We start from the raw sequence: 55,987 nt of genomic DNA on the forward strand, positions 1-55,987 counted from the left end.
GCCCGAGGACCAGTCGCTGATCGCGGGCTACCTGGTCAACAAGTTCCGCGGTGACGTCACCCTGCTGGAGCCCGGCATGGAGATGCTGCGCGGCCTCACCGGACGGGCGACGTACGGGGTGCTCCCCTTCCAGCACGGGCTGGGCATCGACGAGGAGGACGGCCTGCGGGTCTCCCTGCGGGGCGCGGTACGGGAATCCGTGGTCGCCCCGCCCGTGGGCGAGGACGTGCTGCGGGTCGCGGTCTGCGCGGTGCCGCTGATGTCCAACTTCACGGACGTCGACGCGCTCGCGGCGGAGCCGGGCGTGGTCGTGCGATTCGTGGACCGCGCCGAGGAACTGGCCGACGCGGACCTCGTCGTCGTCCCCGGCACCCGCGGCACGGTCAAGGCCCTGGCCTGGCTGCGCGAACGGGGGCTCGCGGACGCGCTGGCCCGGCGGGCCGCCGAGGGCCGGCCGGTCCTGGGCATCTGCGGCGGGTTCCAGCTCCTGGGCGAGCACATCGAGGACGAGGTCGAGTCGAAGGCCGGCTCCGTGCCGGGGCTCGGGCTGCTTCCCGTCCGGGTCCGCTTCGAGCGGGAGAAGACCCTGGCACGGCCGGTGGGCTCGGCGCTGGGCGAGGAGGTCTCCGGCTACGAGATCCATCACGGCGTGGCCGAAGTCCTCGGCGGAACGCCCTTCCTGGACGGGTGCCGGGTCGGGGCGGTGTGGGGCACGCACTGGCACGGCTCGCTGGAGTCGGACGGCTTCCGCCGGGCCTTCCTCCGCGAGGTCGCTGCCGCTGCGGGGCGCCGCTTCGTCCCCTCCCCGGACACCTCCTTCGCCTCCCTGCGGGAGGAGCAGCTCGACCTGCTCGGCGACCTGATCGAGGAACACGCGGACACCGCTGCGCTGCTGAGCCTGATCGAGACCGGCGCCCCGTCGGGCCTCCCCTTCCTCCCGCCGGGCGCGCCATGACGTCCCCGTCCCTGCGGGAGCCGTCCCCGCCCCACCCTTCCACCGTTCCCCGGGCGCTGCCCGGACCCGGTCCTCAAACGCCGGACGGGCTGGATATGCCGCTGCGCGGCATCTTCCAGCCTCGCCGGCGTTTGAGGACCGGGGTCTGGGGCGGAGCCCCAGGGAACGGGCGAAGGGCGGGTAGGGGAACTCCGCCCTGCGCAGCGGCGCACCCGCAGCCCCGCCCCGCCGTCAACGCCGACCCGCGCACAACCATCCGTACCCGCGTCCAAGAAGGGGCCACCGCATGAGCACGCCCTACCCGTTCACCGCCCTGGTCGGCCAGACCGACCTGCGCCTCGCGCTGCTGCTCAACGCCGTGAGCCCCGCGGTCGGCGGTGTTCTCGTGCGCGGTGAGAAGGGGACCGCCAAGTCCACCGCCGTCCGCGCCCTGTCCACCCTGCTGCCGCAGGTCGACGTGGTCCCCGGCTGCCGGTTCAGCTGCGCGCCCACCGCCCCGGACCCCGCCTGCCCCGACGGCCCCCACGAGGCGGGACCGGCCGCCGCGCGGCCCGCCCGGATGGTGGAGCTGCCCGTCGGCGCCTCCGAGGACCGGCTCGTCGGCGCCCTCGACATCGAACGCGCCCTCGCCGAGGGCGTGAAGGCCTTCGAGCCCGGCCTGCTGGCCGACGCGCACCGCGGGATCCTGTACGTCGACGAGGTCAACCTGCTCCACGACCACCTCATCGACCTGCTCCTCGACGCCGCCGCGATGGGCGCCTCCTACGTGGAGCGCGAGGGCGTCTCCGTACGGCACGCCGCCCGCTTCCTCCTCGTCGGCACGATGAACCCCGAGGAGGGCGAGCTCCGCCCGCAGCTGCTCGACCGGTTCGGGCTGACCGTCGAGGTCGCCGCCTCCCGGGAGCCCCTCCAGCGGGTGGAGGTGGTCCGCCGCCGGCTCGCCTACGAGGACGACCCCGCGGGGTTCGCGGGCCGCTGGTCCGGGGACGAGGAGGAGGTGCGCGCCCGGGTGGTGGCCGCGCGGGCGCTGCTCCCGCAGGTGCGCCTCGGCGACACCTCGCTGCTGCAGATCGCCGCGACCTGCGCCGGTTTCGAGGTCGACGGGATGCGCGCCGACATCGTGATGGCCCGTACCGCGACCGCGCTCGCCGCCTGGGCCGGGCGGACCGAGGTGCGCAAGGAGGACGTGCGGCAGGCCGCCCTGCTGGCGCTCCCCCACCGACGACGCCGCAACCCCTTCGACGCGCCGGGCCTCGACGAGGAGAAGCTGGACCGGATCCTGGACGGGTTCCCCGACGACGAGCCGGAGCCCGAGCCGGATCCCGAGCCGGAGCCGGAGGGTCCGGGCGAGGGGCCCGAGGACGGCGGCCCGGACGGCGGCGGCCCCGACGGCAGGGGCGGCGTACCCCCGCAGGGTTCCGGACCTGACGCGCCCGAGGCCGAGCAGGAGCCGGAGCCGCAGGCCCCGGACGGGCCCGAGCAGCGGCCCGAGGAGCGGCCGGAGCCGCAGCCCTCCGCGCAGGAGAACGAGCAGGCGGCCGTCCGGGCCGCCGAGCCGTTCCGCACCAAGATGCTCAGCGTCCCGGGCCTCGGCGAGGGCGCGTCCGGCCGGCGCTCCCGCGCCCGCACCGCGCACGGCCGTACCACCGGCGCCCAGCTCCCCCGGGGACAGCTGACCAAGCTGCACCTGGCGGCCACCGTCCACGCCGCCGCCCCGCACCAGAAGGCGCGCGGGCGCACCGGGCGCGGCCTGGTCGTCCGCAAGGACGATCTGCGGCAGGCGACCCGGGAGGGCCGCGAGGGCAACCTCGTCCTGTTCCTCGTCGACGCCTCCGGCTCCATGGCGGCCCGGCAGCGCATGGGCGCGGTCAAGGGCGCGGTGCTGTCCTTGCTGCTCGACGCCTACCAGCGCCGGGACAAGGTCGGCCTGATCACCTTCCGCGGTTCCTCGGCCGAACTCGCCCTGCCGCCCACCTCCTCCGTCGACGCCGCCGCGGCCCGGCTGGAGAAGCTGCCGACGGGCGGGCGCACCCCGCTCGCCGCCGGGCTGCTCAAGGCCCACGAGGTGCTGCGGATCGAGCGGCTGCGGGACCCGAGCCGGCGGCCGCTGCTCGTGGTCGTCACCGACGGGCGGGCCACCTCGGCCGGGTCCGTGGGCGGCGACCCGCGCGAGCTGTCGGCGCGCAGCGCCCGGCTGCTGGCGGCCGGCGGGGTCGCCTCCGTGGTCGTGGACTGCGAGTCGGGTCCGGTCCGGCTCGGGCTGGCCGGCGTACTGGCCGCCGATCTGGGCGGCCCGGCCGTCACCCTGGACGGGCTGCGGGCCGATTCGCTGGCCGGGCTCGTGAAGGCCGGAATCACCAAGAGCGTCCGTACCCCATCCCCGACCCTCAGGAGGGCCGCGTAATGCCGCAGGGACAGCCGTCCGTCGTTCCGGACGACGGACTCACGACGCGTCAGCGCCGCAACCGCCCGCTCGTCTTCGTCCACACCGGGCCGGGCAAGGGCAAGTCGACGGCGGCCTTCGGTCTGGCGCTGCGCGCCTGGAACCAGGGCTGGCCGATCGGGGTGTTCCAGTTCGTCAAGTCGGCGAAGTGGAAGGTCGGCGAGGAGAACGCGCTGAAGGTGCTCGGCGCCTCCGGCGAGGGCGGCTCCGTCGTCTGGCACAAGATGGGCGAGGGCTGGTCCTGGGTCCAGCGCGACGCGCAGCTCGACAACGAGCAGGCGGCCAAGGAGGGCTGGGAGCAGGTCAAGCGCGATCTGGCCGCCGAGACGCACAAGCTGTACGTGCTGGACGAGTTCGCGTACCCGATGCACTGGGGCTGGATCGACGTGGACGAGGTCGTCGAGGTGCTCCGGAACCGTCCCGGGACGCAGCACGTGGTGATCACCGGGCGCAACGCGCCGGAGAAGCTGGTGGAGTTCGCGGATCTCGTCACCGAGATGACCAAGGTCAAGCACCCGATGGACGCCGGCCAGAAGGGCCAGAAGGGCATCGAGTGGTGACCTCGTTCAACGTACCGAGACTGGTCATCGCCGCTCCCTCCTCCGGCAGCGGCAAGACCACCGTGGCGACGGGTCTGATGGCGGCCTTCTCGGAGCGCGGCCTCGCCGTGTCCCCGCACAAGGCCGGGCCGGACTACATCGACCCGGGCTACCACGCGCTGGCCACGGGCCGTCCGGGGCGCAACCTCGATGCCTTCATGTGCGGGCCGGAGCTGGTGGCCCCGCTGTTCGCGCACGGGGCGGCCGGATGCGACCTGGCCGTCATCGAGGGTGTGATGGGGCTCTACGACGGAGCCGCGGGGCGGGGCGAACTGGCGTCGACCGCGCAGGTCGCGAAGCTGCTCCGGGCGCCGGTGGTGCTGGTCGTCGACGCGTCCTCGCAGTCGCGGTCGGTGGCGGCCCTGGTGCACGGTTTCGCCTCCTTCGACCCGCAGGTGCGCCTCGGCGGCGTGATCCTGAACAAGGTCGGCTCCGACCGGCACGAGGTGATGCTGCGGGAGGCGCTGGAGGAAGCGGGGATGCCGGTGCTCGGCGTCCTGCGGCGGGCTCCGCAGGTGGCCGCGCCGTCGCGGCACCTGGGTCTGGTGCCGGTCGCCGAGCGGCGGCGCGATGCCCTCGACTCTGTGACGGCCCTGGCCGAACAGGTCCGCCAGGGCTGCGACCTGGACGCCCTGATGGCCCTGGCCAGGACGGCCCCTCCCTTGTCCTGCGAAGCCTGGGCTGCGGACGAGGCTCTCATGCCGCTGCACGGCAACCCAGCGCCGCAAGGCGGATGGCATCAGCCGAATCCAGCCCCGCCGGCGTTTGAGGCGCGGGGTCTGGGGCTGAGCCCCAGCGGCGGCGCCGCACCCGTCATCGCCGTCGCGGGCGGGGCCGCCTTCACGTTCTCGTACGCCGAGCACGCGGAACTGCTCACCGCCGCCGGTGCGGAGGTCGTCACCTTCGACCCCCTCCGGGACGAGGGGCTCCCCGACCACACCACCGGCCTGGTGATAGGCGGCGGGTTCCCCGAGGTGTACGCCCCGGAGCTGTCCGCCAACGAGCCGCTCCGCAAGGCCGTCGCCGCGTTCGCCGCCGCCGGCGGCCCGGTGGCCGCGGAGTGCGCCGGGCTGCTGTACCTGGCCCGCTCGCTGGACGGAAAGCCCATGTGCGGGGTGCTCGACGCCGACGCGCGGATGTCGGAGCGGCTCACGCTCGGCTACCGCGAGGCCGTCGCCGTCTCCGACAGCGTCCTCGCACCGGCCGGAACCCGGCTGCGCGGGCACGAGTTCCACCGGACGGTCATCGAGCCGGGCGCGGGCAGCGCACCCGCGTGGGGCTTCACGCATCCGGAGCGCCGGGTCGAGGGCTTCGTGGAGAAGGGTGTGCACGCCAGTTACCTGCACACGCACTGGGCGGCGGAGCCTTCCGCGGCCCTGCGGTTCGCCGAGGCCGCGGCAGCGCATCGGTGAACCACGGACGCCCGGGGCCGGCCGCGTCACTCCGCCAGGCCCACGACCAGCCAGATCCCCGCCACCCCGCCCACGGTGCACATCAGGGTGGACAGCGCGGGGTGCTTGTGGTGGGCCTCGGGCAGGATCTCGGCGGCGGCCAGGTACAGCAGGACGCCGCCGAAGAAACCGAGGTAGGCCCCGAGCGGTTCCTCCGGAAGGGTGAACAGCAGAGTGGACGCGGCGCCCACGACGGGGGCCACCGCGTCCGCGAAGAGCATGAGCAGGGCCTTGCGGCGCTCGTTCCCGTACAGCCGGGTGAGCGTGTAGGTGTTGAACCCGTCGGCGAAGTCGTGGGTGATGACGGCCAGTGCCACGGCCACGCCCATGCCCCCGCCGACCTGGAACGCGGCGCCGAGGGCCACCCCGTCGGCGAGGCTGTGGCCGACCATGGCGGCGGCGGCCGTCAGGCCGACCTGGGGGACCCGTTCACCGTGCTCCGGGTGCCCGTTGCCGTTCGAGCCCCCGTGGGAGGCCTGGCGGACGGCCAGGACGCGTTCCACGCAGTGCGCGGTGAGGAACCCGCCGACGAAGAGCAGCAGGGCGAGCGGGACCCCGAACAGTTCCTCGCCGGCCGCGTGCATGGCCTCCGGGAGCAGGTCGAGGCCCACGACGCCGAGCATCAGCCCGCCGGCCAGTCCCAGCACGAGGTGGCGGCGGTCGGTGACGCGCTGCGCCGTCCATCCGCCTGCCAGGGTCATCAGGAACGCACCCAACGCCACGATCACGGCCATGTGCCCCTGCATACCGACTCCGCGCCGCGCGCGCACTTCCGCGCCCGGGTGGCGGACCACGGCGGGTTGACGGGCCGGCGGCACACGAGGCCGGCGACGGGCACGGCGAAACGCACGGTGAACAGCACCACGAACACGACGACGGAGAACGGGTGAACCTGTTGGGCGAGTACGCGACGCAACTGGTCGTCGGGGTCGGTGGCCGCGCGGGCGTGTCCGTCGCGGAGGTGTGCGCGCTGGTGGAGGAGACCCTGCGCAGCGCCGGGCTCGCGTCGGGTTCGGTGACGGCCCTGGCCACCGTGGAGGGCAAGGTCCTGGAGGCGGGGATCGCGGGTGCGGCGGAACGTTTCGGCGTGCCCCTGCTGAGCTACCCCGCCGAGCGCCTGGCCGCGATCCAGGTGCCGCACCCCTCGGACGCCGCCCGCGAGGCCGCCGGCACCGCGTCGGTGGCGGAGGCCGCCGCGCTCGCCGGGGGCGGGGAGCTCCTCGTGCCCAAGCGGCGCTCGGTGGCGGCGACCTGCGCCGTCGCCACGGCCCACACACACGATCTGCGCCACCACGGGGACGCCGAGGTCGCGGACGGGGGCGCGGAGCTGATCGATCTGGCGGTGAACGTACGGTCGAACACACCGCCGCAGTGGCTGAAGGACCGGATCGCGGCTTCGCTCGACGTCCTGTCCGCGTACCCCGACGGCCGCTCCGCCCGCGCGGCCGTGGCCCTGCGCCACGGGCTGCCGGTCGAGCGGGTGCTGCTGACCGCGGGTGCCGCGGAGGCGTTCGTACTGATCGCTCGGGCGCTGGGCGCCGTACGGCCCGTGGTGGTGCATCCGCAGTTCACCGAGCCGGAGGCGGCCCTGCGCGACGCGGGCCACCAGGTGGAGCGGGTCGTGCTGCGGGCCGCGGACGGCTTCCGGCTGGACCCGGCGGCGGTGCCGGAGGAGGCCGACCTGGTGGTGATCGGGAACCCGACCAACCCGACCTCGGTGCTGCACCCGGCGGCGACCCTGGCGGCGCTGGCCCGGCCCGGGCGGACCCTGGTGGTCGACGAGGCCTTCATGGACGCGGTCCCCGGCGAACGCGAGGCGCTGGCCGGGCGGACGGACGTACCGGGCCTGGTGGTGCTGCGCAGCCTGACCAAGACCTGGGGGCTGGCCGGGCTCCGCATCGGCTACGTACTGGCCGAGCCCGGGGTGATCGCGAAGCTGGCGGCGGCGCAGCCGCTGTGGCCGGTGTCCACGCCCGCGCTGGTGGCGGCCGAGGCGTGCGTGGCCCCCGCGGCGCTGGCCGAGGCGGAGGCCGCGGCCCGGCAGATCGCGGTGGACCGGGAGCACCTGCTCGCGGGGCTCGCGGAGTTCGAGGAGATCTCGGTGGCCGGTACGGCGGCGGGGCCGTTCGTGCTGATCCGGGTCGAGGGCGCGGCCGAGATCCGCACCCGGCTGCGCGCCCTGGGCTTCGCCGTGCGCCGCGGCGACACCTTCCCGGGGCTGGACCGCTCCTGGCTCCGGCTGGCGGTCCGCGACCGCGCGACGACGGGCCGCCTCCTCCAGGCGCTCGACCTGGCCCTCGCGGCGCGCACGCGCTGACCGCACGGGTGGGCCCCTCCCCGGACGGGCTTCACCCCGATGGCGCGTTTGCGCGGGTCACGCGTGGCGACGCCCGCACCGGTGCGCGACCATTCCCGGGGTAGTGACGATGCGACAACGGGGGTACGGGGATGAAGACCGCGGGCAAGATAGGTGCGGCCGTGGCCGGACTGGCCGTGGTGGGCGGCGCCGTCTACGGCGTGACGCAGCTGGCGGGCGAGGACCCCGGCACGGCGGCCGGTCAGCGGCTGGGGGCGAAGCCGGGGGCGGCGGCGAGCCCGGGCCGGGACGCCGCGTCCGGAGCGACGCCCCCGGCCGTTCCCGGCGGGAAGCCGTTCACCCTCGTGGGGACCGGCGACATCATCCCGTACCCGTCGATCATCCAGCGGGCCGCCGACGACTCCGCGGAGAAGGGCGGCCACGACTTCCGGAAGATACTCGCCGGGGTCAAGCCCGTCGTCTCCGCAGCCGACCTGGCGATATGCCACCACGAGATACCGTACGGCCGGCCCGGCGGCCCCTACACCGGATACCCCCTCTTCAAGGCCCCGCACCAACTGGCCGACGCCCTCAAGGACACCGGCTACGACAGCTGCTCGACCGCCTCGAACCACACCCTGGACGACGGGTACGACGGCCTCGTCCGCGTCCTGGACCACCTCGACCGCGTCGGCATCCGCCACGTCGGCTCGGCCCGCGGCGCCGAGGAGGCCAGGGCCCCGGCCCTGCTCGAGGCCGGCGGGGCCAAGGTCGCGCAACTGGACTACACGTACGGGACGAACGGCATCCCGCTCCCCGCGGACAAGCCCTGGGCCGTGAACCTGATCGATCCGGCCCGGATCATCGCCGACGCCCGGGCCGCGCGCGCGGCCGGCGCGAACGTCGTCGTCCTCAGCGTCCACTGGGGCTCCGAGTGGCAGACGGCCCCGGACAAGCAGCAACTGGAGCTGGCCCGGGCCCTGACCGCCTCGCGCGGCACGGACGGCCTCCCCGACATCGACCTGATCCTCGGCACCCACAACCACGTGCCGCAGCCGTACGAGAAGGTCAACGGCACCTGGGTGGTGTACGGCATGGGCGACCAGGTGGCGAGCTTCTACGAGGCCGACAAGGCCCGCGGCAACATGTCCTCGGTCCCCCGTTTCACCTTCACCCCGGCGGCCGCCCACCCGGGCCGCTGGGAGGTGGTGAAGGCCGAGTACCTCACGCAGTTCTCGGACATGCGGCCGCCGTTCCGCGTCGTCTGCACCTCGTGCGAGGCCGCCACCTCCTCCGCCGACAGCACGTACGCCGCGGCCGACCGCGAGGTGACGAAGGCCGTGATGTCGCGCGGCGCCGCGGCGCAGGGGCTGACGCGCGCGACGAAGTAGGCCCTTTCCATGAGGCCTTGCTACGAGGCCTTGCCGCGCCGGGTCACGACCAGCGCGGCGGCGCCGAAGCCGAGCAGGAGCAGCGCACCGCCCGTCACGTACGGGGTGAGCGAGCCGCCTCCGGTCTCGGCGAGGTCGGCCTGGGTCCCGGAGCTGGTGGTGACGGTCTGGGGCTTGACGTCGGGCAGCTTCGAAGGACTGGGGCTGGGGGCGGGGGCGGCCGGGGACTCGCAACGGGCCTCGGCGAGCACGATCTCGCCCTCGACCTCGGCGACGTTCAGGTCGAGCGGGTTCACCGACACCTTGAGCCGCAGCGCGGTCGCGGCGGCCGTGGTGGAGGTGGTCCTGGTGGTGGAGAGTTCCAGACCCACCAGGCCGACCTTGGGAACCTCCACCTTGGTGGGGCCGCCCGCGGAGAGGGTGACCTTCTTGCCCAGGACGGTCACGGCCCCCAGGACGTTGGAGCTCGCGACCGGCTTCCCGCCCGCCTCGCAGACGGCCTTGGAGGTGACCTTCTCCAGCTCGATCACGGACAGCAGGGGCAGGCCCGGCACGTGGATCCGGGCCTTGGCGAGGTTCGCCTCCGCCGCGGCGCGGCCGGAGTCGACGGTGGCCTTGGAGGTGGCGACGTCGGCGCGCAGGACGCTGACCGGCGCTCCGCCCTCGACCCCGTCGAGGGTGACGGTCAGCGCCGTCTTCGCGGCGTCCGCCGGGGCGCTGACCTCGTTGAGGGTCGCGTTCAGCGGGATGTGCACGGTCTTGTTGAGCAGGCCCACGTCCAGCGTGGTGCGCAGGACGACGGCACTGGCGTTGCCCCGGCCCGGGTGGGATCCGGTGGAAGGGGTGGAGCCGGTGGCGAAGGCGGGCGGGGCGGCGAGCAGGGCAACCGCTCCCGTGGCGACGAGCGCGGCCACGGACATGCGGAAGGTGTTGCTGTTCAAGATGGTGGAACCCCCAGGGAGATGGGAGCCGTCGCGGCGCCAATGGGGGACATTGCGCGCGCCGACGGCCTCGACCCCGGAATCTTTACGCACTGAGAGTGAACGGGGGTGAACCCGGCGTGAGTTCACCCCAAAGGGTGGTTTCCAGGCATTGGTTCGATTACATGCGCCCCATCCGGAACGGGAGTTCCCTCCCATCCCGAGAATCCCGGCCGTCCGGGCCGGCCTCGAGTCCGCTCCGGGCGTACACAACGACCGCGCGGCCACCGACGTCACGCCCCGTCAACTCCCGTACGTCTGCGGCCTCAGGCCACGACCGCCCCGTTCACCACCACCCGCAGCGGCTGCGCCAGCGCCCGCACATCGGCCCGCGGATCGGCCTCGTAGACCACGAGGTCGGCCGGCGCGCCCTCGGTCAGGCCGGGCCTGCCGAGCCACTCGCGGGCGCCCCAGGCCGTCGCCGAGAGGGCCTGCAGCGGCGGGATCCCCGCCTTGACGAGCTCGCCCACCTCGGCCGCGACCAGGCCGTGCGGGAGGGAACCCCCCGCGTCCGTGCCGACGTAGACCCCGATGCCCGCGTCGTAGGCGGCGCGGACGGTGTCGTAGCGCCGCTCGTGCAGCCTGCGCATGTGGGCCGACCACCGCGGGAACTTGGCCTCGCCGCCCGCCGCCATCTTCGGGAAGGTCGCGATGTTCACGAGGGTCGGGACGATGGCCACCCCGCGCTCCGCGAACAGCGGGATGGTGTCCTCGGTGAGCCCCGTGGCGTGCTCAACGCAGTCGATGCCCGCCTCCACCAGGTCCCGCAGGGAGTCCTCGGCGAAGCAGTGCGCGGTGACCCGCGCCCCGAGACGGTGGGCCTCGGCGATGGCCGCCTCCACCTCGGCGCGCGGCCAGCAGGCGGTCAGGTCCCCGGCCTCCCGGTCGATCCAGTCCCCGACCAGCTTGACCCATCCGTCGCCGCGCCGCGCCTCGCGGCCCACGTACTCGACGAGGTCGGCGGGCTCGATCTCGTGGGCGTAGTTGCGGATGTAGCGGCGGGTGCGGGCGATGTGCCGGCCCGCCCTGATGATCTTCGGCAGGTCCTCACGGCTGTCGATCCAGCGGGTGTCGGACGGGGATCCGGCATCGCGGATGAGGAGCGTGCCCGCGTCCCGGTCGGTCAGGGCCTGCCGTTCGGCGGTGTCCGCGTCCACCGGCCCGTGGGCGTCGAGCCCGACGTGGCAGTGCGCGTCCACCAGCCCGGGCAGCACCCACCCGGTGACCTCGGTGACCTCCCCGGCGCCGCGCGGGCGCTCGTAGGAGATCCGGCCGCCGACGACCCACAGCTCGTCGCGGACCTCCTCGGGCCCGACCAGCACCCGCCCCTTCACGTGCAGCAGTCCCTGCTTGGCGCTGTCTCCGTTGACCTCGTCGCTCATGGCGGCACTCTATGTGCGGGCTCGGTAGGCTCTCCAGACCGGCCGGACCGGTCCGGACTTGTCCGGATGAACGACCCCCACCCGTGAGAACGAAGAGAGCGGCGCCGTGAACCACCCCCTCCTGGACCTTCCGCCCCTGACCGCCGCGCGCTTCGCGTCGATCGAGCGGGGGGTAGCGGAGCTGCTCGGGACCCGGGCCGACGTGGTGATCACCCAGGGCGAGGCACTGCTCCCGCTGGAGGGCTGCATCCGGGCGGGCGCGCGGCCCGGCTCGACCGCGCTGAACGTGGTGACCGGCCCCTACGGGACCACCTTCGGCAACTGGCTGCGCGACTGCGGGGCGCACGTCGTGGACCTGGAGGTCCCCTTCGACACCGCCGTGTCCGCCGCCCAGGTGGACCGGGCCCTGTCGGAACACCCGGAGATCGACTTCGTCTCCCTGGTCCACGCGGAGGCGGCGACCGGCAACACCAACCCGGTGGCGGAGATCGGCGAGGCCGTACGGGCCCACGGGGCGCTGTTCATGCTGGACGCGGTGGCCTCGGTGGGCGCGGAGCCGCTGCTACCGGACGCCTGGGGCGTGGACCTGTGCGTGATCGGCGCGCAGAAGGCGATGGGCGGACCGGCCGGCGTCTCGGCGGTGTCGGTCTCCGAGCGCGCGTGGGCCCGCTTCGCGGAGAACGCCTCGGCGCCGCGCCGCTCGTACCTCTCCCTGCTGGACTGGAAGGAGCGCTGGATCGACGCCGGGCGCACGGCGCTGCCGCACGCGCCGGCGCAGCTGGAGATGCTGGCGCTGGAGGCCTGCCTCGACCGGATCGCGGCCGAGGGCCTGGAGTCGGTGACGGTCCGCCACGCGGCCGCGGCGGCGGCGACCCGCGCGGGCGCGGTGGCGCTGGGCATCGCCCCGTACGTCGGCCGGGACGAGGCGGCGGCCCCGGTGGCCACCACCCTGCGGGTCCCGGAGGCCTCGCTGGTGGTGGCCAAGGCCCTCGCGGTGGATCCGGCGGCCCCCCTCGCGGCGGGCGGCGGCGCGCTGGCCCGGGAGATGGTCCGGGTCAACCACTACGGCACGGCGGCCTCCCCGGCCACCGTCGCCTCCAGCCTGACGGCACTGGCCGGGGCCCTGTCGGTGGACCCGGCCGGGGCCCTCGCGGCGGCGGGCTCGGCCTGGTCGGCGGCCCTGCCCTCCGCCTGACCGGGCGGGCCCTGCGGGCTCAGCCCTCCAGGAAGTTCAGCAGCCGGTCCACGTCCGCCTCGGTGTTGTAGAGGTGGAAGGAGGCCCGCAGGCTCCCCGCGCGGGCGGAGGTGGAGATGCCCGCGGCCAGCAGGGCGCTCTGACGGTGGGCCAGCCCCGGCACCGAGACGATCGGGGACCGGCCCGGGACGGGCTCGTGGCCCAGGCGGGCGAGGCCGGCGCGGTAGCGGGCGGCCAGGGCGGTGTCGTGGGCGTGGACGGACTCGATCCCGATCCGCTCCAGCAGGGCCAGCGAGGGCTCGGCGGCGTGGTAGGCCAGGAAGGCCGGGGACTCGTCGAAGCGCCGTGCTCCGTCGGCCAGTTCCCGCAGGGGGCCGTAGATGGCGTCCCACATGTCGGCCAGCGCCACCCAGCCGGCGTGCAGCGGGGTCAGGGCGTCCTGGGCCTCCTCCGAGACCGTGAGGTAGGAGACCCCGCGCGAGGCGAGCAGCCACTTGTACCCGGCGGTGACCGTGTAGTCGTAGGGGCTCGCGTCGAAGGGCAGCCAGCCCGCCGCCTGCGAGGCGTCGACCAGCATCCGCGCCCCGTACGCGGTGGTCGCGGCGCGGACGGCCGCGAGGTCCGCCGTGCGCCCGTCGGCGGACTGTACGGCGCTCAGCGCGACCAGTGCGGTGTCCGGGCCGACGGCTTCGGCGAGGGACTCCAGCGGGGCGAAGCGGACCTTGAGATCGTCGCGCACCACGAAGGGGTTGATGTCGGAGGCGAACTCTCCCTCTGGGCAAAGGACTTCGGATCCGGACGGGAGAGAGGCGGAGACCAGGCCGACGTGGGTGGAGACGGCCGCGCCGACGGCCACGCGGTCCGCGGGGACCCCGACGAGGCGGGCGAACGACTCCCGGACCCGTTCGACGCGGCCGAAGTCCCCGAAGCCTTGCGGGAGCCCGGCCCCCGCCGCCTCCGCGAGCCGCCGCACCTCGGCGACGGCGGCCCGCGGGAGGGGCCCGTAGTTGGCGGTGTTGAGATAGGTGAGGGAGAGCGCGAACTCGTCGCGGACGGTCTCGGGCGCAAAGAGGTCCATGACCTTCACTCTGCGCCAGGACCAACCCAAAGTCCATGACCGGGTTTCCCGCACCACGCCAAAGGATTACTTATGGCAGGGCCTTACGGGCGCGGTACCGCGCAGGCACCGTCGGGCTCGCACGCCTCACCCTCGGGGGCGGCGGGCACGAGGACCTCACGGCCGGCCCAGGCCTGCTCCAGCGCCTGCGTGAACACCTCGGAGGGCTGACCCCCGGAGATCCCGAGGCGTCGGTCGAGCACGAAGAACGGTACGGCGTTCGCGCCCAGCTCGGCCGCTTCCCGCTCGTCGGCCCGCACCTCGGCGGCGTACGCGGACTCGTCGCCCAGCACCGCCCGGGCCTCCCCCTCGTCCAGTCCGGCCTCGACCGCCAGCGCGACGAGGACCTCGGCGTCGAAGACGGAGCGCTCCTCGCCGAAGTTGGCCCGGTAGGCCAAGTCGAGCAGCTCCTCCTGGCGGCCGCGGTCGGCGGCCAGGTGCAGCAGGCGGTGGATGTCGAAGGTGTTGCCGTGGTCGCGGCCCTCGGTGCGGTACGTCAGCCCCTCGGCGCGGGCGCTCGCGGCGACGTGCTCCTCCATGCCGCGGGCCTCCTCCAGGGTGCGGCCGTACTTCTTGGCCAGCATCTCCACGACGGGAGCCACCTGGCCCTTGGGGCCGTTCGGGTCGAGCTCGAAGGAGCGGTAGACCACCTCGACCTCCTCGCGGTGTGCGAAGCCGGCCAGCCCCTTGGCGAACCGGGCCTTGCCGATGTAGCACCACGGGCAGGCGATGTCGCTCCAGATCTCGACGCGCATGTTCCTTCTTCCCTCCACGGAATCAACTGTTCCGTGTTCAACCATCTGCCGCTGCGTCTCATTCCCCGGGCAGGTCCCCCACCGTGAGCCAGAGGATGCGGTGGGAACCCGCGGCGCGGGCCCCGGCGGGATCCGGGAGCCAGCCGTGGGCGGCGTAGAAGGCCTGGGCGCGGAGGTTGTGCTCGTAGACCTCCAGGCGGACCCTGCGGACGCCCGCCCGGCGCCAGGTGTCGAGGCAGGCGGCGTGCAGGGCCGCCCCGGTGCCGCGGCGCCAGTGGACGGGGTCCACGTGGAGCTGCGTGAGGGTGGTCTCGCCGTCGGCGGTGCGGAAGGCCGCCACCCCGGTGAGCTCGCCGGCGCTCTCCGCGCAGAGCACCCCGCCGTCGGCCGCGGTACGGGCCACCGCCCGGGACCAGCCCTCCCGGGTGCGCGCCAGCTCGGCGGCGCCGCCGTAGGCCTCCACGGGTATCCGGCCCCGGTAGTAGGTGGCGCGGGCCCGGGTGTGGAGGGCGGCGATGGCGTCGAGGTCTTCGGGCTGCGCGGTCCGGATCATGGGAAGGAGAACGCGCCGGGAATCCCGCCGGTTCCCGGCGCGCTCCACGGGCTACTTCTTCAGCCAGGCCTTCATCATCTTCTGCGCCACCGGGGCGGCCAGCTTGCCGCCGGCGATCTCGGAGCGGTCCGTGTCCGACCCGACGATCACCACGGCGACGGCGATCTGCTTGCCGCCGGCCTTGCCGTACGTGGTGTACCAGGCGAGCGGCGGCAGGCTGTTGTCCACGCCGCGCTGGGCGGTACCGGTCTTGGCACCCGACTCGACACCCGGGATCTGGACGTTCTTGCCGCCGCCCTCGGTGGCGACCGTCCTCATGGCGTCCTGGAGCATCGATGCGGTCTTCCCGCTCATCACCTGCGTGGACTTCGGGTCCTTGAAGTTCTCCAGCACGTTGCCGTTGGAGTCGGTGACCTCGGAGACCTCGTGCGGGGCGACGAGCTTGCCGCCGTTCTCGATCGCGGCGCTCACCATCGCCATCTGGAGCGGGGTGGCCTGGACGTCGAACTGGCCGATACCCGTCTGCGCGACCTGGTCGACGGACATCTTCTTCGTCGGGTACTTGCTCGCGGGGTCGGTCCAGACGGGGAGCTTCTGCACCACGTTGAAGCCCAGCTTCTCGGCCATCGCCCGCATCTTGTCCTGGCCCAGCTGGTGAGCGAGGTCGGCGAAGACGTTGTTGCAGGACAGCTTCAGCGCGGTCCGGGGGGACACGTTGTTGCACATGGCATCGGGAACCTCGCTGCGCAGCTTCATCCGCGTCCCGGGGATCGTGTAATCGCCGGGGACGGAGGTCGGCGTGTCCACGTTCGTGACCAGGCCGTTCTCGATGGCTGCCGCCAGGGTGACCAGCTTGAAGGTGGAGCCGGGCGCCTGCGGCTTACGCAGCGCCGTGTTCTCCATGGCCTTGCCGTTGTCGGCGTTGAGCGCGTTCCACGCCTTCTGGTCCGCTGCGCCCGCGCCCGCGATGGTGCCGGGGTCGTAGGACGGGTTGTTCACGACGGCCAGGATCTCGCCCGTCGCCGGGTCGAGCGCCACGGCCGAGCCCTGCTTGCCCTGGAGCGCGTCCCAGCCCGCCTTCTGGACGTCCTTGTCGATCGTGGTGATGACGTTGCCGGGGGCGGCCCGCTTGTCGGTGAGCGTGTCCATGATCGTCTTGAGCCGGTTGTCGGTGCCGTTGAGGACGTCCTTGTAGACGCCCTCGAGCATGCTCCACCCGAAGGCCTGGGAGCTGTAGCCGGTGATCGGCGCGTACAGCGGCCCGTCGGTGTAGGTCCGCTTGTACCGGAAGTCCTTGCCGCCCGTGTCCTTGGAGCCGGTGATGGCCTCCCCGCCCACGATGATGTTCCCCAACGGGTTCTCGTACTTCCCGATGAGGTTGCGCCGGTTGTTCTTGTCGTCTGCGAGGGCCTGGCCTTGGTATGCCTGCACCCAGGTGACCCGCACCAAAAGGGCCAGCACCAGAAGCAGACAGAAGACCGACGCACGCCTGATCGTCTTGTTCATCCCCCAGAAGGACGTCCCAGCCGTCCCAGCCGTTCCGCTCTGCCCCGATTGTGGCGGAGTTCTCAGCCTTTCCTCATGAGGAAGCCTCCCTCGTACGCCGCGATGACCGCCTGGGTCCGGTCCCGGGAACCGGTCTTGGCGAGCACCGCGGCCACGTGCGTCTTGACCGTCTGCGGGCCGACTCCGAGCCGCTCGCTCACCTCGTGGTTGGAGAGCCCGGCGGCCATCAGGCGCAGTACGTCCGCCTCCCGGTCCGTGAGCCGGGCGACCCAGGGCGCGGCGGCCGGGCCGGCCCCCGGCGGGGTGTGGGCGGTGGCCAGGGAGCGGACGGCCGCCGGGAAGAGCAGCGAGTCCCCGCGCGCCACGAGCCGGACCGCGGCGGTCAGCTCGTCGGGGTCGGCCCGCTTGAGGAGGAACCCGCAGGCTCCCGCGCGCAGCGCGTCGTACACGTAGGCGTCGTTCTCGAAGGTGGTGACCACCACGATCCGGGGCGGCTCGGCCATGGTGGCGAGGATCCGCTCGGTGGCCCGGATGCCGTCGATCTCCGGCATCCGCACGTCCATCAGCACCACGTCCGGGGCGAGCGCCCGGACCACGGACACGGCCTCGGCCCCGGTGGCCGCCTCTCCGACGACCTCCAGATCGGGCTCGGCGTCGAGGATGACCCGCAGGGCGGTACGGACCATCCGCTCGTCGTCGGCCACCACCACCCGCAACGGCGGCCGGGTCCCGGGCGTCATCGGGCGCCCTCGCCGAGGGGGAGGACGGCCCGCAGCCGCCACCGGCCCTCGTGCGGACCGGCCTCGACCCGCCCGCCGAGCAGCGAGGCCCGCTCGGCGGCGCCGTGCAGCCCCCGGCCCCCGGTGGTGCGGGCCCGCGGAGCGGCCTCGGCCGCCACGGCCGGATCGTTCGTCATGGTGATCTCCAGTTCCTCGTATCCACCCGGTCCGTCCCGTTCCCCCCGGACCCGTACGAGGATCCGCAGGTCGACGGGGCCCGTCCCGTGCCGCAGCGCGTTGCTCAGCCCCTCCTGCACGATCCGGTGCGCCTCACGGGAGGCGATCGCCGGAAGCCACCGCCAGTCCCCGGCGGGTCCCGGATCCTGGTGGGCGGTGATCGGGGTCCCGAAGGCCCGGCTGCGGGCCAGCAGCCCGTCGAGGTCGGCCGCGAGCGTGGGGGCGGCGGGCAGTGCGCCGCCCCCGGTGCCCGCTCCGTCGCCCTCGCGCAGCAGGCCGAGGACGGCGTCCAGCTCCCCCACCGTGCGCCGGGTGGTCTCCTCGATCGCGGCCAGCGCCTCCCGGACGAAGCCGGGGTCGCTGTCGAGCACCCGCCGGGCGGCGCTCGCCTGGAGGGTGACCGCGCTCAGGGCGTGCCCGACGGCGTCGTGCAGCTCCCGGGCCAGCCGGTTACGGACCGCCAGGTCCGCGGCGCGCTCCTCGGCCGCCGCCAGCCGGTCCGCCGCCGTCGGCCCGAGCAGTACGGGCGCCAGCCGGGCCAGCAGCGCCCCCGCCCCGACGGCGCACAGGACCAGCCCGGCCAGCAGCCCCGCCCCGAACAGGGGGGCCACGTACGGCTGGGCCTGTGCGTCGAACGGGCCGAGCCGGACCGGGAAGTCCCGCAGCGCGCTCACGAACGGCAGGGCGAGCAGCACCACTGCCATGGGCGGTACCGCCAGGCTGATCCCGCTGACCAGGGCTCCGATGCCCAGGTGCAGGGTCCACCAGGCCGAGGCCCGCGCCCGGGCCGCCCAGCTCCGGGCCCGCCCCTCGGCGAACCGCTCCCCCGGGACCCCGCACAGGGCGCGCGCGGCGGCCACGGACATCGGCCGGACCAGTCCGGACAAGCCGGTCGCGGCGACGAGCGGCAGGGCGGCGGCGTAGGCGGCGAGGCTGAGCGGCAGGGACGCGCCCGCGTTCGCCCCGCCCGCGAGGACACCGACCACCACCTCCGTGAGGAGGAAGTACGGCATCAGCAGGGCGCCACCGAGGATCAGATGGAGCCAGCGCAGGGGCCTGAACCTCGGCAGCCGCTCCACTCCCGCCCCTCCCTCAGTCCGCGCGGCGGCCGGCGAGGAACCGCCCCATGACCGCGGTCGCGAGGAGAGCTGTGATCATCTGACCACCGTAGATCAAGTAGCTCGCGGTGGTGGTCCGTTCGCCGGGACCGGGATCTCCGCTCGTGAAGGCCGCCAGCATCCACATCCCCCAGCACAGGGTCGCCGCCGACCCGGTCCACGCCACGGCCAGTGGCCATCCCGCCCGCCGGGTCCCGCCCCTGGCCAGCAGGAGCGCCCCGGCCGCCGCGGTCAGCACGCATATCCCGTGGACCGCGGAGCCCACGGCGGTGTCCGAGGAGTACTCCGCGATCTGCGACGCGTTGCGCCCGGCCGTGCCGCCCAGTGCCCAGTAGAAGTGCGTCGCCGCGACCGCCGCGGCCAGTGCCGCCGCGGCTCCCGCCACCACCCCCGTGGGTGACGGGAGCCTCCCCCAGACTCCGTCCGGGGGGACCCCCGGACCGAGGGGACCCTGCCAGCGCCAGCCCCAGCGCTCTCGCGCATAGGGCACGAACAGGCCTGCCAGGGCTATCGCCTGGACGATGAAGCCCGTGTAGACGACGTGGAAGACCCAGTCGTCGAGGAAGGGCTTCGCCGCCGTCGGCGCGGCGGCGTCCGGACCCAGACCCATGCCCCTCAGGAGGAGCTGGCCGGGGAACCCGAGCACGATGGGCGTGAGCAGGCCGGTGGCGACGAAGCCCGGGATCACCAGCAGCCAGGACGGAATCCGCTTGCCCCAGGGCCTGATGAGCACCAGCACCAGCAGGATCACGGCCGCGTCCATGAGCACGGTGACGGCGTTCGCCACGGTGAGGAGCAGCCGGGGCTCCAGCAGCACGCTGCCCGCCGGTATCCCCAGGTGGCTCCCGGCCAGCCAGGCGGTCTTCAGGGTGAGGTACGGGACGGTGGCGGCGACGGCCACCGCGGCCAGGACCCCGCGCCCGGCCCCCGGCCCGGAGGCGGAGGGCTGCGCTGCGTCGTCGGCCGGTCGTGGTGGCTTCGGCAGGTGCACGGCTCGTGTGGTCATGACCCAACGGTCCCGCGTCCGTTGCCCCGCCACCTCCCCCTTGAAGGGGAACCGCCTCCCCCGCCCGGGGGAGGAACCGGGCCCTCCGCCCCGCGGCGACCCCGCATCCGCCGTTACATCCGCCGCGTCACCACCGACAGCCGGTCGCGCGCCGCGAACAGCGCCGCCTTGATGCCCCGTTCGTGCCCCGGCGTCAGCCGCGCCACCGGTACCGAGCAGCTCACCGCGTCCCGGGCCGGCGTCCGGTACGGCACCGCCACCCCGAAGCAGCGCAGTCCGAGGGTGTTCTCCTCCCGGTCCACCGCGTACCCCTGCTCCCGTACCAGTGCCAGGTCCTCGATGAGCCGTTCCCGGTCGGTGATGGTGTGCTCGGTGACGGCTTCGAGCCGCCGCGGCAGCAGGGCGCGCACCTCCTCGTCCGTGTGCGTGGCCAGCAGCGCCTTGCCGAGCGCCGTCGAGTGGACCGGCAGCCGCCGCCCGACGCGGGTGAAGGGGCGCAGGTAGTGCTGGGACTGCCGGGTCGCCAGGTAGACCACGCTCGTCCCGTCCATGCGGGCCAGGTGGATCGTCTCCGTCGTGTCGTCGGAGAGCCGGTCCAGCGTGGGCCGGGCCGCCGCCACCACCTCGTCCCCGTCGATGTAGGAGCTGCCGACGAGCAGGGCCCGTACGCCGATGCCGTACCGCGTGCCCGCCGCGTCCGTCTCCACCCAGCCCAGGTTCACCAGGGTGCGCAGCAGCATGTAGAGGCTGGATTTGGGCAGGGAGAGGTCGTTCTGGATGTCGGCCAGGCTGTGCAGCCCCGGCCGGGAAGCGAAGTGTTCCAGCAACTGGACCGTGCGTACCGCCGACTTGACGGCCGCCGGTGCGCCCGAGCCCCCCGACTCAGCTGTGGTGGTCATCCGCCTTCGCGCCCCTCTGTCTCTTGCTGTCTCTTGTCAACCCGGAAGACACGGAAATAGAGTCCACGGTGGATGTGATCATTCATCCAACGGAACAGCGTTCACAATACTGAACGCATGCGCGCGGGTCAGCGTAGATCCAGGAGGCAGTTCGCCATGGCAGCAACACCAGTCTGGAGTGTGGACCCCCGCACCGGGAAGCACCGCGAGCAGGTTGCGGTGGAGGCCACACCCCGGGAGGTGGACGAGGCCGTGCGCGCGGCCCATGCCGCCCGCGGCTCGCTGGCCGACGCCGGGAGGCGCGCCGCCTTCCTGCGCGCCGCCGCCGATCTGCTCGACGAGGCCGCCGCCCACGTCATCGAGGCCGCCGACGCCGAGACGGCGCTCGGGCCCGGCCGGCTCACCGGCGAGCTCGCCCGCACCACGGGCCAGTTCCGTGCCTTCGCCGACGCCGTGGACGAGGGCTCCTACCTCGACATCCGCATCGACCACGCCGATCCCGCCGCCACTCCGCCCCGCCCGGAACTGCGCCGTTACAAGGTGCCGCTGGGCGTGGTCGCGGTCTACGCCGCCTCCAACTTCCCCCTCGCCTTCTCCGTGCCCGGCGGCGACACCGCCAGCGCCCTGGCCGCGGGCTGCCCCGTGGTGGTCAAGGCGCACCCCGACCACCCGGCCACCTCCGAGCTGTGCGCCTCGCTGCTGCGCCGCGCCACCGTCGCCTCCGGGCTGCCGGCCGGGGTCGTCGCCGTGGTCCACGGCTTCGACGCGGGCCTGGAGCTGATCCGGCACCCGCTGGTCGGCGCCGCCGGCTTCACCGGCTCCATCCGCGGCGGGCGGGCCCTGTTCGACGCCGCCTCCGCGCGGCCCGTACCGATCCCCTTCCACGGCGAACTGGGCTCCCTGAACCCGGTCGTGGTCACCCCGGCGGCGGCCGCCGAGCGCGCCGAGGAGATCGGCGGCGGACTGGCCGGCTCGGTCACGCTCGGCGTCGGCCAGTTCTGCGTCAAGCCGGGCCTGGTCCTCGTACCCGAGGGTGCGGACGGGGACCGGCTCGCGGGTGCGCTGACCAAGGCGCTCGGCGAGACCGAGCCCGGGGTGCTCCTCGACCACCGGATGCGGGAGAACTTCGTCGCCGGAGTCCGCGAACGCGCCGCCCTGCCCGGGGTCGACGCACCGGTCACCCCCGGCTCGGGCGGCGAGCACACCGTCGGCGCGGGCTACCTGAGCGTGGCGGCGCGGACCCTCCTGGAGGGCGGGCCCTACGAGGTGCTGCTGGAGGAGTGCTTCGGCCCGGTCACCGTGCTGGCGCGGTACGCCGGCCAGGAGGAGGCCGCCGCCCTGCTCGGGCGGCTCCCCGGGAACCTCACCGCGACCCTCCAGCTGTCGGCCGCCGAGGCGGACGGCGGCCCGGGTCCGGCGGCGGAGCTGATCTCCCAGGTCACGAACCTGGCCGGCCGGGTCGTGGTCAACGGCTGGCCGACCGGTGTCGCGGTGGCCCCGGCCCAGCACCACGGGGGCCCCTACCCGGCGGCGACCTCCCACTCCACCTCGGTCGGCGGCACGGCGATCGAGCGCTGGCTGCGCCCGGTGGCCTACCAGTCGGTGCCGGACGCCCTGCTCCCGGCGGAGCTGCGCGAGGCCAACCCCCTGGGCCTCCCGCGACGGGTCACGGGAGGCTAGGCCCTCAGACCCCCAGGCTCTCAGCCACTCACACCCTCAGCCCCTCAGGACCCGGGCCTTCTCCGCCGCGAACTCCTCGTCGGTGAGCAGGCCCTGGGCCTTGAGCTCGGCCAGGGCGGTGAGCTGCCCGACCCTGTCGACCGGTGCGGCGGCGGGCTGCTGGGCCGGCTGCGACTGCTGCCAGGCCTGCTGCTGCGCGGCCGCCCGAGCCGCCGCCTGGTCGACCAGGGCCTGCCGCTCGGCGTCCGCCGAGGCCTGCTGCTGCGCGGCGCGCTCGGCCTGACTGCGCTGCACCCGGCCGGAGACCGCGGTGGCCGTACCCGCCACGACCGCGGTGCGTGCCATCGCGCCCAGCAGACCCGGGCGCCCGAAACGTCGAGGCATGACCGTCCTCCCCTAGTTCTCTAGTTCTCGTCCAGTGCGGCGACGGCGCGTTCCACGCTGTCCCGTGGAATGCGCTCCATGAAGAGCACCTCTCCCCCGGACCCCCGCAGCGCCGAAGCCAGCCGCGTGGCCCAGGCGTTCTCCCAGACCACCACGAGCGCCGAGGACTCCGGGGCGAGGCCCTGGGCCACGGTCTCCAGGTCCTCGTCGCTCAGCAGGTCGAACTCCTCGCCGAGGACCCGCTCGAACTGAGTCCACCTCGGAGTCGGCGAGCTCCACCACGGACACCGCGCCGTCCCGCTCCTTGTGGACGAACGTGAGGTCGAGGATGCGCACCACTCCGCTCTCGGCGGGGCCGACACCACATCGCGAGGCGGCCCGGGGCCGGAGCAATGCCCGCCCGGACCAAATTCCGTTGCGGCCCGGCGGCGGCGGACGGCACCCTCGGCCCCATGCCCAGACCTCACGGATTCTCGTACGAACAGCGGGGCGACCAGAGCGTCGTCATCACCCACCAGGGCCGGTCCGCGGCCACCCTGCGCGGCGGGCGGGCCGCCGCGTTCCTGGCCGAGGTCGAGACCGGTGACGCCCAGCTCGTGATGGCGCGCTGGACCGGCTCCTACAAGTTCGGCAACGAGCGGACGGCCAGGAACCACCCCCGCAACCAGGGCCGCGCCTGAGGCGGGAGTGAAGAAGCGGGAAACGGGGTGAAAGTAAGGGAACGGCAAAGCCACCTCGGTCGTTCTCCCGGCATGACCGCTATGACCCCTGGTTCCAACCTGCCGCTCAATGCCGTCCGCGTGACGGTCGACGTGGCTGCCCCGGTGCGGCTCGACGTGTCCGCGCTGCTCCTCGCCGCCGACGGCAAGGTGCGTTCCGACGCCGATTTCATCTTCTTCAACCAGCCGTCCGGCCCCGGCGTCACCTACCGCTCGGGCGGAGGCACGGCACCGGACTCGATCACCGTGGACACCGGTTCGGTACCGCCCGGCATCGAGCGGATCGTCATCACCGCCAGCCCGGACGCCGCGGGCCAGTCCTTCCAGGGCATCGAGCCCACCGCCACCGTGCGGGACGCCGGCAGCGGAGCGGTGATCTCCTCCTTCACCCCGCCGCGGCTCGGCACGGAGACCGCCCTGGTGGTCGTCGAGGTCTACCAGCGCGGCGGCGTGTGGAAGGTGCGCGCGGTCGGCCAGGGGTACGCGAACGGCCTCGCCGGCATCGCGACCGACTTCGGGGTCTCGGTGGACGAGGAGCCGGCTCCGGCGGCCGCGGCCCCGGCCCCCGTCGCACCGCCCGCCCCGCCCGTGCCCCCGGCTCCCCCGGCGGCGCCGCCCACCTACGCGGCCTCCCCCTGGCTCACCAGCGGCGCACCCGGGGCGACCCCGGCGCCCGCACCTGTCGCCCCCGCACCGGTCGCTGCCCCCACCGCCGCTGCCGCCCCCGGCGCCGGGAAGATCAACCTCGACAAGGGCCGGGTCAGCCTCCAGAAGAACCAGACCGTCTCCCTGGTCAAGGGCGGCCGCCCGCTGCTCTCCCAGGTCAAGATGGGCCTCGGCTGGGAGCCCGCGTTCCGCGGCCGGGACATCGACCTGGACGCCTCGGTCATCGCCTACGGCCCGCAGCGCAACCACATCGACAGCTGCTACTTCGGCAAGCTCTCCATCCTGGGCGGCTCCGTCAAGCACTCCGGCGACAACCTGACCGGAGAGGGCGCGGGCGACGACGAGGTGATCGTCGTGGACCTCGGCCGGCTGCCGGCGGACGCGACCGGCCTCGTCTTCACGGTCAACTCCTTCTCCGGCCAGAAGTTCACCGAGGTGGCGAAGGCCTACTGCCGCCTCATCGACGCCGCGACCAACGAGGAGCTGGTCCGCTTCGACCTCACCAGTGCCGAGCCGCAGACCGGCGTGATGATGGCCAAGCTGATCAAGCAGTTCTCGGGCGAATGGGAGATGACGGCCATGGGCGAGTTTGTGAAGTCGCGCACAGTGCGGGGCATGGTCAAACCGGCCGCGCAGGCACTCTGAGCAGGTGGGCGGGCACATGGAGCGACGGACGCCCTTCCCGGGTGACCTGTTCCACCCTTAATACGGAGGTGGCTGTCAGTGGCCGCCCGTAGCCTTGGAACCATGCACCAGACACTCCAGCCCGCGGGCCCCGCGCGCCCGTCCGCCGCCGAGGCGAACGAGGCGATCCGGCAGCTCGTCGAGAGCCGGGTGGACGGCGAGTGGCCCTCCGAGGCGTACGAATTCCTCCTCGAAGAGTGGGCCGCGGCCAGCCGCGCCGAAGCTCAGTAGACGAAACAGACGCAGAACCACGAAGAACGAAGAACGACGAGAAGAGCCGCCGGCCCCGAGGGCCCGGCGGCTCTTCTCATGTCACCGCTCCCGGGCTAGCGCCCGCGCCGCCACGGTCCCGTGACGGCCAGCATGATGCCCGGGTCCTGGATGTTGACGAACAGCGTCCGCCCGTCCGGGGAGAAGCAGACACCCGTGAACTCCGAGTACTCCGGCTCCTCGGCCGTCCCCATGTTCATCTCGTTGCGGGCCAGCGGGTACGTGCGCCCCGACTCGGTCGCCCCGAAGAGGTGCTGCAGCCCCGAGCCGTCCTCGGCGATGATCAGACCGCCGTACGGGGAGACCGTGATGTTGTCCGGGCCGTCGTACCCGCCCTCGACCGACGGGTCGGCGTTCACCCCGATCAGGACCTGCAGCCGCACCGTGCGCCGCTTGGGGTCGTAGAACCACACCTGGCCGTCGTGGGCCGCGCCCGGGCTCTCCTCACGGGCGTAGGAGGAGACGAAGTACGCCCCGCCGTCGGCCCACCACATGCCCTCCAGCTTGCGCGCGCGGGTCACGGCCGACTCGCCGAACTGCTTGCGCACCGCCACGGTGCGCGCGTCGCCGTCCGGGACCGGCACCCAGTCCACCCCGTAGGTGGTACCGATCTTCGTCGCGCGCGAGAGGTCGTCGACGAACAGGCCCGTGCTGTCGAAGCACTTGGCGGCCGCCAGCACGCCGGCATCGTCGGCGAGGTGGCGGAGCTTGCCGCGCCCGTGGCGGAAGCCGCTCGGCGGGGTCCAGCGGTAGAGCAGCCCGTTGGGGCCGGAGGCGTCCTCGGTGAGGTAGGCGTGGCCCTGGCGCGGGTCGATGACGACGGCCTCGTGGGCGTACCGGCCGAAGGCCTTGATCGGCTTCGGGTCGAGGTTGGCCCGGCGGTCGTGCGGGTCCACCTCGAAGACGTAGCCGTGGTCCTTGGTCATCCCGTTCTTGCCGGCGAGGTCCTCGTTCTCCTCGCAGGTCAGCCAGGTGTCCCACGGGGTGGAGCCGCCCGCGCAGTTGGTCGACGTACCGGCGATGCCGACCCACTCGGCGACCTCGCCGCCGCGCCGGACCTCGACGACCGTGCAGCCGCCGGCCGCGCCCGGGTCGTAGACGAGACCCGCGGTCAGCGGGACGGGGTGCGTCCAGCTCGAGCGGGGGCCCTTCAGCTCGTGGTTGTTGACGAGGAGGGTGACGCCCCGGTGGCCCTCGAAGGCGGCCGTGCCGTCGTGGTTCGAGGGGGTGCTCTCGCCCGACTCCAGCGCGGTGACACCGCTGTGCGTGATCACGCGGTACGTGAATCCGGCCGGGAGGGCCAGGATGCCGGCCGGGTCGGCGACGAGCGGGCCGTAGCCGGGACCGTGGCCGTGCCCGTGACCGTGGCCCTGCTCCAGGTCGGCGTCGTGGCGCGCGCCTTCGTCCGCGGCGAGGGCCCCGGGGGCGGTGGCGAGTGCGCCGACCGTTCCGGTGAGCGCGACTCCGGCACCCGCGAGTGCGGTGCGGGTGGTGAAATCTCTGCGGCTGAGCGGCATCGGGTCTCCAGGGGTGGGGAGGTGCTGCGCCTGTCGTGCGGTCGTCGGCGCACACGCTCCCGCCCGCACGTGAACGCCGACTGAACTACCCGCGAAAACGAATCGACCCCTTGACCCGTGTCACCTTGGCCGACTCCCTTTCGGGAACGGCTGGTTACCAGCGCCCCAAACGCCCCTAGGGCGTCCCTCAGGCGCCCCCGAACACCCCTCAGACGCCCCGGGAACGCGCCTTGAACGCGGCCTTCCGGGCCTCTTTGGCCGCCTTCTTGTCGGGGTGCAGCCGCCCCATCGCCTCCAGCACGTGGGCCGTCGCCGGGTGCTCCACCCGCCAGGCCTGCTCGAAGAACCCGGCGTGATGGGCGGTCAGCGACTGGATCAGGAGCGGCAGCTCCGCCTCGGCGTCCTCCCCGGCCCCGGCCCCACCGCCGTCGGCACCGCCCGTCGCGAGCTGCGCCGCGATCGTATCGATGGTCAGCCAGAACACCATCTCCTCGTCCGGCGCCGGTACGTCGGCCACCCCGCGCTCGGCCAGCCAGACCCGGGCGAGCCCGCCGAGCTCCGCGTCGTCCAGTACCGCGCGGACGGCCGGCTCGGCCTCCGCCCCGGCCGGCGCGAGGGCCTGCTGGCAGCGCAGCCGGCGCAGCGGTCCGCCCGCGTCGGCGCCGCGCGCGGCGGCGAGCAGTTCCGTGGCGGCTTCGGGTACGGGGCGGCCGGCCAGCCACTGTTCGATCTCGGCCTGGGCGGCCGCCTCGGAGTAGTGGGAGACCACGTCGAGCAGGACGTCCGCGCCCTTGCCCGCGAGTTCGCCGACGGCCGGGGCCTCCACGCCCGCCTCCAGCATGCGCGCCCGGATGCCGTAGAGCCCGAGCGGGGTCAGGCGTACCAGTCCGTACCGGGAGACGTCCTCCTCGTCGGGGACGGATCCGGAGCCCGCGCCGGCGCTCGCGAGGAAGTCCTCGTCCTCGGCCTCCGCCATCAGCTCCTCGTCGACGGGGCGGAACTCGACCAGCCCGATCGGCTCCAGCTGCCGGAACTGGTCGTCGAGGCGCATCATCGCGTCCGAGACCTGCTCCAGCACGGCGTCGGTGGGATCGCCCATGTCGTCCGGCACCACCATCGAGGCGGCGAGCACCGGGAGCGGCACCGGCCCGTCGGCCGTGCCGCCCTCGGCCACCGCGAGCAGGTAGAGGTTGGCGAGGACCCCGTCGAGGAAGTCGGCCTCGCGGCGCGGGTTCCAGTCGAGCTGGTCGAAGTCGATCTCCCCGCCCGCGTCGAGGGCGTCGACGAGGTCGTCCAGGGCGGGGACCGCCGCGTCCGCGAGGACGGTGTCCAGGGCCGCCAGCCACAGGTCGAGCACGTCGCCGGGGGTTCCGCCGGTCACCAGGGCCAGGTCCTCGCCGGGCTCGGCGGTGCCGAACTCCCGCTCCTCCCCGTCCGGTTCCACGGAGCCGGCGCCGTCCTCCTCCGGTTCGGTGACGTCGACGAGGCCGGTGTCGACGGCCACCCGCCAGGCCTGGCCCGCATGGGCGGCGGAGTCCTCGTCGTCGGGGTCGAGGCCCAGCAGGGCCACCGCCTCGGGCAGTTGCCCGGGGACGAGCTCGCCACCGGTGTCCACGCGGGTGTCCGGTCCGGCCCAGCGGGCGAGGCGCACGGCGCGGGCGAACAGCGGGGCGGCCAGGGCGTCGCGGGCCAGTTCCGCGTCGGGGAGCAGCCGTACCGGCGGCAGCGTGGGGTGCGAGTCTGCGGACATGGGGCGGTTCTCCTCGCGGGCACGGGTGCTTCGGGTACGGGTGCTTCGGGTACGGGTCGTACGGCGCCCCAGAGTAGACGCATTTCGGGCGGTCCCGGCGGCCTCTCCCCTTTGGTTCATCCCACAGTCAACCTCCGTATCCCCTGTAGGGCTTGACAACTTTGCCGGCCACGAAGGAAATTGACGCGCGTAGATATCTGCTTCCTCCTCCACACACCGGAGTTCCCGCCCATGCGCTCCTCGCATCCCCGTTCCGCCGCCGTCGCGGCCCTCGTCGCCACCGCGCTGGCCACCGGCCTGCTCGCGGGCACCGCCGACGCGGCCGAAGGCGCCGTGTCCGCCGATCCGATACGCATCCACGACATCCAGGGCACCACCCGGATATCCCCCCTGGTCGGCAAGCAGGTCGCCGACGTGGCGGGCATCGTCACGGGCGTTCGTACGTACGGTTCGCGCGGCTTCTGGATCCAGGACCCGGACACGGACGACGACGACGCCACCAGCGAGGGCGTGTTCGTCTTCACCAGCTCGGTGCCGACCGTCGCGGTCGGCGACGCCGTCACCGTCTCCGGCCTGGTCGGCGAGTACATCCCCGGTGGCGTCACCTCGGGCAACCAGTCGGTCACCCAGATCTCCAAGCCCGTCGTGACCGTGGTCTCCTCCGGCAACGCGGTGCCCGCGGCCACCGCCGTCAACGAGTACTCGGTGCCCTGCGCGTACGCCCCGGACGGCGACCCGGCCGCCGCCGGCAGCATCAACGGCCTGGCCCTGGAGCCCTCGCGCTACGCCCTGGACTACTACGAGTCCCTTGAAGGCATGAACATCGCGATCGGCAACTCGCGCGTGGTCGGCGCCACCGACCCGTACGCCGAGCTGTGGGTGACGGTGAAGGGCTGGGAGAACAACACCAAGCGCGGCGGCACGCTCTACGGTTCGTACGACTCCCAGAACACGGGCCGCCTGCAGATCCAGCAGCTCGCGCCCCTCGCGCAGCAGCCGTTCCCGGTGGCCAACGTCGGCGACAAGCTGACCGGCCGCACCGAAGGCCCGCTGGACTTCAACCAGTTCGGCGGCTACACCCTGGTGGCCCGCACCCTCGGCACGGTCAAGGCGGGCACCCTGGCCGCGGAGAAGACCAAGCCGCAGGCCGAGAAGGAACTCGCGGTGGCCACGTACAACGTGGAGAACCTCGACCCGTCCGACCCGCAGGAGAAGTTCGACAACCTGGCCAAGGCCGTCGTAGAGAACCTCGCCTCCCCCGACATCCTCGCCCTGGAGGAGATCCAGGACGACAACGGCGCCAAGAACGACGGCACCGTGTCGGCCGAGGCCACCCTGACGAAGTTCACCGCGGCCATCGCGGCCGCGGGCGGGCCCGCCTACCAGTGGCGGAGCGTCAACCCGGAGGACAAGAAGGACGGCGGCGAGCCCGGCGGCAACATCCGCCAGGTGTTCCTCTTCAACCCGGCGCGGGTCTCCTTCACGGAGCGCGCCCCGGGCGACGCCGTGACGGCGACCGGAGTGGTGGCGGAGGCCGGCAAGGCCGCCCTGACCCACTCCCCCGGCCGGATCGACCCGGCGAACCCGGCGTGGGTGGACAGCCGCAAGCCGCTGGCCGGCGAGTTCGTCTTCCGCGGCAAGACGGTCTTCGTGATCGCCAACCACTTCGGCTCGAAGGGCGGCGACGAGGGCCTGACCTCCTCGCACCAGCCCCCGGTGCGCTCCTCCGAGGCCAAGCGGCTGCTGCAGGCGCAGGCCGTGAACGGCTTCGTGAAGGACATCCTGGCGGTCGAGAAGAAGGCCGCGGTCCTCGTGGTCGGCGACATCAACGACTTCGAGTTCTCGGACACGACGAAGGCGCTGGAGGACGGCGGGGCGCTGTACGCGGCGATCAAGTCGCTGCCGAAGCCGGAGCGCTACTCGTACGTCTTCCAGGGCAACGCGCAGGTCCTCGACCAGATCCTGACGAGCCCGGGCATCAAGCAGTTCAGCTACGACAGCGTGCACATCAACGCCGAGTTCGCCAACCAGAACAGCGACCACGACCCGCAGGTCGTGCGCTTCCGCCCGTAGCGGCGGTGCCGAGGGGGCCGGGCCGCACCGCCGCCCGGCCCCTTTGGCATGATCCCGGCATGATCTTCCGTACCGCTACGCGTCAGGACCTGCCCGCCGTACTCGTCCTGCTGGCCCAGGACGAGGACCCGGCCGCGGCGGACACCTGGATTCCGGCCCCGGAGCCCGTCTCCGAGGCCCACGAGCGGGCCTTCGCCGCGATCACGGCGGATCCGCGCAACGAGATGCTGGTCCTGGAGGTGGACGGGGACCTCGTGGGCTGCCTGCAGCTGACGTACGTCCCGGGTCTCGGCCAGGGCGGGCGGGAGCGGGCCCTCGTGGAGGCGGTACGGATCCGCGCGGACCGGCGGGGCGGGGGACTCGGGGCGCACCTGATGGAACGGGCGGCGGACCGGGCCCGCGAGCGCGGCTGCGGCCTGATGCAGCTCACCAGCAACAAGCGGCGCACCGCCGCGCACCGCTTCTACGAGCGGCTGGGCTACGCCCGGAGCCACGAGGGCTTCAAGCTGCCGCTGGCCTAGCCGACGGGGCGGCGGGACGGGCTGCCGGGATCGGAGACCGGACGGTCGGGAGCCGAGGACGGGACCTTTGGCCCTGGCGTGACGCTCAGCACATCCCTACCCATTCGGGCGGTTCTGGTGTTGAGTGTCCCCACGCCCGATCTTGTACCGCACTCCAGCACTCCTTTGGAGGACCGCGTGTTCCCCTCCATCTCCCTCGCTCAGGAAATCGGCATCGCCGTCCTGCTCGTGGCCGCCGCCGTCTGGCTGATCGGCCTCGGCCACATGCTGTGGGACAGCCGTTTCCACCACCCGGAGCCAGGCGCCTTCGAAGGCCTCTCGGTCATCCCCGCCCAGCGCGGGACCTCCGTCCACCCGATGGAGTCGGTGGAGCTGACCGAAGCGGAACAGCAGGCCTTCGCCGGCCTGGTCCGCACCATCCCCCTGCACTGACGCCGCCGCCGGCCTGTTTCCCGGCCCGCGCGGCCCCCGCGTGCGCGATACCCCTCCCCCGCTCGGGGCGGGAGGGCGCTCACCACGCACAACGCCCTCCCACCCCCGTCGGGGTGGGAGGGCGTTCGCGTGACCGGACCGGGGCCGGTCAGTTGTGGCTGTGCAGGACCTCGTTCAGGCCGCCCCAGGCCGCCTTGTACGGGCGGGCCTCGACGGCGCCGGTGACCGAGTTGCGGCGGAAGAGGATGTTGTCGGCGCCGGAGAGCTCCAGGGCCTTGACGATCTGGCCGTCCGGCAGGGTCACCCGGGTGCCGGCGGTGACGTAGAGGCCCGCCTCGACGACGCACTCGTTGCCCAGGGCGATCCCGATGCCCGCCTCGGCGCCGATCAGGGTGCGCTCGCCGATCGAGATGATCTGCTTGCCGCCGCCCGACAGGGTGCCCATCGTGGACGCGCCGCCGCCGATGTCGGAGCCGTCGCCGACCACGACGCCCGCGGAGATCCGGCCCTCGACCATGGAGGTGCCCAGGGTGCCGGCGTTGAAGTTGACGAAGCCCTCGTGCATCACGGTGGTGCCCTCGGCGAGGTGCGCGCCCAGGCGGACCCGGTCCGCGTCGGCGATGCGCACGCCCTTGGGGGCGACGTAGTCCGTCATCCGCGGGAACTTGTCGATCGAGGTCACCTGGAGGTGCAGGCCCTCGGCGCGGGCGTTCAGGCGGACCGTCTCGACCTGGTCGATCGCGACCGGGCCCAGCGAGGTCCAGGCGACGTTGGCGAGCAGGCCGAAGACGCCGTCCAGGTTCTGGCCGTGCGGCTTGACCAGGCGGTGGCTGAGCAGGTGCAGGCGCAGGTACGCGTCGTGCGCGTCCAGCGGCTTGTCCTCCAGGGAGGCGATCACGGTGCGGACGGCTACGACCTCGACGCCGCGGACCGCGTCCTGGCGGATCGCCTTGGGCGCGGTGACCCCCAGCAGCTCCACGGCCTGCTCGGCGGTGAGGCGCTCGGTGCCGGCCGGGCCGGGCTCGGCGACCAGCTGGGGGGCGGGGAACCAGGTGTCGAGGACGGTGCCGTCGGCGGTGAGGGTGGCAAGTCCGGCGGCGACGGCGCCGGTGGTACGCGTAGCAGTCATGCCCGAAACCTAACCGGCGACGGCCCGCGGTCGCGAACCGGTCTCATGTGCCGGGCGCGGGTCGTGTCGCACCGGGTCCTCCGCGGACCCCGGCGCGGGCCCCGGACCGAGCCCCGGCGCGGGCTCGCGCGCCGCGGGCACCTCCCCCGCAGGTCGCGCCTCCCGCACCTCCCGCGCCACCCGCACCGACATCCACAGCACCGCCCCGCCCGCCCCCGCCGCCAGCGCCGCGCACAGCGGCCACAGCAGCCCGGGCGCCGCGGAGTACAGGGCCCCGCCGAGCGGCCCGCCCAGTACGACGCCACTGGCCGAGACCCCGGCGTACAGGCTCTGGAACAGCCCGATGGCGTGCGCGGGCGCCTGGTCGGCGACGTAGGCCGTGGCCGTGGTCTTGTAGAGGATCTCCCCGAGGCTCAGCAGCAGCATCATCGCGACGGCGGTCCCGATCCCGGCCCCGAGCAGCAGCGCCCCGTACCCCGCGCCGACGAGCAGCAGGCCGACGCCGATGACGCGGAGCGGCGGGCGGGCGCGCAGGGCCACCGCCGCCGGGAGTTCCAGGACGAGGATGACGGCTCCGTTGAGCGCGATGATCAGCCCGTAGGCACCGGTGGAGAGCCCGTGGTCGGCGAGGTACACGGGAAAGGTCGTGTACTGCTGTCGGTAGATCACGTCGACGACCAGGACCGCGACGAGCAGGGCGAGGACGGCCGGCCTGGCGCGGAGCTCCCCCCACACGCCGCGGCCCAGACCCCCGTCCGGGGCCGCGGCGGGGGTGTTCGCGGCGCCGCGCGCCGGTACGACGCGTGCGGTCCACAGGGCGAAGGCCAGGATGCCCACGCCGTCGGCGACGAAGAGCCAGTCGTAGGAGAGGCCCGTCGCGATCAGGGCCCCGAGCGGTGCGCCGAGGGTGAAGCCGCCGTTGGAGACGCAGCGGACGACGGCGAAGGACTGGCGGCGCGCCCCTTCGGGGACGATCACCGCGACGAGGGCGGCGTTGGCCGAGCGGATCGCCCCGAGGGCGTACTGGGCCGGCGGCAGGGCGGCGTAGAGCACGGCGGTGGGCAGCGCCGGCAGGAGGACCAGGGCGCCACCGGCGAGGGCGGAGGCGACGAGCAGGACGCGGCGGTGGCCGTAGCGGTCCCCGAACCCGCCGCCGGTGAAGTTGCCCGCGACCAGGCCGATGCCGCCGATGCCGGTGATCAGGCCCGCCTCGGTGACGGAGAGGCCGCGCGGACCGGTCAGGTACACGAAGACGAAGACGAAGGTGAAGCTGGACACGGCGTTGACGAAAACACCCGGCGAGAGCAGCCACACCGCTCTGGGCACGTCCTTGAATCCTTGCAGCACCAGCCGACCCCCGAGTGAGTTCCCTTTGGGAACTAACTATGTCAGCATGGCAACCTCGGGTCAACGGACAAAGGAGTGCCCATGGCCCAGCGCACGCACCTCGACGACGCGGACTGCTCCATCGCCCAGGCCCTCGACGTCGTGGGCGACTGGTGGACGCTGCTGATCGTCCGCGACGCCGCACGGGGCGTGCACCGGTTCGACGAGTTCCAGCGGGAACTGGGCATGTCCCGCAAGGTTCTGACGGAGCGGCTGAAGCTGCTCGTCGAGGCGGGCGTGCTGACCCGCGAGCCGTACCAGGAGCGGCCGGTGCGCCACGCGTACCGGCTGACCCCGCGCGGCCGCGGACTGCTGCCGGTGCTCGTCGCTCTCCAGGACTGGGGGGACACGTGGATCCTGGGAGAGGGAGAGATGACGGCGACCACCCACGAGGCCTCGCGCGAGGCGGTACGGGTCCACGCGCTGCGCGGCACCCGGCTGCCGGAGCTCCTGCTGCCGGACCGTTTCGGCGAGCTCCGCGACCCGGTGGCGGACACGCCGTTCACCGTCCTGTACTGCTTCCCGGGCGCGTTCGCCCGGTCCGAGTCCTACCCGCCGGGGTGGGCCGGGATTCCCGGGGCGCGGGGGTGCACCCTCGAATCGTGCACCTACCGGGACCAGCTCGGGGAGTTCACGGCGGCGGGCGCGACGGTGCACGGGGTGTCGACCCAGCGGCCGGACGAGCAGCGGGAGTTCGCGGAGGCCGAGGGGCTCCGCTTCCCCCTCCTCTCCGACGCGGAGCTCGCGCTGGTGACGGCGCTGCGGCTGCCGACGTTCCGGGCGGGGGGCATCAGCCGGCTGAAGCGGCTGACGCTGGTCGTGGACCGGGACCGGACCGTCCGCGAGGTCTTCTACCCGGTCCAGGACATCGAGGCGAGCGTGGCCGCCGCCCTGGCCGCGGTCCGCGGCGCGTAGCCGGGACCGGGCGCGCCGCCCGGACCGGCGGACCCCGGCCGCCGCCGAGCCTCCGTCAACCGTGCCTCAGGCCCGCGTCAGGCCCGCAGCACCCGCCGCAGGACCTCACGGGCGTACGCCTGGTCGTACTCCGCCCCCGTCAGCAGCACCTGCAGGCTGATCCCGTCCAGCACCGCCACCAGCGCCCGCGCCGTGGCCGGGTCCGTCCGCGCGGACAGCGCCGTGGAGACGACCTCGCACCATTCGGCCGCCACGGGACGCAGCGCGGGGCGGCGCAGGGCGGCCAGGTAGAGCTCGTACTCCAGCTCCGCCCGCGCCCGGTCCGCCCCCAGGAACTCACCCAGCAGGACGGCGAGGGTCCCCGCCAGATCCGTACCCGGATCGGCCAGCGCCACGGAGTCGGCCACCGCCCGGGCGAAGCCCTCGTTGGCCTGCCGCAGCGCCGCGACCAGCAGGTCGTCCAGGGTCTTGAAGTGGTACGTGGTGGAGCCGAGCGGCACGTCGGCCTCCGCGGCCACGCTGCGGTGGCTGAGCCCGGCGATGCCTCGCGCGCCCACCACGCGGATGGCCGCGGCGATGATCCGGTCCCGCCGGTCCGGGTCGTAGCGGCGCACGGAGCCGGCCATCAGTGCGTCGTCCCCCCGAGGTTCAGCAGCACGACGCCGGCGATCACCAGCGCGATGCCGCCGATCTTCGCGGCCGTCGCCGCCTCCCCCATGAAGACCATGCCGATCGCGGCGATCGCGGCCGTGCCGACGCCCGCCCAGATCGCGTACGCCGTCCCCACCGACATCGACTTCAGCGTCTGCGCGAGCAGCGTGAAGGCGATGACGTAGCCCACCAGCGTGATCAGCGAGGGCCACAGCTTCGTGAAGCCCTCGCTGAACTTCATGGCGGTGGTGCCGGCGACCTCCGCGGCGATGGCGGCGGCGAGCAGTAGGTAGGGCATGCGTACGACTGTACCCATCGTTATGGACGGTCGTACACATCTGCGCACCCCCGGGACTTCCCCCGCCCCGGCCGCTACGGTGTCCGCTCGCGGCGACGCCGAGCCGTGCGCACCGGGGGACGGGGAGATCCGCATGGCCCAGGACGGGACGCGAGACGAAACGCGGCACGCGACCCGGCCGTGGACGCCCTGGGGCGGCGGCTGGCTGCCTCCGCGGCCTCCCCGGCCGGGGGTGGTGTCCCTGCGGCCGCTCAGTCCCGGCGAGATACTCGGCGGCGCCTTCGCCGCCCTCGCCCGGTACGGGGTCCGCCTCGCCACCGCCATGCTCCTCGGCCAGCTCGGCGCGCTGCTGCTGGTCGCCGCGGCCGCCCTGACCGCGCTCGCGCTGCACGCCCGGCCCGTCGCCGCCCTGGTGCCCGCCGCGGCCGTGGCCGCCCTGCTGACCTGCGCCCTGGCCTCCGCCCTGACGGGCGCCGTGCTCCGCCCGGCGGTACTCGGCCGCCCCGCGACCGCCCGTACGCTGCTGCGCGCCGCCGGCCCCCGCTTCGCGGCCGTCCTCGGCACCCAGCTCCTGGTCCTCGCGGCCGTGGCCGGACCGGGCGCGGCCGTCCTGGCCGCCGGGCTGCCCCCGTTGCTGGCGGCGGCCACCCTGCCGGCCGCCGTCGGATTCGGGGTCCTGTTCGCGCTCGGGCCCACGGTCGCCGTCTGCGAGGGGCTCGGCCCGATCGGCGCCCTGCGGCGCTCGGCCCGGCTGGTGCGCGGGGCCTGGTGGCGCACGCTCGGGCTCACCGGCCTCGCCGCCACGATCGCGCTCGCGGCGGCGTACGCCGTCCAGCTGCCCTTCGCCTTCGCCGGGGCGCTCAGCCTGATCCCGGCGGTGGACGGCGGCTTCGTGCACGCGGCCCTCACCGCACTCGGCGGGACGGCCGCGCAGACACTGCTGCTCTGCTTCCCGCAGCTCACCGCCGGCCTGCTCTACACAGACCGGCGGATCCGCCGCGAGGACCTGGCGGCAGAGCTCACCGGGCAGGCGCAACCCGGGGAGTTCAGTTCAGCGTGAACCAGGCCGCGCGGGACTTCTTCCACTCCGGGTGGGTGAGGTCCTTGGCCTCGGTGCCGTCGCCGTACAGGTCGGCGGAGCCGCTGTCGGTGATCAGCTGCACCCGCGCGCCCGCGACCGACAGGTCGGGAACGGCCACGATTGCTTCCCAGCCGCCCGGGTCGGTGGTCGGCAGGTCGGCGCGCTTGACCGGGGCGTGGCCCGCGATCCCGTCCCACTGGTAGAGGGCGTACGGGTCGGAGTTGTCGTCCGCCGCCCAGGAGCCGGCCAGGATCAGGTACTGGTTCGCGGCGTTCTTGCGGATGTCGCGGATCGCGAGCCCGCCGAGGTCGAGCTCGATGCCCGCGCCGAAGGTGGCCTTGGTCCCGCTGGAGATCACCTTGTCGAAGTTGGTCACCGGCACGACCAGCGCCTTGCCGCCGTTCACCGCGGGGGCGAGCGGGGCGCGGAAGCCCAGGTAGGCGGTGGTGGTGGAGCCCGGGGCGAACTCCAGGCCCTCCACGTTGAACCCGTCGATCTGCTTCGGCGCCTCGCCGTCGGCCGTACCGGCGGCGAAGCCGTAGCGGTTCCCGTTCGCCTTGTCCCAGGCCACCAGGTCGTCGCGGAGCTTCTTGTACGAACGCCCGTACGCGAGCTGCGCGGTGGAGCCCGAGCCGCTCAGCGTGGTGGTGAACACCGTGTTGCGGGGCGCCTTGTACTCGCCGTCCTTGTTGTTGCCGAGCGAGCCCGTCCAGTAGATCGTGCTGCCGATCAGGGTCGCGCCCTCGATGTCCACCTCCTTGGTGACGCCGAGCTGCGAGCTGAAGTCCCAGGTCCGGACCGGGGCGGCCGAGTTGGCACGGTCGTACAGACGCAGCACGTTGCTCTCGTCGTCGGCGACGACCGTGTAGCCGCCGCCCACGTCCACGGCGGCCGAGGAGTCGGAGGCCCCGGTGAAGTAGCGCGCCTCGGCCGGGTTCTGCACCGCCGCGGAGGCCGCGAAGTACAGCGTCTTGGTGGCGGTCTTGCCGCCCAGCCCGGTCACCTTGACGGTGAGGTTGGTGTAGCCGCGGCCGCGCGCGGTCACGGCCAGCTGCCGTACCGCACCGGCCCCGGTGACGCTCACGTCGCCGGTCCCGGCGACCGAGGCCTTGCTGGACGCGGAGGCGCTGACGGTGAGCGCGGAGACGTCCGCACCGCTCTGCGCCACGGTCACGTTCACCGTCGGGTCACCGGTCGCGCCGACGGCCCCGGACAGGTAGGAGGCGGACAGCGAGAGGGTGGGCGTGCCGTACGTGACCGCCTGCGCGGGCATGGCCGTGGCGGCGAGGAGGAGTGCGGCGATGCCGGCGACACCGGCGGTTGCGAGGTGCTTGTTCTGCGTCATCATCGGGAACCTCCACGAATCGGGCCGAGCATGAACCATCCGGACCGGGACTTCTTCCACTCCGGGTGGTCGAGGTCCTTGGCCTCGGTGCCGTCGCCGTACAGGTCGGCGGAGCCGCTGTCGGTGATCAGCTGGACGGGGGCACCGGGCACCCGCAGGTCGGGGACGGAGACCACCGCTTCCCAGCCGCCGGGGTCGGTGGTCGGCAGATCGGCCCGCTTGACCGGGGCGTGGCCCGCGATCCCGTCCCACTGGTAGAGCGCGTACGGGTCGGAGTTGTCGTCCGCCGCCCAGGAGCCGGCCAGGATCAGGTACTGGTTCGCGGCGTTCTTGCGGATGTCGCGGATCGCGAGCCCGCCGAGGTCCATCTCGATGGCCTCGCCGAAGACCGGCTTGGCCGCGCCGGCCACGACCTGGTCGATGTTGGTGACGGGCACGACCAGCGCCTTGCCGCCGGGCACCGCCGGGGCCAGCGGGGCGCGGAAGCCCAGGTAGGCGGTGGTGGTGGAACCCGGGGCGAACTCCAGGCCCTCCACGTTGAACCCGTCGATGCTCTTGGGGATCTTGCCGGCGGCCGTGCCCGCCGCGAAGCCGTAGCGGTGCCCGTTGGCCGTGTCCCAGGCGATCAGGTCCTCGCGCAGGCCCTTGTACGCGGAGCCGAGGACGATCTCGGTGTCGGCGCCCGACCCGGTGAGCCGGGTGGTGAAGACGGTGTTGCGCTCGGCCTTGTACTTGCCGTCCTTGTTGTTGCCGAGCGAGCCCGTCCAGTAGACGGTGTCGCCGACCCGGGCCGCGGCCTCGATGTCGGCTTCCTTCTTGAGGCCGAGCGCGGGGCCGAGGTCCCAGGTCTTCACGGGGGCGCCCGAGCGGTACCGGTCGTAGAGGCGCAGCACGTTGGTCTCGTCGTCGGCCACCAGTGCGTAGCCGCCGCCGACGTCCACGGCCGCCGAGGAGTCGGAGGAGCCCGTGAGGTAGCGGGTGGTGAGGCCGCCGGTGCCCACCCGCGCCGAAGCGGCGTAGGAGAGCGTGGCCGTGGCCGTCTTGCCGCCGCGGCCGGTCACGCGCAGCGTCAGGTCGGTGTAGCCCTGGGCCCGCGGGTGGACGGTCAGCTCGCGGTCGCCCTGCCAGGTCCGCGCGATGCGCACGTCACCGGGCCCGGCGACCACCGGGTTGCTGGAGGAGAGGACCTCGACCTTGAGGAAGGCGGCGGGTATCCCCTCCTGCGCGATGTCCACGGTGACGGCCGGGTCGCCGATCGCGCCGACGGCCCCCGACAGGTGCCCGGCGGAGAGGGCGATGGTCGGTTCGGCGGCGGCTTCCTGGGCGGCGTGGGCCGGCGCGGCCAGTCCCGCGGCGAGCAGGGCGGCGGCCCCGGCGGCTCCCACGGCACCGAGGCGGCGTGCCGATGCAGGGCGAACGGTCAACGGAGGTCCTCTCGTCTGCGCCGTCACGTCGTGACGGCCGTCGAGAAGATTCGGCCACCCTGGCCAACTCCCGGTGCACGCGGGCGGTCCGCCGGGAAAACAGACGACCCCCGGCACACCCGTGCCGGGGGTCGTTCGTTCACTCGGCCGTCGGACGGCCGTCGTTCGGGTCTTGCCAGGGGCAGGCGTCGGTCAGACGTTGAACCCGAGCGCGCGCAGCTGCTCGCGTCCGTCGTCCGTGATCTTGTCCGGGCCCCACGGCGGCATCCACACCCAGTTGATGCGCAGTTCGCTGACGATGCCGTCCGTGGCCGACTTCGCCTGGTCCTCGATGACGTCCGTCAGCGGGCAGGCCGCCGAGGTGAGGGTCATGTCGAGGGTCGCGATGTTCGCGTCGTCGACGTGGATCCCGTAGATCAGGCCCAGGTTGACGACATCGATGCCCAGCTCGGGGTCGACCACGTCGTAGAGGGCCTCGCGGACCTCTTCCTCGGTGGCCGGCTTGATGGACGCCTCGGGCGTCGCGTTCTCGGTCATGCCGTCTTCCTCTCGGCGTCGCCCAGTGCCTGGGCGGTCGCGTCCTTCCACGCCATCCAGCTCAGCAGGGCGCACTTCACCCGGGCCGGGTACTTGGAGACGCCGGCGAACGCGACCGCGTCCTCCAGCACCTCCTCCATGGCCTCGTCGGGCTCCATCTTGCCCTTGGACTGCATCAGCTCCAGGAAGACTTCCTGGATCTTCCGCGCCTCGCCCAGCTCCTTGCCGACGAGCAGCTCGTTCAGTATCGACGCGCCGGCCTGGCTGATGGAGCAGCCCTGGCCCTCGTACGAGATGTCCGTGAGGGTCTCGCCGTCGTACTTCACGCGCAGGGTGATCTCGTCACCGCACGTCGGATTGACGTGGTGCACCTCGGCGTCGCCGTCGCGCAGACCTCGCCCGCGCGGGTGCTTGTAGTGGTCCAGGATCAGTTCCTGGTACATCGATTCCAGCTTCACTGCGTCCTCGTCGTCCTCGTCGCCCTGGTCAGCCGAAGAAGTTCCGTACGTGCTCCAGCCCGTCGATCAGCGCGTCGACCTCGGCCGGAGAGGAGTACAGATAGAAAGACGCTCGCGTCGTCGCCGGAATTCCGTACCGGAGGCAGACCGGGCGGGCGCAGTGGTGTCCCACGCGGACCGCGATGCCCTGCTCGTCCAGTACCTGGCCGACGTCGTGCGGGTGGATGTCGCCGAGCGTGAACGAGATCGCGGCTCCGCGGTCCTCGGCCGTGGTGGGGCCGATGATGCGCAGGTCCGGGACCTCCGCGAGGCGCTTGATCGCGTACTCGGTGATCGCGTGCTCGTGCGCGGCGATCTTGTCCATGCCGATCGCGGTCAGGTAGTCCACGGCCGCGCCGAGGCCGACGGCCTGGGCGATCGGGGGCGTACCGGCCTCGAACTTGTGGGGCGCCGGGGCGTAGGTCGAGGAGTGCATCGAGACGGTTTCGATCATCTCGCCGCCGCCCAGGAAGGGCGGCAGGTCCTCGAGCAGCTCCTGGCGGCCCCAGAGGACGCCGATGCCGGTCGGACCGCACATCTTGTGGCCGGTGAAGGCCACGAAGTCGGCGCCGAGCGCCTGCACGTCGAGCGGCATGTGCGGTGCGGCCTGCGAGGCGTCGATCAGCACCAGCGCGCCGACCTCCTGCGCGCGCCGGACGATCGCCTCGGTCGGGTTGACCGTGCCCATGATGTTGGAGACCAGCGTGAAGGAGACGATCTTCGTCTTCTCCGTGATGACCTCTTCGATGTTGGACAGGTCGAGCCGGCCGTCGTCGGTGAGGCCGAACCACTTCAGCTTCGCGCCCGTGCGCTGCGAGAGCAGCTGCCACGGCACGATGTTGGAGTGGTGCTCCATCTCCGTGATGGCGATCTCGGTCTCGCGGTCGACCCGGTAGGGCTCGTCCGCCCAGCCGAGCATGTTCGCGACCAGGTTGAGCGACTCCGAGGCGTTCTTGGTGAAGATCACCTCGTTGCGGCTCGGCGCGTTGATGAAGGCGGCGACCTTGTCGCGGGCGCCCTCGTACAGCGCCGTGGCCTCCTCGGCGAGCACGTGCACGCCACGGTGGACGTTGGCGTTGTGCTGCTCGTAGTACTCGTTCAGCGCGTCGAGCACCTGGCGCGGCTTCTGCGAGGTCGCAGCGTTGTCCAGGTAAACGATCTTCTTCCCGTCGTGGACCACACGATCCAGAAGGGGGAAGTCCTTGCGGATCGCCTCGATGTCGAGGAGGCCAGGCAGCTGTGTCACGCGGTCGCGCCACCCTTCGTGCTGTAGGACTCGTAGCCTTCGGCCTCCAGCTTGTCGGCGAGTTCGGCGCCGCCGGACTCGACGATGCGGCCCTCGGAGAAGACGTGGACGAAGTCGGGCTTGATATAGCGCAGGATCCGCGTGTAGTGCGTGATCAGCAGGGTGCCGGTGTCGCCGGTCGCGTGAACGCGGTTGACGCCCTCGGAGACCTGGCGCAGGGCGTCGACGTCGAGGCCGGAGTCGGTCTCGTCGAGGATCGCGATCTTCGGCTTCAGGAGCTCCAGCTGCAGGATCTCGTGGCGCTTCTTCTCACCGCCGGAGAAGCCCTCGTTGACGTTGCGCTCGGCGAAGGCCGTGTCCATCTGGAGCTGCTCCATCGCGGACTTGACCTCCTTCACCCAGGTGCGCAGCTTCGGCGCCTCGCCGCGGATGGCGGTGGCCGAGGTGCGCAGGAAGTTGGAGACCGAGACGCCGGGGATCTCGACCGGGTACTGCATCGCGAGGAACATGCCGGCGCGGGCGCGCTCGTCGACGGACATCTCCAGGACGTCTTCGCCGTCCAGGGTCACGGTGCCCTTGGTGATGGTGTACTTCGGGTGACCGGCCAGCGCGTACGCGAGGGTGGACTTGCCGGAGCCGTTCGGACCCATGATGGCGTGCGTCTCACCCTGCTTGATGGTGAGCTCGACGCCCTTGAGGATCTCGCGGGCGCCGTTCTCGGCCTCGACGGAGACGTGCAGGTCGTGGATTTCAAGCGTTGCCATGGATACCTCAGGACTCCTGGGTGAGGGAGACGAGCACGTCGTCCCCTTCGATCTTTACGGGGTATACGGGGACGGGGCGCGTCGCGGGCAGGCCGGAGGGCTTGCCCGTGCGCAGGTCGAAGGCCGAGCCGTGCAGCCAGCACTCGATCATGCAGTCTTCGACCTCGCCCTCCGAGAGGGAGACGTTCGCGTGCGAGCAGATGTCGTTGATCGCGAACACCTCCCCCTCGGCGCGCACGATGGACACCGGCGTGCCGTCGAGTTCGACCCTCTTGGGGGCGTTCTCCTCGAGCTCGCTCAGCGCACAGGCCTTGACGTAAGTCATCAGACGGAACCCTGGAGCTCGGTCTCGATCTTGGCGAGCAGGCGCTCCTCGATGTCGTCGACACCGATCTGCTGGACGAGCTCGGCGAAGAAGCCGCGCACGACCAGGCGGCGGGCCTCGTCGGCCGGGATGCCGCGCGACTGCAGGTAGAAGAGCTGCTCGTCGTCGAAGCGGCCGGTCGCGGAGGCGTGGCCGGCGCCGACGATCTCGCCGGTCTCGATCTCCAGGTTCGGCACCGAGTCGACCCGCGCGCCGTCCGTGAGGACGAGGTTGCGGTTCATCTCGTAGGTGTCGGTGCCCTCGGCGGTCTTCTCGATGAGCACGTCACCGATCCAGACGGCGTGGGCGTCCTGGCCCTGGAGCGCGCCCTTGTAGACCACGTTCGACTTGCAGTGCGGGGCGTCGTGCGTGACCAGGAGGCGGTGCTCCTGGTGCTGGCCGGCGTCCGTGAAGTACAGGCCGAAGAGCTCGGCCTCGCCGCCGGGGCCCGCGTAGCTGACGCGCGGGTGGAGGCGTACGAGGTCGCCGCCGAAGGTGACCACGATGGACTTGAAGGTCGCGTCGCGGCCGATCAGCGCGTTGTGCTGGGACACGTGGACGGCGGTGTCGTCCCAGTCCTGCACGGAGACCACGGTGAGCTTGGCGCCGTCGCCGACGAGGAAGTCCACGTTGGCGGCGCGCACGCCGTCACCGGTGTGGTCGATGACGATGACGGCCTCGGCGAAGGCCTTCACGTCGAAGACGGTGTGGCCGAAGGTGGTGCCGCCCTCGCCGTGCAGGGTGACGCGCACCGGCTCGGTGAGCACCGCTTCCTTGGGCACGGTCACGACCGTGGCCTTGGCGAAGGACGAGAACGCCTGGGCGGCGATCCGGTCCACCGGGGTGCCGGCCTTGCCGATGCGCGCGTCGCCGCGCTCCACGGACTCGATCGTGACCACGTCGGGCGCGTCGATCTGGGCCTTCATGGTGCCGTTGGCGACCGCGGTGCCGTCGTGCAGACCCTTGAGGCGGGCGAGCGGCGTGAAGCGCCACTCCTCCTCGCGGCCGGTGGGCACGGGGAAGTCCGCCACGTCGAAGGACGGGGGGGCACTCATCCGGGTGGCGACGGTGGACTCGGCGGCCACCGCGATCGCGCCGGCGGTGGTGGAACCCGCCGGAATGTTCTGAGCCTCAGCCATGGCTGTCGTGTTGCTCTCTTCCTTAAAGAAACTGCTGCGGACGTCGGGCGGGGCCGGGACTAACCGACCGAGCCTTCCATCTGCAGCTCGATCAGCCGGTTCAGCTCCAGCGCGTACTCCATCGGCAGCTCACGGGCGATCGGCTCGACGAAGCCGCGCACGATCATCGCCATGGCCTCGAACTCCGTCAGACCGCGGCTCATCAGGTAGAAGAGCTGGTCGTCGGAGACCTTGGAGACGGTCGCCTCGTGGCCCATGGAAACGTCGTCCTCGCGGACGTCCACGTAGGGGTACGTGTCCGAGCGGGAGATGGTGTCGACCAGGAGCGCGTCGCACAGCACGTTGGACTTGGAGCCCTTGGCGCCTTCGCCGATCTCGACCAGACCGCGGTACGAGGTGCGGCCGCCGCCTCGGGCCACCGACTTCGAGACGATGTTGGAGGAGGTGTTCGGCGCCATGTGGACCATCTTGGAGCCGGCGTCCTGGTGCTGGCCCTCGCCCGCGAAGGCGATGGAGAGGGTCTCCCCCTTGGCGTGCTCGCCCATCAGGTAGACGGCCGGGTACTTCATGGTGACCTTGGAACCGATGTTGCCGTCGATCCACTCCATGGTCGCGCCCTCGTACGCCACGGCGCGCTTGGTGACCAGGTTGTAGACGTTGTTCGACCAGTTCTGGATCGTCGTGTAGCGGCAGCGGCCGCCCTTCTTCACGATGATCTCGACCACGGCGCTGTGCAGCGAGTCCGAGGAGTAGATCGGGGCGGTGCAGCCCTCGACGTAGTGGACGTAGGCGTCCTCGTCGACGATGATCAGCGTCCGCTCGAACTGGCCCATGTTCTCCGTGTTGATACGGAAGTAGGCCTGGAGCGGGATGTCCACCTTGACGCCCTTGGGGACGTAGATGAACGAGCCGCCCGACCACACGGCGGTGTTCAGCGAGGCGAACTTGTTGTCGCCGACCGGGATGACCGTGCCGAAGTACTCCTGGAAGAGCTCCGGGTGCTCTTTGAGCGCGGTGTCCGTGTCGAGGAAGATGACGCCCTGCTCCTCCAGGTCCTCACGGATCTGGTGGTAGACGACCTCGGACTCGTACTGGGCGGCGACACCGGCGACGAGGCGCTGCTTCTCCGCCTCCGGGATGCCGAGCTTGTCGTACGTGTTCTTGATGTCCTCGGGCAGCTCCTCCCAAGAAGCGGCCTGCTTCTCGGTGGAACGCACGAAGTACTTGATGTTGTCGAAGTCGATGCCCGAGAGGTCGGAACCCCAGTTGGGCATGGGCTTCTTGCCGAACAGCTTGAGGCCCTTGAGGCGGAGGTTCAGCATCCACTCCGGCTCGGACTTCTTCGCCGAGATGTCGCGGACGACCTCCTCGGACAGGCCCCGCTTGGCGACCGCACCGGCCGCGTCGGAGTCGGCCCATCCGTATTCGTAGGTGCCCAGGCCATCGAGCTCAGGGTGAGCAGTCTCCGTGGTCATGCGGGGTTCCTCCCGGCCGTACTTGCAGATACTGATGTGTCGGTCTGTGTGGCGCCTGTGGCACGGACGCCGCTCCCACTGCGTGGAATGAACGTCGTGCACACCCCGTCGCCGTGGGCGATCGTGGCGAGACGCTGCACGTGCGTCCCGAGCAGGCGGGAGAAGACCTCGGTCTCCGCCTCGCAGAGCTGCGGGAACTGCTCGGCGACGTGTGCGACCGGGCAGTGGTGCTGGCAGAGCTGTTCACCGCTGTGCGGACCGGGAGCGCTCTTCGCCGTAGCAGCGTACCCGTCTCCGGTCAACGCCTTGGCAAGGGCCTCGGTGCGCTCCGCGGGGTCGGCCGCTTCCACGGCCGCGCGGTAGGTCTCGGCCTGCGCCGTCAGCCTGGCCTTCGCGAAGGCCGCCACGGCCGCCTCGCCCTGCTCCCCGCCCCCGGCGGCCTGCGCGATCCAGCGCATGGCGTCGGCGGCGAGCGAGTCGTAGGACTGGTCGAAGGCGTCCCGGCCGCAGTCGGTCAGCGCGAAGACCTTGGCGGGCCGACCCCGGGTCCGTGCGCCGTACACACGCTGCTCACGGGGTTCGACCACGTCGTCTGTGACGAGCGTGTCGAGGTGACGGCGGACGGCGGCCTGGGTGAGGCCGAGGCGCTGGGCGAGGTCGGCGACGGTGGAAGGACCGTGGTCCAGGATCGACCGCGCGACCCGGTTGCGGGTTGACCGCTCCCCGGTCGCGAGTTCGCCCTGGGGGGCCTCGCTCATCCGTTCGCCGTATTTCACAACGCCATTGTTGCGTAATTAGTCCGGCCCCGACAAGCCGTGATGGAGGCCACCTCTGGTGGCCTCCATCACTAAGGGTTACCTTATTTATCCACGGAGCGTTACGCGGAAGTGGACGCTCCGGATTCCCGCAGGGCCCCGCCGGTGAACCAGTACACGGCTCCCACCAGCAATCCTCCACCCACGATGTTCCCGGGCACGGTGAACATCACATTGCGGAAAAGGTCACCGAACCCCGCTGAGCCATCCAGGATCGCGAGGCTGAAAACAGCCATGTTCGCTACACAGTGTTCGAATCCGACGGCGACAAAAACAGCCACGGGCAGCCACAGGACGAAAATCTTGGCCGCATCGCCGCGGGCCCGGGTGAACATCCAGATGGCCAGGCAGACGAGCATGTTGCAGAGCACCGCGCGCCAGAACAGCTGTCCGCCGCTCAGCGCCATCTTCCCGTGCACCATCTCGGTGAGCATGGACCGCGCCGAGGGCGAGGAGGCCACGCCCGAGGCGTGCACCATGGCCCCGAAGGCGAAGGCTCCGACCAGGTTCCCGGCCAGCGAGAGCGTCCAGGACAGGATCAGGTCCTTGGGGCCGGTACGCCCCGACAGGGCTCCGACCAGCATGACCATCACGTTGCTCGTGAAGAGCTGGGCGCCGGCGAACATCACGATGGTCAGGGCGATCGGGAAGACCGCGCCCTCCAGCAGTTTCACGGCCGGCGAGCCCTTGGCCACGAAGGGCGAGATCGCGACCAGGAGCAGCACCTCGCCGACGGCGATGTAGGCGCCCGCGAGCATCGCCGACACGAAGTAGCGCGGCGGATGCCCGAGGTCATGGGCCTTGTGCTCGGCCTGCCCCGAGGTGGCTTCGACGTTCTGAGCGATGCTGTTCACCATTCGACGTTAGGCCCCGGCCCCACCCCCGGATAGACGAAAAAGTCACGAATGCGCAGGTCCGTGACCCTTCGGGGGCGGGACCTACGGCCCCACCCCGGTCACCTCCCGCGGCTCCGTAGACTCACTCCCCATGAGCAACGACCCCGCCGTGGACATCCGCGGACTGGTGAAGCGGTACGGCCCCAAAACCGCGGTGGACGGCCTGGACCTCACCGTCCGGAGGGCCTCGGTCACCGCAGTCCTTGGTCCCAACGGCGCGGGCAAGACGACCACTGTGGAAACCTGCGAGGGCTACCGCCGCCCCGACGCCGGAACCGTCCGCGTCCTCGGCCTCGACCCCGTGACCCAGGCCGAGTCCCTGCGCCCGCGCATCGGCGTGATGCTGCAGTCCGGCGGCGTCTACTCCGGCGCCCGGGCCGTCGAGATGCTGCGCCACATGGCCAAGCTCTACGCTGATCCCCTGGACGTCCCCACCCTGGTGGAACGCCTCGGCCTCGGCGGCTGCGGCCGCACCGCATACCGCCGGCTCTCCGGCGGCCAGCAGCAGCGCCTGGCCCTCGCCATGGCCGTCGTCGGCCGCCCCGAGCTGGTCTTCCTGGACGAGCCGACCGCGGGCCTCGACCCGCAGGCCCGCCGCGCGACCTGGGAACTCGTACGGGAACTGCGTGCCGACGGGGTCTCGGTCGTCCTCACCACCCACCACATGGACGAGGCCGAGCAGCTCGCGGACGAGGTCGCCATCGTCGACGCCGGCAAGGTCATCGCCCACGGCACCCCCGAGGCGCTGTGCCGCGGCGGCGCCGAGAACACCCTGCGCTTCACCGGCCGCCCCTCCCTCGACCTCGCCTCCCTGCTGAAGGCCCTGCCCGACGGCACCCAGGCCGCCGAGCTCCTCCCCGGCGTCTACCGGGTCACCGGCGACGTCGACCCCCAGCTCCTGGCCACCGTCGCCTCCTGGTGCGCGCAGCACGGGGTGATGCCCGACAGCCTCTCGGTGGAGCGGCACACCCTCGAAGACGTTTTTCTGGAACTCACGGGCAAGGAGCTGCGCGCATGAGCGCCGGTACGTTCACCCCCCGCCCGGGGGCCGCGCCCGTGTCCCGCATGATCCTGGCGCAGACCGCGCTGGAGACCCGGATGCTGCTGCGCAACGGGGAGCAGCTGCTGCTGACCGTGATCATCCCGGCGCTGCTGCTCGTCCTGTTCTCCGCGGTCGACATCATCGATGTGGGTACGGGCAAGTCCGTGGACTTCCTCGCCCCCGGCATCCTGGCACTGGCCGTGCTGTCCACCGCCTTCACCGGCCAGGCCATCGCCACCGGCTTCGACCGGCGCTACGGGGTCCTCAAGCGGCTCGGGGCCTCCCCGCTGCCGCGCTGGGCGCTGATGGCCGCCAAGACGCTGTCCGTGCTGGTCACCGAGGTGCTGCAGATCGCGCTGCTGACGGTGATCGCCTTCGCCCTGGGCTGGTCCCCGCACGGGAACCCGCTGTCCGTCGCCGTGCTGATCCTGCTCGGCACCGCCACCTTCTCCGGACTCGGCCTGCTGATGGCCGGCACCCTGCGGGCGGAGGCCACCCTGGCCGCCGCCAACCTGGTCTTCCTGCTGCTCCTGGTCGGCGGCGGGGTGATCGTGCCGTTGGACAAGTTCCCGGGTGCGGTCCAGTCCGTCCTCGGCCTGCTCCCGATCTCCGCGCTCTCCGACGGGCTGCGCGAGGTGCTCCAGCACGGGGCCGCGCTGCCCTGGGGCGACGCGGCGATCCTGGCGGTCTGGGCCGTACTCGGCCTGGGGGCCGCGGCGCGCTGGTTCCGCTGGGAGTGAATCCCTTCCCCCGAGCGTTGCCCCGGCAGGAGGATGGTCGCCTCCACAGGGGAGCGCACCACAGACGCCGGGGGGCGGCATGGCGCAGCGGGAGGCCGTTCTGCGGCTGGACGAACAGTGGGCACGGATCCGGTCGGGCGCGGCGCACGCGGAGCCCGCGGAGGCCGACGCCCTGCTGGCCAAACTGATCGGAGCCCTGCGCGGGCCGGCCGGCACCGATGCCGAGTGCGCGGCCCGGCTGGGGCTGCGCCTCGGTGACCTGGCGGCCCGCCGCTTCGCCGACGGGGACCGGGCCGGGGCGCTGGCCGCCATCGAGGAGGGGCTGCGGTTCTCGCAGCAGGCGGCCGGGCACGCGGCCGAGTACGCCCGCTGGTACGCCCGGGGCCTGATCAACCAGGGGGTCTGGCTGTCCTGGCCCCTCAGCGACGGGGCGCGACTCCCGAAGCACCCGGTGGGCCCCGGCTCCGAGAGCGGCCCGAGCCCCATGGAGCAGGCCGCCGGCGAGCGGGCCCGGGACCTGACGGTCGGCGCGGTGGAGGTCTGGGCGGCCCTGGACCAGGAGGATCCGGTCAACCAGCGGGGCCTCGCGCAGGCGAAGGTGTTCCTCGGAGACCGGCTCGCGGAGCTGGGCCTGGCCGAGGAATCCGTGGCCTGGGCGGTGGACGCGGAGGGCTCCTTCCGCCGGCTGCTGCTCGCCGATCCCGGCTCCGAGGAGTCGCAGGAGGCCGAGGAGGCCCTGGACCACATCGGCCGCCAGCTCGAACTGCGGCTGCGCTACCTGTCCTTCGCCTCCCTGATCGGCCTGCGCACGCGGGGGCTGCTGCCTGAACGGCTGCTGCCCCAAGCCGTGGTGGCCGCCCGCATCGAGGGCACCTCCGAGGAGGAGATCGCCGCCCGGCTGGGCCTGGAGGCCGACCAGGTCCGCACGATGCTCGAAGTGACCCCCTGGATCGCGGTGTGGCGCGTCGAGGTCCGCGGCGCCGACGGACTGTGGAACGTACAGTCACATCCCTGGCACAGCGGTGCAGAAGTGCGAAACCGGACAGCTGAGGACGTAGGCTCCGAATTAGTGCACGGCTTCGCGGCTTCGGCCGACTACCCGGGCGAGTCCGCCCATTGGCGGATCCGCGTGTGGTGGCACACCGAAGGCGACCCGGCCGAGGCCCGGTTCCGGCTGGTCATCGGCCCTGACGGAGTGACCGCCACCCCCTCGTGAAACTTTGCACAAGTGTCCGCGTACGATAAGTGCCGTGTTGACCCCCCTCGCATATCTCGCCAGCCGCTGGACTCCCTCACCCCGGACCGTCCAGCGAGCCGCGTTCGCAGCGGTGCTCATGAGCGTCGTCATCGTCGTCACCGGCGGCGCCGTGCGGCTGACCGGATCCGGACTCGGCTGCGACACCTGGCCCAAGTGCACGAGCGACAGCCTGATCGTGACCCAGGAGCAGGGCTTCCACGGCGTCATCGAGTTCGGCAACCGCATGCTGACGTACGTGCTCTGCGCGGCCGTTGGCTGGGCGATCACCGCCGCCCGCTGCGCCAAGCCGTGGCGGAGCTCGCTGACCCGGCTCGGCTGGATCCAGTTCGCCATCGTGATGGGCAACGCGGTCCTCGGCGGCATCACCGTCCTGACGGGGCTCAACCCCTACAGCGTGGCCGGGCACTTCATGCTCGCCACCTCGCTGATCACGGTGACGACGATCACCTGGCAGCGCACCCGCGAGGGTGACGGCCCGGCCCGGCCGCGCGTGCCCTCCCCCGTGCGCAAGCTCTCGTGGGCGCTGGTGGCGGCCACCGTCGTGCTGATCGCCGCCGGCACGGTGGTCACCGGTTCCGGCCCGCACGCCGGTGACAGCAGCGAGATCAAGCGGATGCCGTTCGACTGGTCGGCCGCCGCCCACGTGCACGCGGTCTCCGCCTGGGTGGTCTGCGCGCTCGCCGTCGCGATGTGGCTGGTGCTGCGCGTGGTCGACGCCCCCGTCGACACCCGGGCCCGCGCCCGCGACCTGCTGATCGTGCTGCTCTCCCAGGGCGCCATCGGCTACGTCCAGTACTTCACCGAGGTGCCCGAGGCCCTGGTCGCCGCCCACATGCTCGGCTCCTGCCTGGTGTGGATCTCGGTGGTCCGGGTGGTGCTGAGCCTGCGCGAGCGTCCGTCCAGGCAGGCCGGGATCCCGGTGCAGGGCGACGACGCCCAGCTCGCCGCGGTCTGACCCCCTGACCCACCCGGGGCCGACCGCCCGTCAGCCCCGTTCGTCCAGCCGGTAGACGCGGCGGGCATTGCCCGCCGCGACCATCGCCGCCACCCGCTCCCCGTCCCGCCAGGTCCAGGAGCCGTCGGCGACCCAGCCGCCGAGCACCCGGCCGAGCGCCTCCCGGAAGGCCAGCGCGCCCACCGCGTGCAGTTCGGGCAGTTGCCGTCCGCCGCCGGAGAACATCAGCTTCCCGAACGGCGCGGTCTCCAGGCACTCCGCCAGCACGGCGGCCGCCCGCGCCCCCGTGGATCCCAGCGCCGCGCCGAGGTCGGCGTGGACGTGTGGGAAGGCCGCGGCCAGCCCCGCCGCCTGCCGGTGGTGGGGGTACCCGCCGAGCAGGACCAGCCGCGCCCCCAGACCCTCGGTGGCGCGCAGGAACCCGGTCAGCCGCTCCGGCTCCCCCGATTCCCCGCCCGTGTGCAGCTGGAGCGGCACCCCGGAGGACACCGCGCTCCACGCCAGGTGCCGCAGGAGTACGGGGTCCCGTACGGCCCCGCCCCCGGCCCGTCCGGCCAGCCAGCGCCCGGCCGCGCCCCGCACCTCGCCCGGACCGGGCGGTTCGGGCGCGGCTTCCAGGGCCGCCGCCCAGGCGGGCCCCCCCTCCCCGGCCCCGCAGCTGAAGGCCACGGCCCCGGCGGCGGCCTGGTGGACCGCCCCGGCGAGGTCGGCCAGGAAGGCGGCGACGGTCCCGGCGGTGTCCGCCGCCCGCTCGGCCAGCAGCTCCGGCCGCACCAGCTCGAAGGCCTCGGTTCCGCCCGCCAGGGCCAGTTGCTTGGCCCCGGTGAGGTCCCCGGGCGCCCCGGTGTCGACGAGCCGGGCTCCGACCCCGCAGCCGCGCAGCAGTCGGCGGGCCGTCTCGGCGGCGCCCAGCTCGCGCCGCCGTGCGAGGTAGCGGGCGGGGGCGCAGTGCGGTTCGAGCCCGAGCAGCGGCGGGCACCAGCGGCGCACGGCGAAGCCGGTCTGGGTGTCGAAGAAGGTGGTGCCGGCGGCGGGCGGGCCGGCCGAGGGGAGCAGCTGGGCCTCGAAGGTGGCGAGGCCGAGCTCCGTGCGGAGCACTCCCTGGCAGTACTGGTCCACCAGGGGCGGCGTTTCGATCATCCGGGCATCCCGTTGCGGACGTGAGGAAGGGGCTTCCACACGTCCTAACGGGTGAGCGGGGTGTGAGGTGTTGCTCGCGCTGTTGACCGAGCGGGTGACGCGGAAACGATCAGGCCAAAGATCAGGCCAAGATCGACCGGGTCAGGCCGCCGGGTTGGCGGGGCCGCCGAGCTGCATGCCGGCCATCCGGGACCACTCGTACGGCCCTGTCCGCACCCGCGCGGCGAACTCGCCGTCGAACTCCTCGTGGAGGGTCAGCCCGGCCTTCCCGGCCGCGAGCCGCGCGGTGTCGTACGCCGGGGCCACCAGGTCGCCCCACTCGCCGTCGGTGCCGACGAGGACGATCCGGGTGCCCGCCTGGCCGATGTGCGCGAGGTGGCCCTCGGCACCGCCGTGCTGCTTGGCGAACGCGCCGATCTGCTTGGCCAGCTTCGCGGCCGTACGGTCCTGCTTCTTGTCCGCCGTGGCGGCGGTCTCCTCGGTGTCTGCCATGGAGGGCATGCTACCGGCCAGTAATGAACGGAGGAAGGTTCACCGTCGGCGGATCAGCGGAGGAAGGGGTCCACGGCCACGGCGACGAAGAGCAGCGACACGTAGGTGATCGACCAGTGGAACAGCCGCATCTCCTTGAGCTTCGCGCCCGTCACGCCCGACTTGGCGCGCGCGCTCAGCCCGTGCGCCTCCCAGAGCCACCAGCCGCCGGCCACCAGGGCGACCGAAGTGTAGAACCAGCCGGTGTACCCCAGCGGGGTCAGCAGCAGCGAGACCGCCACCATCACCCAGCTGTAGAGGACGATCTGCTTGGCCACGGCCTTGTTGCCCGCCACGACCGGCAGCATCGGCACGCCGACCCGCGCATAGTCGTCCTTGACCTTCATCGACAGCGGCCAGTAGTGCGGCGGAGTCCAGAAGAAGATGACGAGGAAGAGGATGACCGCGGCCCAGGAGACCTCGTTCTTCACGGCCGACCAGCCGATGAGCACCGGCATGCAGCCCGCGATGCCACCCCACACGATGTTCTGCGAGGTGCGCCGCTTCAACAGCATCGTGTAGACGACGACATAGAAGAGGAGCGCGCCGAGCGCGAGCGCCGCCGAGAGCCAGTTGATCAGCAGCCCGAAGAACAGCGTGGACGCGATCCCGAGGCCGATGCCGAAGACCAGGCATTCGCGCGGGCTGACCATGCCGGTCACCAGCGGGCGTCCCGAGGTCCGGTCCATCAGCGCGTCGATGTCGCGGTCGATGTACATGTTCAGCGCGTTGGCGCCACCCGCGGACAGGTACCCGCCGAAGCAGGTGGCGAGGACCAGCCACAGCGAGGGCACGCCCTGCTCGGCGAGGAACATCACCGGCACGGTCGTGATGAGCAGGAGCTCAATGATCCGCGGCTTGGTCAGCGCCACGAAAGCCATGGCCCGGGCCCCGAACGGTCGCTGACCGGGGCTCGTCCCGAGCACCCCCGCTGGACGGGATTCGACGGCCGTCACGCACACCCCTGACAGAGAATCCAGCAAGCTCCGACGTGAACCTTTTAAACATGAAGGTCCCGTAAAGGCTTGCGCGTACCACGCCACTCTAGACGTAGCCATTGGCTCGTCCCGCGCGGGGGTCGCCCCGTGTTGGTCCGATCGGCGCTGAGACGTCACGCGCGGACGGCGGGTACTCGAATAGCTGCACGCTGTGGCGGGGGTAGGCTCGGAATCGCGCCGGTGCACCGTTCGTCACCGGGAACCAGACATGTGGAGAGGAGCCCTGACCCACGGTGAGCACCAAGCCGACGACCACAGAGCTCGACTGGACCGAACTGGACCAGCGTGCTGTCGACACCGCCCGCATCCTGGCCGCCGACGCGGTCCAGAAGGTCGGTAACGGCCACCCCGGTACGGCGATGAGCCTGGCCCCCGCCGCGTACACCCTCTTCCAGAAGGTGATGCGGCACGACCCGGCGGACCCGGAGTGGGTCGGCCGCGACCGTTTCGTGCTCTCCGCCGGTCACTCCTCGCTGACCCTCTACACCCAGCTGTACCTCGGCGGGTTCGGGCTCGAGCTGGACGACCTGAAGGCCTTCCGCACCTGGGGTTCGAAGACCCCGGGCCACCCGGAGTACGGCCACACCGCCGGCGTCGAGACCACCACCGGCCCGCTGGGCCAGGGCATCGCCAACGCCGTGGGCATGGCCATGGCCGCCCGCTACGAGCGCGGCCTGTTCGACCCCGAGGCCCCCGCGGGCGCCTCCCCGTTCGACCACATGATCTACGCGATCGCGGGCGACGGCTGCCTCCAGGAGGGCATCTCCCACGAGGCGTCCGCGCTGGCCGGCCACCAGAAGCTCGGCAACCTGGTGCTGCTGTGGGACGACAACCACATCTCCATCGAGGGCGACACGGAGACGGCCGTCTCCGAGGACACCCTCAAGCGCTACGAGGCCTACGGCTGGCACGTCCAGCGCGTCGCCCCGCAGGCCAACGGCGACCTCGACCCGAAGGCGCTGTTCGCGGCCTTCGAGGCCGCCAAGGCCGAGACGGAGCGCCCCTCCTTCATCGCGGCCCGCTCGATCATCGCCTGGCCGGCCCCGCACGCCCAGGGCACCGAGGCCGCGCACGGCTCGGCCCTCGGCAACGACGAGGTCGCCGCCACCAAGCGCGTGCTCGGCTTCGACCCGGAGCAGACCTTCGAGGTCTCCGACGAGGTCATCGCGCACACCCGCGCGCTGGGCGACCGGGGCCGCGACGCCCGCGCCGCGTGGGAGAAGGAGTTCTCCGCCTGGCGCAGCGCCAACCCCGGGCGCGCCGCCGAGTTCGACCGCATCAACGCCAACGAGCTGCCCGCCGGCTGGGAGGACAAGCTCCCCGTCTTCGAGGCCGGCAAGGGCGTCGCCACCCGCGCCGCCTCGGGCAAGGTCCTCGAGGCGCTCGGCGCGGTCATCCCGGAGCTGTGGGGCGGCTCGGCCGACCTCGCCGGCTCCAACAACACGACCATCGACAAGAACTCCTCGTTCCTGCCGGTGGGCAACCCGCTGCCGGAGGCCGACCCGTACGGCCGAACCATCCACTTCGGCATCCGCGAGCACGCCATGGCCGCGGCCATGAACGGCATCGCCCTGCACGGCCACACCCGCATCTACGGCGGCACCTTCCTGGTGTTCTCCGACTACATGCGCAACGCCGTGCGCCTCTCCGCGCTGATGCACGTGCCCGTCACCTACGTGTGGACGCACGACTCCATCGGCCTCGGCGAGGACGGCCCGACCCACCAGCCGGTGGAGCACGTCGCCGCGCTGCGCGCCATCCCGGGCCTGAACGTGGTCCGCCCGGCCGACGCGAACGAGACGGCCGTCGCCTGGCGCGAGATCCTCAAGCGCCACACGAAGGTCTTCGGCAAGGGCGCCCCGCACGGTCTGGCACTGACCCGCCAGGGCGTGCCGACGTACGAGCGCAACGAGGACGCCGCCAAGGGCGGGTACGTGCTCTTCGAGGCGGAGGGCGGCCCGGCTCAGGTCGTCCTCATCGGCACCGGTTCCGAGGTCCAGCTCGCCGTCGCCGCGCGCGAGGCGCTGCAGGCCGAGGGCGTCCCGGCCCGGGTCGTCTCGATG

At 72.6% G+C, this 55,987-nt stretch carries 53 protein-coding genes and 1 pseudogene (2 of these 54 running past the window's edge); 21 read left to right on the forward strand and 33 right to left on the reverse strand.

Features of this window, described 5'->3' with window-relative positions; all coding sequences use genetic code 11:
- From OG435_RS12260 to OG435_RS12275, 4 genes and pseudogenes are all read left to right on the forward strand, one after another.
- Positions 1-1,053 (forward strand): annotated as a pseudogene (locus tag OG435_RS12260) (cobyric acid synthase) (its annotated part extends 569 nt beyond the left edge of the window); the annotation flags it as partial.
- A 188-nt stretch (positions 1,054-1,241) separates the two neighbouring features.
- The gene (locus OG435_RS12265) at positions 1,242-3,359 is read left to right on the forward strand and encodes a putative cobaltochelatase (RefSeq protein ID WP_266876855.1); all 2,118 of its coding nucleotides are present in this window, start codon (positions 1,242-1,244) and stop codon (positions 3,357-3,359) included.
- Positions 3,359-3,958, forward strand: coding sequence for a cob(I)yrinic acid a,c-diamide adenosyltransferase (gene cobO, locus OG435_RS12270; protein ID WP_243338462.1), 600 nt, complete (start codon positions 3,359-3,361; stop codon positions 3,956-3,958). The genes OG435_RS12265 and cobO overlap by 1 nt, the downstream gene beginning before the upstream one ends.
- Entirely contained in the window at positions 3,952-5,409 is a 1,458-nt protein-coding gene (locus OG435_RS12275; RefSeq protein ID WP_266876856.1) for a cobyrinate a,c-diamide synthase, read from the forward strand. Before cobO ends, OG435_RS12275 begins: the two co-directional genes overlap by 7 nt.
- A 26-nt stretch (positions 5,410-5,435) precedes the next feature.
- On the opposite strand, the gene OG435_RS12280 is transcribed toward OG435_RS12275, so the two are convergent.
- Entirely contained in the window at positions 5,436-6,182 is a 747-nt protein-coding gene (locus OG435_RS12280) for a ZIP family metal transporter (protein WP_266876857.1), read from the reverse strand.
- Positions 6,183-6,334: 152 nt separating this feature from the next.
- On the opposite strand from OG435_RS12280, the gene cobC reads away from it, so the two are divergent.
- Positions 6,335-7,765 (forward strand): Rv2231c family pyridoxal phosphate-dependent protein CobC, encoded by a 1,431-nt coding sequence (gene cobC / locus OG435_RS12285; RefSeq protein WP_266876858.1) that lies wholly within the window; start codon positions 6,335-6,337, stop codon positions 7,763-7,765.
- A gap of 131 nt (positions 7,766-7,896) precedes the next feature.
- Complete coding sequence (locus OG435_RS12290) at positions 7,897-9,135, forward strand: CapA family protein (RefSeq protein ID WP_266876859.1); 1,239 nt, start codon at positions 7,897-7,899, stop codon at positions 9,133-9,135.
- A gap of 20 nt (positions 9,136-9,155) precedes the next feature.
- Here OG435_RS12290 and OG435_RS12295 read toward each other — a convergent pair whose 3' ends face one another.
- Entirely contained in the window at positions 9,156-10,076 is a 921-nt protein-coding gene (locus OG435_RS12295) for an SCO1860 family LAETG-anchored protein (RefSeq protein ID WP_266876860.1), read from the reverse strand.
- Between the two features lie 305 nt (positions 10,077-10,381).
- Positions 10,382-11,497, reverse strand: coding sequence for an amidohydrolase family protein (locus tag OG435_RS12300; protein WP_266876861.1), 1,116 nt, complete (start codon positions 11,495-11,497; stop codon positions 10,382-10,384).
- A 106-nt stretch (positions 11,498-11,603) separates the two neighbouring features.
- On the opposite strand from OG435_RS12300, the gene OG435_RS12305 reads away from it, so the two are divergent.
- Entirely contained in the window at positions 11,604-12,692 is a 1,089-nt protein-coding gene (locus tag OG435_RS12305; RefSeq protein ID WP_266876862.1) for a pyridoxal-phosphate-dependent aminotransferase family protein, read from the forward strand.
- 19 nt (positions 12,693-12,711) lie between these two features.
- Here the strand turns inward: OG435_RS12305 and OG435_RS12310 are convergent, their stop codons facing one another.
- The 8 genes from OG435_RS12310 to OG435_RS12345 form a co-directional block, all read right to left on the reverse strand.
- Positions 12,712-13,770, reverse strand: coding sequence for an aminotransferase class V-fold PLP-dependent enzyme (locus OG435_RS12310; RefSeq protein ID WP_266876863.1), 1,059 nt, complete (start codon positions 13,768-13,770; stop codon positions 12,712-12,714).
- An 83-nt stretch (positions 13,771-13,853) separates the two neighbouring features.
- Positions 13,854-14,564 (reverse strand): DsbA family oxidoreductase, encoded by a 711-nt coding sequence (locus tag OG435_RS12315; protein WP_266876864.1) that lies wholly within the window; start codon positions 14,562-14,564, stop codon positions 13,854-13,856.
- A gap of 58 nt (positions 14,565-14,622) precedes the next feature.
- A complete protein-coding gene (locus tag OG435_RS12320; RefSeq protein ID WP_266876865.1) occupies positions 14,623-15,117 on the reverse strand; it encodes a GNAT family N-acetyltransferase in 495 nt (164 codons plus the stop codon).
- A gap of 51 nt (positions 15,118-15,168) precedes the next feature.
- Positions 15,169-16,623 (reverse strand): penicillin-binding transpeptidase domain-containing protein, encoded by a 1,455-nt coding sequence (locus tag OG435_RS12325; protein WP_266876866.1) that lies wholly within the window; start codon positions 16,621-16,623, stop codon positions 15,169-15,171.
- Positions 16,624-16,685: 62 nt separating this feature from the next.
- Positions 16,686-17,363 carry a response regulator transcription factor gene (locus tag OG435_RS12330; protein WP_266876867.1) on the reverse strand — a complete coding sequence of 226 codons (678 nt, stop codon included), beginning with the start codon at positions 17,361-17,363 and terminating at the stop codon, positions 16,686-16,688.
- Positions 17,360-18,592, reverse strand: a complete 1,233-nt coding sequence (locus tag OG435_RS12335; protein WP_266881670.1) for a sensor histidine kinase — start codon at positions 18,590-18,592, stop codon at positions 17,360-17,362. The genes OG435_RS12330 and OG435_RS12335 overlap by 4 nt, the downstream gene beginning before the upstream one ends.
- A gap of 79 nt (positions 18,593-18,671) precedes the next feature.
- Positions 18,672-19,703 carry a hypothetical protein gene (locus OG435_RS12340; protein ID WP_266876868.1) on the reverse strand — a complete coding sequence of 344 codons (1,032 nt, stop codon included), beginning with the start codon at positions 19,701-19,703 and terminating at the stop codon, positions 18,672-18,674.
- Between the two features lie 113 nt (positions 19,704-19,816).
- On the reverse strand, positions 19,817-20,602 hold the full coding sequence (locus OG435_RS12345) for an IclR family transcriptional regulator (protein WP_266876869.1): 786 nt from the start codon (positions 20,600-20,602) through the stop codon (positions 19,817-19,819).
- A 156-nt stretch (positions 20,603-20,758) separates the two neighbouring features.
- Between OG435_RS12345 and OG435_RS12350 the strand changes: the two genes are divergently transcribed.
- Positions 20,759-22,282: an aldehyde dehydrogenase (NADP(+)) gene (locus tag OG435_RS12350; protein ID WP_266876870.1), complete on the forward strand. Its 1,524-nt coding sequence runs from the start codon at positions 20,759-20,761 to the stop codon at positions 22,280-22,282.
- A 36-nt stretch (positions 22,283-22,318) separates the two neighbouring features.
- Here the strand turns inward: OG435_RS12350 and OG435_RS12355 are convergent, their stop codons facing one another.
- Both OG435_RS12355 and OG435_RS12360 read right to left on the reverse strand, forming a co-directional pair.
- Positions 22,319-22,666: an SHOCT domain-containing protein gene (locus tag OG435_RS12355; protein ID WP_266876871.1), complete on the reverse strand. Its 348-nt coding sequence runs from the start codon at positions 22,664-22,666 to the stop codon at positions 22,319-22,321.
- Positions 22,667-22,686: 20 nt separating this feature from the next.
- Positions 22,687-23,031 carry a hypothetical protein gene (locus tag OG435_RS12360; protein ID WP_266876872.1) on the reverse strand — a complete coding sequence of 115 codons (345 nt, stop codon included), beginning with the start codon at positions 23,029-23,031 and terminating at the stop codon, positions 22,687-22,689.
- A gap of 87 nt (positions 23,032-23,118) precedes the next feature.
- Here OG435_RS12360 and OG435_RS12365 point away from each other — a divergent pair, with 87 nt between their 5' ends.
- The 3 genes from OG435_RS12365 to OG435_RS12375 all read left to right on the forward strand — a co-directional run bounded on the left by OG435_RS12365 (position 23,119) and on the right by OG435_RS12375 (position 24,966).
- Complete coding sequence (locus OG435_RS12365) at positions 23,119-23,346, forward strand: hypothetical protein (RefSeq protein WP_266876873.1); 228 nt, start codon at positions 23,119-23,121, stop codon at positions 23,344-23,346.
- 81 nt (positions 23,347-23,427) lie between these two features.
- Positions 23,428-24,696 carry a TerD family protein gene (locus tag OG435_RS12370; protein WP_266876874.1) on the forward strand — a complete coding sequence of 423 codons (1,269 nt, stop codon included), beginning with the start codon at positions 23,428-23,430 and terminating at the stop codon, positions 24,694-24,696.
- A 102-nt stretch (positions 24,697-24,798) separates the two neighbouring features.
- Entirely contained in the window at positions 24,799-24,966 is a 168-nt protein-coding gene (locus tag OG435_RS12375; RefSeq protein ID WP_243338429.1) for a hypothetical protein, read from the forward strand.
- Between the two features lie 95 nt (positions 24,967-25,061).
- On the opposite strand, the gene OG435_RS12380 is transcribed toward OG435_RS12375, so the two are convergent.
- The gene (locus OG435_RS12380) at positions 25,062-26,522 is read right to left on the reverse strand and encodes an alkaline phosphatase PhoX (protein ID WP_266876875.1); all 1,461 of its coding nucleotides are present in this window, start codon (positions 26,520-26,522) and stop codon (positions 25,062-25,064) included.
- Between the two features lie 208 nt (positions 26,523-26,730).
- Complete coding sequence (locus OG435_RS12385) at positions 26,731-28,272, reverse strand: hypothetical protein (RefSeq protein WP_266876876.1); 1,542 nt, start codon at positions 28,270-28,272, stop codon at positions 26,731-26,733.
- A 231-nt stretch (positions 28,273-28,503) separates the two neighbouring features.
- Here OG435_RS12385 and OG435_RS12390 point away from each other — a divergent pair, with 231 nt between their 5' ends.
- The 3 genes from OG435_RS12390 to OG435_RS12400 all read left to right on the forward strand — a co-directional run bounded on the left by OG435_RS12390 (position 28,504) and on the right by OG435_RS12400 (position 31,298).
- On the forward strand, positions 28,504-30,345 hold the full coding sequence (locus OG435_RS12390) for an endonuclease/exonuclease/phosphatase family protein (protein WP_266881672.1): 1,842 nt from the start codon (positions 28,504-28,506) through the stop codon (positions 30,343-30,345).
- Between the two features lie 59 nt (positions 30,346-30,404).
- On the forward strand, positions 30,405-30,866 hold the full coding sequence (locus OG435_RS12395) for a GNAT family N-acetyltransferase (RefSeq protein WP_266876877.1): 462 nt from the start codon (positions 30,405-30,407) through the stop codon (positions 30,864-30,866).
- Between the two features lie 177 nt (positions 30,867-31,043).
- The gene (locus tag OG435_RS12400) at positions 31,044-31,298 is read left to right on the forward strand and encodes a hypothetical protein (RefSeq protein WP_266876878.1); all 255 of its coding nucleotides are present in this window, start codon (positions 31,044-31,046) and stop codon (positions 31,296-31,298) included.
- A 148-nt stretch (positions 31,299-31,446) separates the two neighbouring features.
- On the opposite strand, the gene dapD is transcribed toward OG435_RS12400, so the two are convergent.
- Entirely contained in the window at positions 31,447-32,427 is a 981-nt protein-coding gene (dapD, locus tag OG435_RS12405) for a 2,3,4,5-tetrahydropyridine-2,6-dicarboxylate N-succinyltransferase (RefSeq protein ID WP_266876879.1), read from the reverse strand.
- A gap of 9 nt (positions 32,428-32,436) precedes the next feature.
- The gene (locus OG435_RS12410) at positions 32,437-33,753 is read right to left on the reverse strand and encodes an MFS transporter (RefSeq protein WP_430625619.1); all 1,317 of its coding nucleotides are present in this window, start codon (positions 33,751-33,753) and stop codon (positions 32,437-32,439) included.
- 102 nt (positions 33,754-33,855) lie between these two features.
- Between OG435_RS12410 and OG435_RS12415 the strand changes: the two genes are divergently transcribed.
- Positions 33,856-34,728 carry a winged helix-turn-helix transcriptional regulator gene (locus tag OG435_RS12415; RefSeq protein ID WP_266876880.1) on the forward strand — a complete coding sequence of 291 codons (873 nt, stop codon included), beginning with the start codon at positions 33,856-33,858 and terminating at the stop codon, positions 34,726-34,728.
- A gap of 77 nt (positions 34,729-34,805) precedes the next feature.
- On the opposite strand, the gene OG435_RS12420 is transcribed toward OG435_RS12415, so the two are convergent.
- Both OG435_RS12420 and OG435_RS12425 read right to left on the reverse strand, forming a co-directional pair.
- Positions 34,806-35,354, reverse strand: a complete 549-nt coding sequence (locus tag OG435_RS12420; RefSeq protein WP_266876881.1) for a TetR/AcrR family transcriptional regulator — start codon at positions 35,352-35,354, stop codon at positions 34,806-34,808.
- Complete coding sequence (locus OG435_RS12425; protein WP_266876882.1) at positions 35,354-35,677, reverse strand: DMT family transporter; 324 nt, start codon at positions 35,675-35,677, stop codon at positions 35,354-35,356. The genes OG435_RS12420 and OG435_RS12425 overlap by 1 nt, the downstream gene beginning before the upstream one ends.
- On the opposite strand from OG435_RS12425, the gene OG435_RS12430 reads away from it, so the two are divergent.
- Positions 35,676-36,737, forward strand: a complete 1,062-nt coding sequence (locus tag OG435_RS12430; RefSeq protein WP_266876883.1) for a hypothetical protein — start codon at positions 35,676-35,678, stop codon at positions 36,735-36,737. The genes OG435_RS12425 and OG435_RS12430 overlap by 2 nt on opposite strands.
- Here OG435_RS12430 and OG435_RS12435 read toward each other — a convergent pair.
- From OG435_RS12435 to OG435_RS12485, 11 genes are all read right to left on the reverse strand, one after another.
- Positions 36,724-38,106: a DUF3616 domain-containing protein gene (locus tag OG435_RS12435; protein WP_430625620.1), complete on the reverse strand. Its 1,383-nt coding sequence runs from the start codon at positions 38,104-38,106 to the stop codon at positions 36,724-36,726. The genes OG435_RS12430 and OG435_RS12435 overlap by 14 nt on opposite strands.
- Positions 38,103-39,527 carry a hypothetical protein gene (locus tag OG435_RS12440; RefSeq protein ID WP_430625621.1) on the reverse strand — a complete coding sequence of 475 codons (1,425 nt, stop codon included), beginning with the start codon at positions 39,525-39,527 and terminating at the stop codon, positions 38,103-38,105. The genes OG435_RS12435 and OG435_RS12440 overlap by 4 nt, the downstream gene beginning before the upstream one ends.
- A gap of 192 nt (positions 39,528-39,719) precedes the next feature.
- On the reverse strand, positions 39,720-40,064 hold the full coding sequence (locus tag OG435_RS12445) for a metal-sulfur cluster assembly factor (RefSeq protein WP_073913993.1): 345 nt from the start codon (positions 40,062-40,064) through the stop codon (positions 39,720-39,722).
- Entirely contained in the window at positions 40,061-40,522 is a 462-nt protein-coding gene (gene sufU, locus OG435_RS12450; protein WP_112449508.1) for a Fe-S cluster assembly sulfur transfer protein SufU, read from the reverse strand. Before sufU ends, OG435_RS12445 begins: the two co-directional genes overlap by 4 nt.
- 28 nt (positions 40,523-40,550) lie before the next feature.
- The gene (locus OG435_RS12455; protein ID WP_266876884.1) at positions 40,551-41,807 is read right to left on the reverse strand and encodes a cysteine desulfurase; all 1,257 of its coding nucleotides are present in this window, start codon (positions 41,805-41,807) and stop codon (positions 40,551-40,553) included.
- Positions 41,804-42,571 carry a Fe-S cluster assembly ATPase SufC gene (gene sufC / locus OG435_RS12460; RefSeq protein WP_266876885.1) on the reverse strand — a complete coding sequence of 256 codons (768 nt, stop codon included), beginning with the start codon at positions 42,569-42,571 and terminating at the stop codon, positions 41,804-41,806. Before sufC ends, OG435_RS12455 begins: the two co-directional genes overlap by 4 nt.
- 7 nt (positions 42,572-42,578) lie before the next feature.
- The gene (locus tag OG435_RS12465) at positions 42,579-42,896 is read right to left on the reverse strand and encodes a bifunctional 3-phenylpropionate/cinnamic acid dioxygenase ferredoxin subunit (protein WP_250742308.1); all 318 of its coding nucleotides are present in this window, start codon (positions 42,894-42,896) and stop codon (positions 42,579-42,581) included.
- A complete protein-coding gene (gene sufD, locus OG435_RS12470) occupies positions 42,896-44,074 on the reverse strand; it encodes a Fe-S cluster assembly protein SufD (protein WP_266876886.1) in 1,179 nt (392 codons plus the stop codon). Before sufD ends, OG435_RS12465 begins: the two co-directional genes overlap by 1 nt.
- A 59-nt stretch (positions 44,075-44,133) precedes the next feature.
- The gene (gene sufB / locus OG435_RS12475) at positions 44,134-45,549 is read right to left on the reverse strand and encodes a Fe-S cluster assembly protein SufB (RefSeq protein WP_266876887.1); all 1,416 of its coding nucleotides are present in this window, start codon (positions 45,547-45,549) and stop codon (positions 44,134-44,136) included.
- Positions 45,546-46,325, reverse strand: a complete 780-nt coding sequence (locus OG435_RS12480; protein ID WP_430625622.1) for a helix-turn-helix transcriptional regulator — start codon at positions 46,323-46,325, stop codon at positions 45,546-45,548. The genes sufB and OG435_RS12480 overlap by 4 nt, the downstream gene beginning before the upstream one ends.
- Before the next feature lie 101 nt (positions 46,326-46,426).
- The gene (locus OG435_RS12485) at positions 46,427-47,218 is read right to left on the reverse strand and encodes a formate/nitrite transporter family protein (protein WP_266876889.1); all 792 of its coding nucleotides are present in this window, start codon (positions 47,216-47,218) and stop codon (positions 46,427-46,429) included.
- A 133-nt stretch (positions 47,219-47,351) separates the two neighbouring features.
- Between OG435_RS12485 and OG435_RS12490 the strand changes: the two genes are divergently transcribed.
- The 4 genes from OG435_RS12490 to OG435_RS12505 all read left to right on the forward strand — a co-directional run bounded on the left by OG435_RS12490 (position 47,352) and on the right by OG435_RS12505 (position 51,255).
- Positions 47,352-48,278: an ABC transporter ATP-binding protein gene (locus tag OG435_RS12490; RefSeq protein WP_266876890.1), complete on the forward strand. Its 927-nt coding sequence runs from the start codon at positions 47,352-47,354 to the stop codon at positions 48,276-48,278.
- Positions 48,275-49,042, forward strand: a complete 768-nt coding sequence (locus tag OG435_RS12495) for an ABC transporter permease (protein ID WP_266876891.1) — start codon at positions 48,275-48,277, stop codon at positions 49,040-49,042. Before OG435_RS12490 ends, OG435_RS12495 begins: the two co-directional genes overlap by 4 nt.
- A gap of 79 nt (positions 49,043-49,121) precedes the next feature.
- Positions 49,122-50,258, forward strand: coding sequence for a hypothetical protein (locus tag OG435_RS12500; RefSeq protein ID WP_266876892.1), 1,137 nt, complete (start codon positions 49,122-49,124; stop codon positions 50,256-50,258).
- Between the two features lie 4 nt (positions 50,259-50,262).
- Positions 50,263-51,255: a COX15/CtaA family protein gene (locus OG435_RS12505; RefSeq protein ID WP_266876893.1), complete on the forward strand. Its 993-nt coding sequence runs from the start codon at positions 50,263-50,265 to the stop codon at positions 51,253-51,255.
- 30 nt (positions 51,256-51,285) lie between these two features.
- On the opposite strand, the gene OG435_RS12510 is transcribed toward OG435_RS12505, so the two are convergent.
- The 3 genes from OG435_RS12510 to OG435_RS12520 form a co-directional block, all read right to left on the reverse strand.
- Positions 51,286-52,395 (reverse strand): amidohydrolase family protein, encoded by a 1,110-nt coding sequence (locus OG435_RS12510; RefSeq protein WP_266876894.1) that lies wholly within the window; start codon positions 52,393-52,395, stop codon positions 51,286-51,288.
- Positions 52,396-52,536: 141 nt separating this feature from the next.
- Positions 52,537-52,887: a hypothetical protein gene (locus OG435_RS12515; protein ID WP_266876895.1), complete on the reverse strand. Its 351-nt coding sequence runs from the start codon at positions 52,885-52,887 to the stop codon at positions 52,537-52,539.
- A 53-nt stretch (positions 52,888-52,940) separates the two neighbouring features.
- On the reverse strand, positions 52,941-53,882 hold the full coding sequence (locus OG435_RS12520) for a heme o synthase (RefSeq protein WP_266876896.1): 942 nt from the start codon (positions 53,880-53,882) through the stop codon (positions 52,941-52,943).
- A 275-nt stretch (positions 53,883-54,157) separates the two neighbouring features.
- On the opposite strand from OG435_RS12520, the gene tkt reads away from it, so the two are divergent.
- Positions 54,158-55,987 carry the 5' portion of a transketolase gene (tkt, locus tag OG435_RS12525; RefSeq protein ID WP_266876897.1) on the forward strand. It continues 258 nt past the right edge of the window, so only the first 1,830 of its 2,088 coding nucleotides appear in the window; it begins with the start codon at positions 54,158-54,160; the stop codon falls past the right edge of the window.

The sequence above is a fragment of the Streptomyces sp. NBC_01264 genome, from assembly GCF_026340675.1.
Taxonomy (GTDB): Bacteria; Actinomycetota; Actinomycetes; order Streptomycetales; family Streptomycetaceae; genus Streptomyces.

Bases quoted from the DNA above. Each gene is read 5' to 3' on its own strand.
- OG435_RS12265 (WP_266876855.1), top strand. From the start codon at position 1,242: ATGAGCACGCCCTACCCGTTCACCGCCCTGGTCGGCCAGACCGACCTG.
- cobO (WP_243338462.1), top strand. From the start codon at position 3,359: ATGCCGCAGGGACAGCCGTCCGTCGTTCCGGACGACGGACTCACGACG.
- OG435_RS12280 (WP_266876857.1), bottom strand. From the start codon at position 6,182: ATGGCCGTGATCGTGGCGTTGGGTGCGTTCCTGATGACCCTGGCAGGC.
- OG435_RS12290 (WP_266876859.1), top strand. From the start codon at position 7,897: ATGAAGACCGCGGGCAAGATAGGTGCGGCCGTGGCCGGACTGGCCGTG.
- OG435_RS12300 (WP_266876861.1), bottom strand. From the start codon at position 11,497: ATGAGCGACGAGGTCAACGGAGACAGCGCCAAGCAGGGACTGCTGCAC.
- OG435_RS12310 (WP_266876863.1), bottom strand. From the start codon at position 13,770: ATGGACCTCTTTGCGCCCGAGACCGTCCGCGACGAGTTCGCGCTCTCC.
- OG435_RS12315 (WP_266876864.1), bottom strand. From the start codon at position 14,564: ATGCGCGTCGAGATCTGGAGCGACATCGCCTGCCCGTGGTGCTACATC.
- OG435_RS12320 (WP_266876865.1), bottom strand. From the start codon at position 15,117: ATGATCCGGACCGCGCAGCCCGAAGACCTCGACGCCATCGCCGCCCTC.
- OG435_RS12325 (WP_266876866.1), bottom strand. From the start codon at position 16,623: ATGAACAAGACGATCAGGCGTGCGTCGGTCTTCTGTCTGCTTCTGGTG.
- OG435_RS12330 (WP_266876867.1), bottom strand. From the start codon at position 17,363: ATGACGCCCGGGACCCGGCCGCCGTTGCGGGTGGTGGTGGCCGACGAC.
- OG435_RS12335 (WP_266881670.1), bottom strand. From the start codon at position 18,592: ATGCCGTACTTCCTCCTCACGGAGGTGGTGGTCGGTGTCCTCGCGGGC.
- OG435_RS12340 (WP_266876868.1), bottom strand. From the start codon at position 19,703: ATGACCACACGAGCCGTGCACCTGCCGAAGCCACCACGACCGGCCGAC.
- OG435_RS12345 (WP_266876869.1), bottom strand. From the start codon at position 20,602: ATGACCACCACAGCTGAGTCGGGGGGCTCGGGCGCACCGGCGGCCGTC.
- OG435_RS12350 (WP_266876870.1), top strand. From the start codon at position 20,759: ATGGCAGCAACACCAGTCTGGAGTGTGGACCCCCGCACCGGGAAGCAC.
- OG435_RS12355 (WP_266876871.1), bottom strand. From the start codon at position 22,666: ATGCCTCGACGTTTCGGGCGCCCGGGTCTGCTGGGCGCGATGGCACGC.
- OG435_RS12365 (WP_266876873.1), top strand. From the start codon at position 23,119: ATGCCCAGACCTCACGGATTCTCGTACGAACAGCGGGGCGACCAGAGC.
- OG435_RS12370 (WP_266876874.1), top strand. From the start codon at position 23,428: ATGACCCCTGGTTCCAACCTGCCGCTCAATGCCGTCCGCGTGACGGTC.
- OG435_RS12375 (WP_243338429.1), top strand. From the start codon at position 24,799: ATGCACCAGACACTCCAGCCCGCGGGCCCCGCGCGCCCGTCCGCCGCC.
- OG435_RS12380 (WP_266876875.1), bottom strand. From the start codon at position 26,522: ATGCCGCTCAGCCGCAGAGATTTCACCACCCGCACCGCACTCGCGGGT.
- OG435_RS12385 (WP_266876876.1), bottom strand. From the start codon at position 28,272: ATGTCCGCAGACTCGCACCCCACGCTGCCGCCGGTACGGCTGCTCCCC.
- OG435_RS12390 (WP_266881672.1), top strand. From the start codon at position 28,504: ATGCGCTCCTCGCATCCCCGTTCCGCCGCCGTCGCGGCCCTCGTCGCC.
- OG435_RS12395 (WP_266876877.1), top strand. From the start codon at position 30,405: ATGATCTTCCGTACCGCTACGCGTCAGGACCTGCCCGCCGTACTCGTC.
- dapD (WP_266876879.1), bottom strand. From the start codon at position 32,427: ATGACTGCTACGCGTACCACCGGCGCCGTCGCCGCCGGACTTGCCACC.
- OG435_RS12415 (WP_266876880.1), top strand. From the start codon at position 33,856: ATGGCCCAGCGCACGCACCTCGACGACGCGGACTGCTCCATCGCCCAG.
- OG435_RS12420 (WP_266876881.1), bottom strand. From the start codon at position 35,354: ATGGCCGGCTCCGTGCGCCGCTACGACCCGGACCGGCGGGACCGGATC.
- OG435_RS12430 (WP_266876883.1), top strand. From the start codon at position 35,676: ATGCGTACGACTGTACCCATCGTTATGGACGGTCGTACACATCTGCGC.
- OG435_RS12425 (WP_266876882.1), bottom strand. From the start codon at position 35,677: ATGCCCTACCTACTGCTCGCCGCCGCCATCGCCGCGGAGGTCGCCGGC.
- OG435_RS12435 (WP_430625620.1), bottom strand. From the start codon at position 38,106: ATGATGACGCAGAACAAGCACCTCGCAACCGCCGGTGTCGCCGGCATC.
- OG435_RS12445 (WP_073913993.1), bottom strand. From the start codon at position 40,064: ATGACCGAGAACGCGACGCCCGAGGCGTCCATCAAGCCGGCCACCGAG.
- sufC (WP_266876885.1), bottom strand. From the start codon at position 42,571: ATGGCAACGCTTGAAATCCACGACCTGCACGTCTCCGTCGAGGCCGAG.
- OG435_RS12465 (WP_250742308.1), bottom strand. From the start codon at position 42,896: ATGACTTACGTCAAGGCCTGTGCGCTGAGCGAGCTCGAGGAGAACGCC.
- sufD (WP_266876886.1), bottom strand. From the start codon at position 44,074: ATGGCTGAGGCTCAGAACATTCCGGCGGGTTCCACCACCGCCGGCGCG.
- sufB (WP_266876887.1), bottom strand. From the start codon at position 45,549: ATGACCACGGAGACTGCTCACCCTGAGCTCGATGGCCTGGGCACCTAC.
- OG435_RS12490 (WP_266876890.1), top strand. From the start codon at position 47,352: ATGAGCAACGACCCCGCCGTGGACATCCGCGGACTGGTGAAGCGGTAC.
- OG435_RS12495 (WP_266876891.1), top strand. From the start codon at position 48,275: ATGAGCGCCGGTACGTTCACCCCCCGCCCGGGGGCCGCGCCCGTGTCC.
- OG435_RS12500 (WP_266876892.1), top strand. From the start codon at position 49,122: ATGGCGCAGCGGGAGGCCGTTCTGCGGCTGGACGAACAGTGGGCACGG.
- OG435_RS12510 (WP_266876894.1), bottom strand. From the start codon at position 52,395: ATGATCGAAACGCCGCCCCTGGTGGACCAGTACTGCCAGGGAGTGCTC.
- OG435_RS12515 (WP_266876895.1), bottom strand. From the start codon at position 52,887: ATGGCAGACACCGAGGAGACCGCCGCCACGGCGGACAAGAAGCAGGAC.